54 protein-coding genes and 2 riboswitches (1 of these 56 only partly in view) are annotated in these 57,671 nt (G+C 30.3%); of the genes, 20 read left to right on the top strand and 34 right to left on the bottom strand.

Annotation, left to right across the window (positions count from 1 at the left end):
- Positions 1 to 52: 52 nt before the first annotated feature.
- Positions 53 to 880, bottom strand: a complete 828-nt coding sequence (locus G9F72_RS15240; protein ID WP_164955505.1) for a protease complex subunit PrcB family protein — start codon at positions 878 to 880, stop codon at positions 53 to 55.
- Between the two features lie 278 nt (positions 881 to 1,158).
- Here G9F72_RS15240 and G9F72_RS15245 point away from each other — a divergent pair, with 278 nt between their 5' ends.
- Positions 1,159 to 1,323, top strand: a complete 165-nt coding sequence (locus G9F72_RS15245) for a hypothetical protein (protein ID WP_224676139.1) — start codon at positions 1,159 to 1,161, stop codon at positions 1,321 to 1,323.
- A gap of 221 nt (positions 1,324 to 1,544) precedes the next feature.
- Here G9F72_RS15245 and G9F72_RS15250 read toward each other — a convergent pair whose 3' ends face one another.
- Positions 1,545 to 1,703 carry a hypothetical protein gene (locus G9F72_RS15250; RefSeq protein ID WP_164955506.1) on the bottom strand — a complete coding sequence of 53 codons (159 nt, stop codon included), beginning with the start codon at positions 1,701 to 1,703 and terminating at the stop codon, positions 1,545 to 1,547.
- 218 nt (positions 1,704 to 1,921) lie between these two features.
- Positions 1,922 to 2,545, bottom strand: coding sequence for a hypothetical protein (locus G9F72_RS15255; RefSeq protein ID WP_164955507.1), 624 nt, complete (start codon positions 2,543 to 2,545; stop codon positions 1,922 to 1,924).
- A 204-nt stretch (positions 2,546 to 2,749) separates the two neighbouring features.
- Here G9F72_RS15255 and G9F72_RS15260 point away from each other — a divergent pair, with 204 nt between their 5' ends.
- Positions 2,750 to 2,965 (top strand): YwbE family protein, encoded by a 216-nt coding sequence (locus tag G9F72_RS15260; protein WP_164955508.1) that lies wholly within the window; start codon positions 2,750 to 2,752, stop codon positions 2,963 to 2,965.
- 721 nt (positions 2,966 to 3,686) lie between these two features.
- The gene (locus G9F72_RS15265; protein WP_164955509.1) at positions 3,687 to 3,869 is read left to right on the top strand and encodes a hypothetical protein; all 183 of its coding nucleotides are present in this window, start codon (positions 3,687 to 3,689) and stop codon (positions 3,867 to 3,869) included.
- Positions 3,870 to 4,015: 146 nt separating this feature from the next.
- Here the strand turns inward: G9F72_RS15265 and G9F72_RS15270 are convergent, their stop codons facing one another.
- The 3 genes from G9F72_RS15270 to G9F72_RS15280 all read right to left on the bottom strand — a co-directional run bounded on the left by G9F72_RS15270 (position 4,016) and on the right by G9F72_RS15280 (position 8,332).
- Positions 4,016 to 5,182, bottom strand: coding sequence for a metallophosphoesterase (locus G9F72_RS15270; RefSeq protein ID WP_164955510.1), 1,167 nt, complete (start codon positions 5,180 to 5,182; stop codon positions 4,016 to 4,018).
- Positions 5,183 to 5,350: 168 nt separating this feature from the next.
- Positions 5,351 to 7,240: a type I pullulanase gene (pulA, locus tag G9F72_RS15275; protein WP_164955511.1), complete on the bottom strand. Its 1,890-nt coding sequence runs from the start codon at positions 7,238 to 7,240 to the stop codon at positions 5,351 to 5,353.
- Between the two features lie 93 nt (positions 7,241 to 7,333).
- Complete coding sequence (locus G9F72_RS15280; protein ID WP_164955512.1) at positions 7,334 to 8,332, bottom strand: LacI family DNA-binding transcriptional regulator; 999 nt, start codon at positions 8,330 to 8,332, stop codon at positions 7,334 to 7,336.
- 485 nt (positions 8,333 to 8,817) lie between these two features.
- Here G9F72_RS15280 and pgmB point away from each other — a divergent pair, with 485 nt between their 5' ends.
- The 4 genes from pgmB (at position 8,818) to G9F72_RS15300 (ending at position 13,155) form a co-directional block, all read left to right on the top strand.
- Positions 8,818 to 9,465 carry a beta-phosphoglucomutase gene (gene pgmB / locus G9F72_RS15285; protein ID WP_164955513.1) on the top strand — a complete coding sequence of 216 codons (648 nt, stop codon included), beginning with the start codon at positions 8,818 to 8,820 and terminating at the stop codon, positions 9,463 to 9,465.
- 57 nt (positions 9,466 to 9,522) lie between these two features.
- Positions 9,523 to 11,832 (top strand): glycoside hydrolase family 65 protein, encoded by a 2,310-nt coding sequence (locus G9F72_RS15290; RefSeq protein WP_164955514.1) that lies wholly within the window; start codon positions 9,523 to 9,525, stop codon positions 11,830 to 11,832.
- A 158-nt stretch (positions 11,833 to 11,990) separates the two neighbouring features.
- A complete protein-coding gene (locus G9F72_RS15295; RefSeq protein WP_164955515.1) occupies positions 11,991 to 12,482 on the top strand; it encodes a hypothetical protein in 492 nt (163 codons plus the stop codon).
- A gap of 85 nt (positions 12,483 to 12,567) precedes the next feature.
- Entirely contained in the window at positions 12,568 to 13,155 is a 588-nt protein-coding gene (locus tag G9F72_RS15300; protein WP_164955516.1) for a protein kinase, read from the top strand.
- 69 nt (positions 13,156 to 13,224) lie between these two features.
- Here G9F72_RS15300 and G9F72_RS15305 read toward each other — a convergent pair whose 3' ends face one another.
- A complete protein-coding gene (locus G9F72_RS15305; RefSeq protein ID WP_164955517.1) occupies positions 13,225 to 13,704 on the bottom strand; it encodes a hypothetical protein in 480 nt (159 codons plus the stop codon).
- Positions 13,705 to 13,789: 85 nt separating this feature from the next.
- The gene (cysK, locus tag G9F72_RS15310; protein WP_164955518.1) at positions 13,790 to 14,692 is read right to left on the bottom strand and encodes a cysteine synthase A; all 903 of its coding nucleotides are present in this window, start codon (positions 14,690 to 14,692) and stop codon (positions 13,790 to 13,792) included.
- A gap of 203 nt (positions 14,693 to 14,895) precedes the next feature.
- On the opposite strand from cysK, the gene G9F72_RS15315 reads away from it, so the two are divergent.
- A complete protein-coding gene (locus G9F72_RS15315; RefSeq protein ID WP_164955519.1) occupies positions 14,896 to 15,084 on the top strand; it encodes a hypothetical protein in 189 nt (62 codons plus the stop codon).
- Positions 15,085 to 15,131: 47 nt separating this feature from the next.
- Here the strand turns inward: G9F72_RS15315 and G9F72_RS15320 are convergent, their stop codons facing one another.
- The 5 genes from G9F72_RS15320 to G9F72_RS27640 form a co-directional block, all read right to left on the bottom strand.
- Positions 15,132 to 17,138, bottom strand: a complete 2,007-nt coding sequence (locus G9F72_RS15320; protein WP_164956048.1) for a YgiQ family radical SAM protein — start codon at positions 17,136 to 17,138, stop codon at positions 15,132 to 15,134.
- 126 nt (positions 17,139 to 17,264) lie between these two features.
- Complete coding sequence (locus G9F72_RS27440; RefSeq protein ID WP_164955520.1) at positions 17,265 to 20,183, bottom strand: EAL domain-containing protein; 2,919 nt, start codon at positions 20,181 to 20,183, stop codon at positions 17,265 to 17,267.
- A gap of 573 nt (positions 20,184 to 20,756) precedes the next feature.
- Positions 20,757 to 21,431 carry a response regulator gene (locus G9F72_RS15330; protein ID WP_164955521.1) on the bottom strand — a complete coding sequence of 225 codons (675 nt, stop codon included), beginning with the start codon at positions 21,429 to 21,431 and terminating at the stop codon, positions 20,757 to 20,759.
- Positions 21,412 to 22,593 carry a sensor histidine kinase gene (locus G9F72_RS15335; protein ID WP_164955522.1) on the bottom strand — a complete coding sequence of 394 codons (1,182 nt, stop codon included), beginning with the start codon at positions 22,591 to 22,593 and terminating at the stop codon, positions 21,412 to 21,414. Before G9F72_RS15335 ends, G9F72_RS15330 begins: the two co-directional genes overlap by 20 nt.
- Positions 22,594 to 22,806: 213 nt before the next feature.
- Complete coding sequence (locus tag G9F72_RS27640) at positions 22,807 to 22,998, bottom strand: hypothetical protein (protein ID WP_411955959.1); 192 nt, start codon at positions 22,996 to 22,998, stop codon at positions 22,807 to 22,809.
- On the opposite strand from G9F72_RS27640, the gene G9F72_RS27140 reads away from it, so the two are divergent.
- On the top strand, positions 22,913 to 23,092 hold the full coding sequence (locus G9F72_RS27140; RefSeq protein ID WP_263486936.1) for a hypothetical protein: 180 nt from the start codon (positions 22,913 to 22,915) through the stop codon (positions 23,090 to 23,092). The genes G9F72_RS27640 and G9F72_RS27140 overlap by 86 nt on opposite strands.
- On the opposite strand, the gene G9F72_RS27645 is transcribed toward G9F72_RS27140, so the two are convergent.
- Positions 23,040 to 23,177: a hypothetical protein gene (locus tag G9F72_RS27645; protein WP_164955523.1), complete on the bottom strand. Its 138-nt coding sequence runs from the start codon at positions 23,175 to 23,177 to the stop codon at positions 23,040 to 23,042. The genes G9F72_RS27140 and G9F72_RS27645 overlap by 53 nt on opposite strands.
- A 346-nt stretch (positions 23,178 to 23,523) precedes the next feature.
- Between G9F72_RS27645 and G9F72_RS15345 the strand changes: the two genes are divergently transcribed.
- The 5 genes from G9F72_RS15345 (at position 23,524) to G9F72_RS15365 (ending at position 30,335) form a co-directional block, all read left to right on the top strand.
- The gene (locus G9F72_RS15345; protein ID WP_164955524.1) at positions 23,524 to 25,653 is read left to right on the top strand and encodes an ATP-binding protein; all 2,130 of its coding nucleotides are present in this window, start codon (positions 23,524 to 23,526) and stop codon (positions 25,651 to 25,653) included.
- A 12-nt stretch (positions 25,654 to 25,665) separates the two neighbouring features.
- Positions 25,666 to 27,024 (top strand): sigma-54-dependent transcriptional regulator, encoded by a 1,359-nt coding sequence (locus G9F72_RS15350; protein ID WP_164955525.1) that lies wholly within the window; start codon positions 25,666 to 25,668, stop codon positions 27,022 to 27,024.
- 197 nt (positions 27,025 to 27,221) lie between these two features.
- Positions 27,222 to 28,442, top strand: coding sequence for an ammonium transporter (locus tag G9F72_RS15355; RefSeq protein WP_164955526.1), 1,221 nt, complete (start codon positions 27,222 to 27,224; stop codon positions 28,440 to 28,442).
- A 180-nt stretch (positions 28,443 to 28,622) separates the two neighbouring features.
- The gene (locus G9F72_RS15360; protein WP_164955527.1) at positions 28,623 to 29,003 is read left to right on the top strand and encodes a hypothetical protein; all 381 of its coding nucleotides are present in this window, start codon (positions 28,623 to 28,625) and stop codon (positions 29,001 to 29,003) included.
- 96 nt (positions 29,004 to 29,099) lie between these two features.
- The gene (locus G9F72_RS15365; RefSeq protein WP_164955528.1) at positions 29,100 to 30,335 is read left to right on the top strand and encodes an MFS transporter; all 1,236 of its coding nucleotides are present in this window, start codon (positions 29,100 to 29,102) and stop codon (positions 30,333 to 30,335) included.
- Between the two features lie 69 nt (positions 30,336 to 30,404).
- Here G9F72_RS15365 and G9F72_RS15370 read toward each other — a convergent pair whose 3' ends face one another.
- The 3 genes from G9F72_RS15370 to G9F72_RS15380 form a co-directional block, all read right to left on the bottom strand.
- The gene (locus tag G9F72_RS15370) at positions 30,405 to 30,716 is read right to left on the bottom strand and encodes a hypothetical protein (RefSeq protein WP_164955529.1); all 312 of its coding nucleotides are present in this window, start codon (positions 30,714 to 30,716) and stop codon (positions 30,405 to 30,407) included.
- A 62-nt stretch (positions 30,717 to 30,778) separates the two neighbouring features.
- Positions 30,779 to 31,636: a DegV family protein gene (locus G9F72_RS15375; protein ID WP_164955530.1), complete on the bottom strand. Its 858-nt coding sequence runs from the start codon at positions 31,634 to 31,636 to the stop codon at positions 30,779 to 30,781.
- A gap of 192 nt (positions 31,637 to 31,828) precedes the next feature.
- Entirely contained in the window at positions 31,829 to 32,152 is a 324-nt protein-coding gene (locus G9F72_RS15380; RefSeq protein WP_164955531.1) for a hypothetical protein, read from the bottom strand.
- A 246-nt stretch (positions 32,153 to 32,398) separates the two neighbouring features.
- Between G9F72_RS15380 and gatE the strand changes: the two genes are divergently transcribed.
- The 4 genes from gatE to G9F72_RS15400 all read left to right on the top strand — a co-directional run bounded on the left by gatE (position 32,399) and on the right by G9F72_RS15400 (position 36,382).
- Entirely contained in the window at positions 32,399 to 34,363 is a 1,965-nt protein-coding gene (gene gatE, locus G9F72_RS15385) for a Glu-tRNA(Gln) amidotransferase subunit GatE (protein WP_164955532.1), read from the top strand.
- Entirely contained in the window at positions 34,360 to 35,742 is a 1,383-nt protein-coding gene (gene gatD, locus G9F72_RS15390) for a Glu-tRNA(Gln) amidotransferase subunit GatD (protein ID WP_164955533.1), read from the top strand. The genes gatE and gatD overlap by 4 nt, the downstream gene beginning before the upstream one ends.
- Before the next feature lie 100 nt (positions 35,743 to 35,842).
- Positions 35,843 to 35,998: a lmo0937 family membrane protein gene (locus tag G9F72_RS15395; RefSeq protein WP_164955534.1), complete on the top strand. Its 156-nt coding sequence runs from the start codon at positions 35,843 to 35,845 to the stop codon at positions 35,996 to 35,998.
- Between the two features lie 231 nt (positions 35,999 to 36,229).
- Positions 36,230 to 36,382 (top strand): lmo0937 family membrane protein, encoded by a 153-nt coding sequence (locus G9F72_RS15400; RefSeq protein ID WP_164955535.1) that lies wholly within the window; start codon positions 36,230 to 36,232, stop codon positions 36,380 to 36,382.
- Between the two features lie 123 nt (positions 36,383 to 36,505).
- Here the strand turns inward: G9F72_RS15400 and G9F72_RS15405 are convergent, their stop codons facing one another.
- The 4 genes from G9F72_RS15405 to pulA (G9F72_RS15420) form a co-directional block, all read right to left on the bottom strand.
- A complete protein-coding gene (locus G9F72_RS15405) occupies positions 36,506 to 36,811 on the bottom strand; it encodes a hypothetical protein (protein WP_164955536.1) in 306 nt (101 codons plus the stop codon).
- A gap of 89 nt (positions 36,812 to 36,900) precedes the next feature.
- Positions 36,901 to 37,845, bottom strand: a complete 945-nt coding sequence (locus tag G9F72_RS15410) for a TRM11 family SAM-dependent methyltransferase (RefSeq protein WP_164955537.1) — start codon at positions 37,843 to 37,845, stop codon at positions 36,901 to 36,903.
- Positions 37,846 to 38,016: 171 nt separating this feature from the next.
- The gene (locus G9F72_RS15415) at positions 38,017 to 38,925 is read right to left on the bottom strand and encodes an alpha/beta hydrolase (RefSeq protein WP_164955538.1); all 909 of its coding nucleotides are present in this window, start codon (positions 38,923 to 38,925) and stop codon (positions 38,017 to 38,019) included.
- Positions 38,926 to 39,087: 162 nt separating this feature from the next.
- Positions 39,088 to 41,832, bottom strand: a complete 2,745-nt coding sequence (gene pulA, locus G9F72_RS15420; protein ID WP_202054816.1) for a type I pullulanase — start codon at positions 41,830 to 41,832, stop codon at positions 39,088 to 39,090.
- A gap of 313 nt (positions 41,833 to 42,145) precedes the next feature.
- Here pulA (G9F72_RS15420) and G9F72_RS15425 point away from each other — a divergent pair, with 313 nt between their 5' ends.
- Positions 42,146 to 43,513, top strand: a complete 1,368-nt coding sequence (locus tag G9F72_RS15425) for an MATE family efflux transporter (protein WP_164955539.1) — start codon at positions 42,146 to 42,148, stop codon at positions 43,511 to 43,513.
- A gap of 113 nt (positions 43,514 to 43,626) precedes the next feature.
- On the opposite strand, the gene G9F72_RS27145 is transcribed toward G9F72_RS15425, so the two are convergent.
- The 5 genes from G9F72_RS27145 to rfbD form a co-directional block, all read right to left on the bottom strand.
- Positions 43,627 to 43,758: a hypothetical protein gene (locus tag G9F72_RS27145; RefSeq protein WP_263486937.1), complete on the bottom strand. Its 132-nt coding sequence runs from the start codon at positions 43,756 to 43,758 to the stop codon at positions 43,627 to 43,629.
- Positions 43,759 to 43,862: 104 nt separating this feature from the next.
- Entirely contained in the window at positions 43,863 to 44,099 is a 237-nt protein-coding gene (locus tag G9F72_RS15430) for a TIGR04540 family protein (protein WP_164955540.1), read from the bottom strand.
- 173 nt (positions 44,100 to 44,272) lie between these two features.
- Positions 44,273 to 44,764 (bottom strand): EAL domain-containing protein, encoded by a 492-nt coding sequence (locus tag G9F72_RS27150; protein ID WP_164955541.1) that lies wholly within the window; start codon positions 44,762 to 44,764, stop codon positions 44,273 to 44,275.
- Positions 44,703 to 46,178, bottom strand: coding sequence for a putative bifunctional diguanylate cyclase/phosphodiesterase (locus G9F72_RS15435; protein ID WP_164955542.1), 1,476 nt, complete (start codon positions 46,176 to 46,178; stop codon positions 44,703 to 44,705). The genes G9F72_RS27150 and G9F72_RS15435 overlap by 62 nt, the downstream gene beginning before the upstream one ends.
- 389 nt (positions 46,179 to 46,567) lie before the next feature.
- Positions 46,568 to 47,401: a dTDP-4-dehydrorhamnose reductase gene (gene rfbD / locus G9F72_RS15440; protein WP_164955543.1), complete on the bottom strand. Its 834-nt coding sequence runs from the start codon at positions 47,399 to 47,401 to the stop codon at positions 46,568 to 46,570.
- A gap of 254 nt (positions 47,402 to 47,655) precedes the next feature.
- Positions 47,656 to 47,736, top strand: a riboswitch (cyclic di-GMP riboswitch).
- Positions 47,737 to 47,794: 58 nt separating this feature from the next.
- Positions 47,795 to 47,875, top strand: a riboswitch (cyclic di-GMP riboswitch).
- Positions 47,876 to 47,894: 19 nt separating this feature from the next.
- Here rfbD and G9F72_RS15445 point away from each other — a divergent pair.
- A complete protein-coding gene (locus tag G9F72_RS15445) occupies positions 47,895 to 49,367 on the top strand; it encodes a right-handed parallel beta-helix repeat-containing protein (protein ID WP_164955544.1) in 1,473 nt (490 codons plus the stop codon).
- A gap of 92 nt (positions 49,368 to 49,459) precedes the next feature.
- Here G9F72_RS15445 and G9F72_RS15450 read toward each other — a convergent pair whose 3' ends face one another.
- From G9F72_RS15450 to cps2T, 8 genes are all read right to left on the bottom strand, one after another.
- Positions 49,460 to 50,512 carry a glycosyltransferase gene (locus G9F72_RS15450; protein WP_202054817.1) on the bottom strand — a complete coding sequence of 351 codons (1,053 nt, stop codon included), beginning with the start codon at positions 50,510 to 50,512 and terminating at the stop codon, positions 49,460 to 49,462.
- A 127-nt stretch (positions 50,513 to 50,639) separates the two neighbouring features.
- The gene (locus tag G9F72_RS15455; RefSeq protein WP_164955545.1) at positions 50,640 to 51,170 is read right to left on the bottom strand and encodes a hypothetical protein; all 531 of its coding nucleotides are present in this window, start codon (positions 51,168 to 51,170) and stop codon (positions 50,640 to 50,642) included.
- A gap of 116 nt (positions 51,171 to 51,286) precedes the next feature.
- Positions 51,287 to 51,418 (bottom strand): glycosyltransferase, encoded by a 132-nt coding sequence (locus G9F72_RS15460; protein ID WP_202054818.1) that lies wholly within the window; start codon positions 51,416 to 51,418, stop codon positions 51,287 to 51,289.
- A gap of 168 nt (positions 51,419 to 51,586) precedes the next feature.
- Complete coding sequence (locus G9F72_RS15465; RefSeq protein WP_164955546.1) at positions 51,587 to 53,104, bottom strand: sugar isomerase; 1,518 nt, start codon at positions 53,102 to 53,104, stop codon at positions 51,587 to 51,589.
- A 41-nt stretch (positions 53,105 to 53,145) separates the two neighbouring features.
- On the bottom strand, positions 53,146 to 54,573 hold the full coding sequence (locus G9F72_RS15470) for a hypothetical protein (RefSeq protein WP_164955547.1): 1,428 nt from the start codon (positions 54,571 to 54,573) through the stop codon (positions 53,146 to 53,148).
- A 42-nt stretch (positions 54,574 to 54,615) separates the two neighbouring features.
- Positions 54,616 to 55,707: a glycosyltransferase gene (locus G9F72_RS15475; RefSeq protein WP_164955548.1), complete on the bottom strand. Its 1,092-nt coding sequence runs from the start codon at positions 55,705 to 55,707 to the stop codon at positions 54,616 to 54,618.
- Positions 55,708 to 55,716: 9 nt separating this feature from the next.
- Positions 55,717 to 56,925, bottom strand: coding sequence for a glycosyltransferase family 4 protein (locus G9F72_RS15480; RefSeq protein ID WP_164955549.1), 1,209 nt, complete (start codon positions 56,923 to 56,925; stop codon positions 55,717 to 55,719).
- Between the two features lie 17 nt (positions 56,926 to 56,942).
- Positions 56,943 to 57,671, bottom strand: the 3' portion of a protein-coding gene (cps2T, locus tag G9F72_RS15485) for a beta 1-4 rhamnosyltransferase Cps2T (RefSeq protein WP_164955550.1). It continues 420 nt past the right edge of the window; only the last 729 of its 1,149 coding nucleotides appear in the window; its start codon lies beyond the right edge, outside the window — the gene reads right to left on this strand; its stop codon occupies positions 56,943 to 56,945.

A 57,671-nucleotide genomic window follows, 5' to 3' on the forward strand; every position in this document is an offset into this window, starting at 1 on the left:
TCATTAATAATATATTTTGTTAATTTAGTTCATGGATATATTCCATAGGTAATTATTCTACTATTACTGCATCTCTTATTTTAAACCTCATTCTATAGCCTTCAATAATAGATTTATTTTTCCCTTCCCCTATAATATTCTTTGATATAAATAGATAATAAATTTCTGAAGAATCATAATTTGTAATTGGTATAACTTTAGCATACGTCTTATCAGAACTTACGTTCAAAGCAACTTGCACTTTATTGCCTAAACTATCCAAAATATATACTGTATCACTATTAATGATTAGATTTTTAATACTTATATTAAATTTAATTGTCCACTCTTTGTCTTCTGCTACATTAGTATAATTTTTTATATCTTTCCAATTCTTGTTTTTAATATTTAAAGCCAGCGGGTTTATGGTAAGATTATTAAAATTTTCTTGTTGAAGATTTTTCACCGTTATATTTGGTGTAATGCCTTTTGCTCTTACAATTGTATAAGGATGAGTTATAACTTGTGCAACCATCATTTCTTTTGGTGGAATTAATTCCTTAACAAATACATTAGTTTTTCCTTCATTATCTTCAACACCTATAACTTCAATAGAATATCCCACCGTAGGTTTAGTACCGCTCATTGCTGCAATATAAATATATCCAGTTGAGTCATCTACCGTAAAAACAAAGCCTTTTTTGTCTTTATTTTCATTAACCATTTCCATGAGAATCCGAGGAGTATCTTTCTCACTTACTACTTCAAAGTTGATTTTATTAAGAACAATGCTTTGTTTAGGAGCATTATTTACTACATTTGCATTTAGAGCAGAGACAGGAAGTGATGCCAAACTAAGTGACATAGTCAATATTAGCCCAAGTATAATTCTACGGTTCATAAATTTTACCTCCAACATTATAAATATTCTTTCAACAATTAGACGACAGTATATTGCGTAATGTTTCATAATTTTAAACTATTTTAATAACAATGCCACAGTTTCATAAAAATTATAATAGTTACATCAATATCTATTGTATATAAATATTGGACTATCTATTTAACAAGGTATATCCTATATTTATGGTTGCTAATAATAATAATTTATATGTTGTTTAAAGAATGAATTAGGGGAAGAAAAAAGCAAAGTGATAGATAAATATTGCCTTATATGCAATGAAAAGTTATAGACTTTGTTATGCAAAGGTAAAATATTTCGAAAAAAACTGGGGAGATTATTGTGCCTGCGTGTATCATTGGAAAAAGGGTTTTATAGAAACGGAGATATATAACATGGAATTTATTAAGCATAGAAGTACTGGTATTGTTATTGATTTGTAAAATTTATGTAATATTAATAAAATAGAAGAATTTGTTAAATTATGCAACTATTTAGAAGCTAGAGATGCTTTTGAAAAAGAGAGTACTATTATTGGACTAGATTAAAATAGTAATAAGTGCCAGAGCTTCTAGCACTTATTACTTTAAGAAATTATGCCTCAAAATAAGAGAGTCATCTATTTAAATTACTATTAATTCTTGTAGTAGAATTTGAGATACTTCTATTTATCAAATAGGCCTCCAGTTTTCTTATTGCTCATTGCTGCTTTTTTGGGTTTTCCAATCACTTTATCAGGTCTTGAAACTCCACCTTGCTCTGAACTTTTCTTTTTCTTTTCCTCAATAATTTTTTTCATAATTTCAATATTCTTACTTGACATAAATTTGTCCTCCTTTTGCAGCAAATCAAAGAATGTTAGATACTATAGAATTTATGTTTAAGTTTATAATTTCTATATCTTTTTTTATTACACAAACTCAACTTGTTGTTTTCCCTACTAATCATTTTATCGTAATACGCCCAATATTTCAATCTAATATTTAAATGTAATAATATTTTTTTATAAAAGTGAATAAAATACCTTTTCAAAAACTTTTATCATATCCTCTGCACAATATTGCTTAACTTGATTAATACATTTTTATATCCAAGTTTTATAATTTCATTTTCATATAAATTTTCATAGGTTACTTTATCCATATCAAATTCTAATGCTTTTGAGAAATTGGTCCCAAAAAGTTTCTTAATAAACATCTCACAATCTTCTTTTATTAAAGTATATTGCCTTTCATTATAATGATACGCATTTGTATCATTATTCAATTTTTCTATAATTCCATATAACTGATATATATAACTCATTTCTTTTAAATTAAAAATTTTAGTTAAAGCTACAATAGCTTCAGCATAATTATAGTTCATAGGTACAGGGTAAATACTAATTTTATTACTATCACTAAATTCTTTTAACATTCTTAAACTTTGAAATAGTGAGGTACATATATCTAATTGAATAATTGTGGCATATTCATTGAGTTTACACGCTTTATTTTGATCTTGATACTCTCTTTTGGCTTTTTCAATTTTACTTTGCGTTTCAATTGCCTTACAAGTATAATTTTTATTTATTAACCAACTGAAAATCCCACCTAAAATAGCGCCAATTATAATGGAAACAGATGATATAAGATGATCAGGTATGAATGACAAGGATTGTTGCATTACAATTTCTCCTTTCTAGAAAAGTATTTTCTACAGTATATTTTCCATATAAATATATTTTATTCTTTTACTCTGTGTTATTTTTTTTTGACAAGACAATGATAATTAGAGTATTGTCTATATATAAAGCATATACAAACCAAATTTTTATGGATATTTATGGCTATGCTTTAAAGTAATTTTATTGAAGGAGATTAAAAGCACATGATTACACAAAATGATAATAGAGGACAAATAAGAAATAATATACCTATAGGCATTACTGTAGATGTTGTTTTAAAAAAAGACCAACGAACCAATATACTAACTAGAGGTGTAGTAAAGAGATTGTTAACTAATTCAGCAGTTCACCATAGAGGTATTAAGGTGATGCTAGAAGATGGCCAGGTAGGTAGAGTGCAAGCTATTATATCAAAATAAAAATTGAAAGTTTAAAGTTAAAATCCAATTTACCATTATTGTAAATATTCAATGGTAAATTGGATATTTAATTTTAATTAAAATTAAACTTGCATTTTGTATTTAAATGATATATAATAATAGAGTTACCTAGTAGAAACAAGATATTTTTAAGATTATAAACTACATTCCAATACGTAGCAAAAATCGGATCATTAAAACGCTTAAACAAGAGAAGACATGAATTTTAAAATTTCAATTCTTTAATTCTTACCCTCTTCATTCGAAAATTTCTTAATGAATCCCTAATTAAAAATTTTGTTAAATAACGTACTGATAACGCTTATAACATAACTTAATATGTTGTAGCATAATTTAAGATTAAATTAAAGGAACTAAACAAGTAATAATTGTTTTATGGCCTTTAGACTAATAAGGAGGTATTTATATGAAAAAAGACGAATTATTTGAAATTACAGAAGAAGTAATTGATGAATGTTTAGAATGTTTAGACTAAAATTAAAAAAGCAAATCTATCACTGTCCAATTCTAGTGTAGGTTTCTTTTTTTTGTACAAAAACAATTGTAAAAATTTAGAAAATATATTAATTTAGACATTAAATCACAATTTTTAATGATTAAAAAATAATTTTAAATAAATAGTACTACAAATAGAGGAGAATTCTCTTTAGTATAGAATATCTCTATGTATAGAATACTTACATGAAAGGGAGGGCATAAAATGTTAACGATTTCTTTTATTAGTGGTGACAAAGAATTACTTGATTTAAAACAATCTGAAGCTGATTTGTTCAAAAGTTGGTTTTACAATTTTGAAAACTCCAGGCCTCATGAGATTAATACAATGGGCAAGAAATACATGTTTAACAAAAAGGCGATAGCTTATATTGAAATAGAGCCTTAGGCCTTGCTGTTACATCAAAGCAATGGATAATTATAATATGAATTTGAATAAAGTATAAAAACCTGCAAATCTTGTGATTGCAGGTTTTTTATATCTTCATGTTATGTACACTCTACTCTAAACTGTACGGAGTTAAACATTACGGGTTATTGTTTAAACTCCAGTTCTACTTGGACAATTTCTGAAGATGTTCCTATTCTTATAGGCGGTCCCCAAGTTCCCGCACCACTTGAAACCACAACATTATATGTGCCTTTAGTTAGTAATCCAAAATCATTCTCAAATAGTCTTTTAGTAACAATATTAGCAGGCAGTAATTGACCGTTGTGTGTATGACCTGAAAATTGAAGGTCAACCCCAGCTTTTTCTCCTTCACTAAACTTTACAGGTTGATGATCAATTACAATAATGGGTAAAAGCTTATCTGTGCCACTTAACAATTCATCCATTGTTTTTCGTTTAGATTTAGAGTATCTCTCAGAGGATAAATCCTCTCTACCAACAAGGTAAAAACTGTTATTGATTTTTACTGTCTTATCTCTTAATAGATTAAAGTTTGCGGAATTTTCATATTCATAGGCAATTTTATCTACTCCTCCTCCATAATACTCATGATTACCGAAAACAGCGTAAACTCCATATTTAGAATGTATTTTTTTGAATTCCACACCCATTTCTTGGTCTATAAAAGGTTGTATATAATCATCAATAATATCTCCAGCCAGTATTACTATATCTGGGTTTAATTCATTTATTTTAATTACCATCTTTGAAAGTCTTTGTTTATCAACAATATCACCAAGGTGTAAGTCTGAAAGCATTACAATATTTAGCTTTTTTAAGTTTCCTGCATCCTTGCTGATTTTTATTGAATATTTTGTTGTTTTCAAATTTAAAGCATTATATGTTCCGTATACTAGCAAAATTGCAACAATGATAAGTGCTCCTATGTTAAATATAAAATATATATTTTGTAAGGTTTTAGTACCTATGAATTCAAATCTTTTAATGCCTAGAATTAATTTTACAATATCTATTACTCCTAGCAATATTATAAAATATAAAAATGCTGCAATCCAGTATCCGCCTAAAATGTTAAGAAGTTTTTCTAAAAAGTGTGGTACTTTATCTTTACTAAGTCTTGCTATTATAAAAGATAATGCAATAAAAATAAACATGGCCCAATATAAATAAACACTAATTTTGGGAATGACTGTCTTTATAAATACCCAACCTTTTCTGCCAAGATAAAAATTGGCGGCAATGAAGATTAAAAAAGAAAAAAATATTTGAAAATAAATCATTTTTTTCATATATCCTCCAAACTTAGATACTTTCACTATATCCGCTATTTTAACGACATTTCAGAAGGAAAGTCTCCACTTCTATAAGTGGAGGCACAAACAAAAGAAACTCCACTGTTAGTCTAGTTCTCCTTCTGAAGTAGTTAATATTGTTGCGCGCAGGTGATGATTTAACCATTATCTACATAATATATAGGTAGAAATGGAAGGTATACTTACCTCATTAATACAAGTTTTTATTCCTTTATTTATACCTGTTTTATCCACTTCATGTTCATTAGCTAAAATTTTCCACTCATTAGAATCCGGTAAAATTACTTTTATCATTTGACTATTAGAATTATGAATTATAATTAATTTACTATAATCATCTTTGAAGGCGGAAGTTAATTCGTAAGCCACGCAATTAGAAGGTGCTTCAAGGAATATCAGAGATTTTCTTACTTGACCTGCGCTGTCTAAGGTCATAACCTTTTGGCTTTTTCTTAAAGAGATTAAACCCTTAATATATTCATAAGTTTCCATATATTCAGCTTTTCTACTCCACCCAATTTCATTCACAGCGTCACCAGAATTATAGCTATTATGGTTTCCTTGTTTAGTCCTTAGTATTTCGGTTCCACCTTGAATAAAAGGCACTCCTTGGCTGGTAAGGATAATAGATAATGCCAATCTACTCATTTTTTCTCTTTCTAAAGGAGTGTTAGTAGGATTACTTTTTTCAAATTTATCATATAAACATAAATTGTCATGTGAACTTACATAGTTTATTGCTTCTCCAGGCTCCTGCGCAAAATTACATATTTCATTGTTATATTTAATGCCACCAACAATCCCCTTCTTAATTTCGGGTTCTAGTCCGCCTCTACCATTTACAAAACCTGCCCAACTGCCATCGTTATCTCCCTTTATTGCATTTCTCATTTCATCATTAAATAAGGATACTTGCATTCCATTTTGACAGCCTTTTCTCATTTGTTTTGAAGGTTCTAGCGCTGATTGTCCGCCTGTCCATGGTTCACCATAGATAATAATATTTGGATTAATAATTTTTGCTTGCCTAGTTACTTCTTTCATTGTATCAATATCATGTAGAGCCATTAAATCAAATCTAAATCCATCTATCTTATATTCACGAGCCCAAAACACAATGCTATCTACTATGAATTTTCTTACCATTGTTTTTTCTGAAGCTATTTCATTTCCACAACCCGAACCATTAGTATAGTTGCCGTTCCCATCCATTCTATAATAATATCCTGGTACCAAGATGTCCATTGGTGAATTTTCTATAGTAACAGAGTGATTATAAACAACATCCATAATTACATTGATTCCATTTTCATGAAGTGTTTGGATCAGAGTCTTAAACTCTCTAATTCTTACAGTGCCATCCTTTGAATCTGTTGCATAAGAACCCTCAGGAACATTGTATAAATAAGGATCATATCCCCAATTATATCCACCCACAGTTTCATCCACACTTTCAAAATCATAAACAGGCAATAAATGAACATGAGTTATCCCTAAATCTTTAAGGTGGTCCAGCCCCGTAACAACACCATGAGAGGTTTTAGTGTTTTTTTCAGTAAAACCTAAATATTTCCCTTTATGTTTGATCCCAGAGTCCACCGATACTGAAAAATCTCTAATATGAATTTCATATATTACCGCCTCTGTTCTATTAATTGGTAAAGGTCTTTTATGCGTTTTCCAATTATTGGGATCTATTGAATTGAAATCAACAATCATACCCTTCTCTCCATTAGCACTGGAGCCTTTAGTATATATATCTGGTGTTTCTCTTTCGATCCCATCTTTTGTTACTAAATAATTATAATATTTATTTTTAAAATCACCCCGAAGTTTAAGCTCCCAAATGCCATTTTGGCCTTTTGCCATGACATGTCTTTTTCCTAATTCATCATTGAAAGCTTCATAAACCACTACTGTGATTTTTTCCACAGTAGGTGCCCAAACTTTAAATGTTGTATTATGTGTAGTATAAACTGCGCCTAAATCATTTCCATCATAAGTGAATTCATTATTTCCTAATACTTCATCCATTATCAATCTCTCTCCTTAAAAATAGTAAAAATATAACAATAGCTATTTTTCATAATATGTGTGCATACCAAAAATAACCCTAGAAAACTAGAGTTATTTAGTTGAATCTCTTTCAACTAATTTTGTATCAATAATATAATTAGTTATATATTCTTTCTCGTTTTCCAATTTGTTTATTAATAGCTTAACTGCAAAATAACCTAATTCTTCAGAATTAATATCCACTGAAGATAGTGCAGGATTCCTGTAGGCAGTTAATGGCGTGTTATTAAATCCAACAATTGAAATATGGTTTTGTGACATTTCACTTATAGCTTTTGATGCACCAAAGGCAATTAAGTCATCAGTGGTAACAACTGCTGTAGGGCTAGATTTTTCCAAAATTCGTTTCATAGCATCATAGCCACTGATTTCTGTGAATTCTGCTACTTGGATCATATTTTCATCTATTTTTACGCCAATATTTTCCATAGCTTTTTTATAACCTTCTAATCTATTTATAGTTACATTAAGTGTAGGTGAACCTCCTATAAATGCAATTTTTCTCTCGCCTTTTTGTATAAGGTAATTAACAACACTATACATGGCGTGAAAGTTATCATTATCAACCCATAAAAGCCCTTCTGTATCTTCAGGTTTACCTATTACTACAAAAGGATAATCTGCTTCTTTTAAATAAGCGATACATTTATCGTTTTTTCTAACTACTGGCAAAATAATGCCGTCTACTCTTCTACTATTCATTAAACTTGCTATATACTCTACTTCTTGATCTTCATTATTACTGTAAGTGTACATAATATAGTATCCTTTTTTTTGCGCATAATGACTTATGCCTCTCATAATCTGAATAAAAAATGGATTAACAAACAAATCCTCATCAGTATTAGGTAAAATAAGCCCTATAGTCTTCGTTGTTTTACTAACTAGGCTCCTGGCTATGGCATTAGGGTGATAATTCATTTCTTTCATTGCTTTATAAACTTTCTGTTTTGTTGCATCACTAATTTTAGGATTGTCCGCAATTACCCTTGAAACTGTGGATGGTGATACATTTGCAAGCTTTGCCACTTCTCTTATGGTTACTGACATGAAACTTCACTTCCTACTTTCTAAAAATATTCTATGCTAATTATATTATTAAATGTAATATTGTGCAAGGTTAGCTTGAAATTGTTAGACATTATCTAAAATAACTAACTAATATGCTATTTTCTTTTAAATGAAGCACAACTATACTTGATATCTATGCCATATCGTTGTGCAATCGGTTGCAAAGTATTTAATTTGATTATAATCTTTCAGTTTAACTTCTGTCAATAGATATATTGTTTTACTTTTGTGATCGCTTCTACTTTACCTAATCTTGCTTTGGTGCACCATTGAATTCGTTGATTGTATACTATTTTATTATTTTAACCACAATGTTTTGACGTATAAAAAATAATACAAATTATTTTGTGCAAACGCATTCACAAATGCATGATTTTATATTATTATATAACTATAGGTTTTAAATATTATAAGTAAACATTTTCATTAATATAGTAATTTATATAAACGTAAGGGAGGAAGCTATGCACAATATTAAAGCAGTTATATTTGATTTAGATGGAGTATTGGTTGATACTGCCAAATATCATTACTTAGCATGGAAGAGACTAGCGCAGGAACTTAACATTGAGTTTTCATTGCAAGATAATGAGAGGTTAAAAGGTGTAAGCAGAATGCAGTCATTGAATATTATATTAGAGATAGGTAATATTACATTAGATAATAACATAAAAATTGAACTAGCCCAAAAAAAGAACATTTGGTATGTGGAGTATATTTCTAATTTAACTCCAAAGGATATTTTGCCTGGGGTTATTGGTTTTTTAGAAAGCATTAAAGCTGATAGCATAAAAGTTGCATTAGGTTCTGCAAGTAAGAATTCCATGCTTATTCTTGATAAGTTGAATCTAACGAATTATTTTGATGCGATAATTGATGGTACAAAAGTTTCTAAAGCAAAACCCGACCCTGAAGTTTTCTTAAAAGGTGCTGAGGCACTTAAGGTATTGCCTAGTGAGTGTATTGTCTTTGAAGATGCTGAAGCTGGAGTTGAAGCGGCTATCAATGCTGGAATGTATTGCATTGGAATAGGTTCTGAAAATATTTTAAAAAAGGCTCATTTGGTTGTTTCAGGATTTACTGATATGACTTTCGATAAATTAAAATTATAATGGGCAAAACAATTGATAATTGTTTAGTGCCCCAGAGAAATACTAGGAGGACTTTTGATGAAACACTATTATAAATTAGACGAATGGAATATTATTGAACAAGGCTTTAATGCAGATAATAATGAAATATCTGAAAGCATATTCAGTTTAGGCAATGGATATATGGGACAAAGAGCAAATTTTGAAGAGGAATACAGTGGTACATCCCTTCAAGGAAATTATATAGCTGGGGTTTATTATCCTGATAAAACTAGAGTTGGCTGGTGGAAAAACGGCTATCCAGAATATTTTGCTAAGGTTTTAAATTCAACAAATTGGATTGGTATAAACATAAAAATTAATGATATTTCACTAGATCTTGCTAAGTGCAGCGTAACAGAATTTGAGAGAGTTTTAAATATGCAGCAAGGATATTTACAAAGAAGCTTTGTGGCTGTACTTTCAAACGGTAATGAGATTAGAGTAAAGGCTAAAAGATTCATAAGCATGACACGTGGTGAAATCGGCGTAATAAAGTATTCTATAGTACCATTGAATTTTGAAGGCAAACTAGAAATTACACCTTACCTTGATGGAGATGTTATGAATTCTGATTCCAACTATGATGAGAAGTTCTGGGATGAGATTTCTAGTGAAGTTAAACCTTATGAGGGATATATGATGCTTAAAACCAAGAAATTAGATTTTCATATCTGCACATATATGTCATATGAAATAACTAAAAACGGTGAGACCGTTAAACCAATTGTAGCATTTGAACAAAGCGAAAAATATATTTCTAATACTGCATTTATCAATTGCAATGAAAATGATGAAATTATAATTTATAAATATGTTGCAAATACCTCCTCAAGATATTATGAAATAAAAGAGTTAATTGGAATAACTAAAGAACTTTGTAGCAAATCTAAAGTAGATGGATTTGAAATATTACTAAAAGAACAGGCTGATGCTTGGGAAGAAAAGTGGAAGGAAAGCGATATAGTTATTGAAGGTGATATTTCTGCACAGCAGGGTATTAGATTCAATATATTCCAATTAAACCAGACCTATACTGGAGAAGATTATAGGCTAAATATAGGACCAAAAGGTTTCACTGGTGAAAAATATGGGGGTAGCACTTACTGGGATACCGAAGCTTATTGCATCCCCTTCTTTCTAAGTACTTCTGAAGAAAAAGTATCAAGGAACCTTTTATTATATAGATACAAGCAATTAGACAAAGCAATAGAAAATGCTGAAAAATTAGGGTTTACAAATGGAGCAGCCCTTTATCCAATGGTAACAATGAATGGTGAAGAATGCCATAATGAGTGGGAAATAACCTTTGAGGAAATTCACAGAAATGGAGCTATAGCTTATGCTAATTACAATTATGTAAATTATACTGGCGATAAGTCTTGCCTTGGTGAATTTAGTTTTGAAGTGCTAGCTGCCATATCAAGATTTTGGGCTCAGAGAGCTACCTTCTCAAAAAATAAAAATAAATATGTTATTTTAGGTGTTACTGGACCTAATGAATATGAGAACAATGTTAACAATAACTGGTATACAAATAAAATTGCCTGCTGGACGCTGCAGTATACACTTGAGGTTATAAATTACCTAAGTCAAAATGAACCTGAAAGATTGAGCGCGCTTAAGGAAAAACTTAATTTTAAAGAGGATGAAATGATTACTTGGAAGAATATCATTGAAAATATGTACTATCCTTGTGATGAAGAACTCGGCATTTTCCTACAACAAGATGGCTATATGGACAAAGAACAGATATTAGTTAGTGCATTAAATAAAAAACATCTACCAATAAATCAAAACTGGTCATGGGATAGAATACTTAGGTCTTGCTTTATAAAACAAGCAGATGTACTTCAAGGTATTTACTTATTTGAACACGAATATGATACTGATACAATTAAAAGAAATTTTGATTTCTATGAACCTAGAACTGTACATGAGTCTTCCTTGTCCCCTTGCATTCATACTATATTAGCTGCAAAAATCGGGAATTATGATAAAGCTTATGAAATGTATTTAAGGACTTCTAGACTTGATCTTGATAACTACAACAATGACACAAATGACGGTTGTCACTCTACTAGCATGGCAGGAACATGGATGGCGGTAGTTCATGGCTTTGGAGGGCTCAGGGTTAGTGATAATAAATTGACTTTAAATCCATTTATCCCTAAACATTGGCGCTCGTGTTCTTTTAAAATAACCTTTAGAGGTGCACTTTTAAACATTAAGTTTAATGCCAACATTCTTCAAATACAAAATGAGAATGATAATGAAGTGAACTTATCAGTTTATAACAGTGATTACATTTTAAATGGAAATGATTTATTAGAAGTTCCAATACAATAAACGAAAGTCATTTAAAATTAACCAAAAGCCTCAGCGCATATTTTCAGTGCTGAGGCTTATTTCTGTTTACTCATGCCACTTATTTTGTTAATATTAAATAGGGTTAAATTATATTTGATTTAATTGACAAAAGAAAAATTTAAAAATGGAGGATAAATATGAATTTTAAAAATAAAAAAATTAAAGCAATAGCGGATAGAATTATGAATAGAGCAGTGAAAAGTGGCTTTAAGAATGATGATATAGAAGATTTTTATATAGAATCATTATTAAAACAAACCACCTCACCTAGAACTCGCGATTTTATTGAGCTATCCTATTATAAGGGAATATTTAAAGGATTTCAGTATTCTGAAACATTAATTAATTCAAATATAGTTCAAGCCAATACTAGCACTTATGAAGATGAACTCCAAGAGCAAAATACTAGTCTAATTAAAAGGCTAGAAGCTCTCAATGATATGGTTTTTAAAATCAAAGAACCTCCCCAAAATACCGGCAAAATAATTCAAGATGGGAGAAGCTTTGTTTCTTATAGAAACAAATTTATAAAAAGCATTAATGATGCTATAAAAATGGCATCAGATAATAAAAGTTATTTAGATAATAAAAGTTATTTAGATAATAAAAATCATCTGGATAAAAAATAATTATTTTCTTTTTATTCATATCTAAGAAATACTTATAAACTTCCATCATATAATATAGTAATATAATTATAAAGAAGATGATTAAATGGACGAAAACGGTAATTATTATATTCAATTAAATAGTAAAGTAGAAAAAATGCTTAGAAAATCAGAGTTTTTAGGGTCTGGTCATAACGGAATAGTATATACGCTTCCTAACCAAAGAATAATCAAAATTTTCAAAGATAAAAGAATTTGTGGCAAGGAATATAAGATTTTTGTGAAAACTAGAAGGAGCAAATATTTTCCTAAAGTTTATGAACATGGAGATTACTACATTATACGAGATTATGCAAGTGGAGAGCGGCTAGACAAATATATAAAGAAGCACGGCATTAATAAAGAAATCTCACATAACCTAATAGAACTTATTGAAGAATTCAAGAGACTAAATTTTAAGAGACTAGATATTAGGTGCAAAGACTTATACTTAAAAGAAGATTTTTCAATTACTGTAATTGATCCTAAAAATAATTATTCGAAGAAGGTAATTTACCCACGACATCTAATGAAAGGCCTAAACAATTTAGGTGTACTAGAAGAATTTTTATTAGTAGTTAGGGATGAAAGCTCCAAAACTTATGAATTATGGAATTTAAACTTTAAACAGTATTTAGAGAAAACCATTAAATGAATCATAATCATTTAAAACAGTATAATAGGCTGCAATTCAGTAAAATTGCAGCCTATTATTTATTGTTTATTATAACACCTTTAACTCTCTTAGCTCATCTAGAAATTGTTGAAAGTTTAATACCCTCGAAGAATCTAGAATGATTTTTGCACTTCGAAGCATTTTTTTATCTTCTGTAACAAGGGTATAGCCTTTATTCCTTTCGCAAATATCAATTAGGCTATAGTCATTTATAGAAATTTTATCTCCATTAACAAAATATATACTTTCATTCTTCTCATACTTAATAAAATGACTTTCAATGAAATCTTTAGTTAAACTAGGACCACTATTATTAATAATATGTCCCAATAATTTCAAAAATTTATTTGAAAGTACAAACTCCTCATTGAATTGTACATACTCCTTTACGGATAACTCTCCAGCAATATCCTCAGAGATTTTAAAATCAACTGATTCTATATTTTCAATCGTATCTAGTAAGTTAGGATATTTACTCCACACTTTTATAACTATATTAGTATCTAATAAATATTCTTTACAAATCATTTTCTTATCTCCTTTTAGAAATAAATCTAGATTTTCAATAAAAGGTATCTGTAGAGTAAGTTTAATTTTATAATTTCTACTGCTTTTAGAACATATCCATACTAAAATATCTTTCCACTCTATCTGGTAAAATAGTCACAATATTTTTATCCTTGCCGTATTTCTCTGCCATTTTTTTTGCTGCCCATATATTGGCTCCAGAAGAGATTCCAACTAAAGCGCCTGCTAATCTTGCTATTTTTTTAGCGGTATCGATAGCCTCTTCGTCAGTAACCATTATTATATCATTAATTAATGAAACATCTAATACTTTTGGAATAAATCCATCCCCAATCCCTTGTATCTTATGGAATCCAGGGGTATGCCCTAAAAGAGCGGAAACATTTTTGGGTTCCACTGCAGCAATTATGCATTCCGGATTCTTGTCTTTTAAAAATGAACCGATACCTTGAAGCGTTCCACCACTGCCTATGCCTGAAATGAAAACATCTACTTTACCCTGCAATTCATTCCATATTTCAACAGCAGTAGTATTATAATGAATTAGTGGATTATTAATGTTAGTAAATTGATTGGGCACAAAAATATTGGGATTATCCTTTAATTGTCTTTTAACTTCATTTAAAGCACCTTCAACATTTTCTGACTTAGGGGTTAATATAAGTTCTCCTCCTAGTAACCTAATTAATTTCTTTCTTTCATCACTCATATTTTCAGGCATTACAATAACTACCCTATAACCCTTTTGAATTCCTACCAAAGTGAGCCCTATCCCCGTATTTCCTGAGGTAGCTTCCATTATTGTCATTCCCTGCTTTAATATTCCTTCCTCCTCTGCTTGCTCAATCATAAATTTTGCAATTCTATCCTTTATACTTCCCCCTGGATTAAGAAATTCTGCCTTAGCAAATATATTTGAATCGTATAGCTTTTTTAAGCTTATAAGGGGTGTATTTCCTATCAAACTTAAAATACTATCAGTGTACATTTCAATCACCTACTACTATTATTTTTATTAATATTATATTCACTAATAAATAAATGGTTAACTATTATTAAATTTCTCGCTTGTTTCAGCTTGATAAATAAACATAATGGAATTATAATTTACATAGTAATATATGATTTTTTTCAACAGTGAAATTCATAAATACCAAGGAAGGAGTGGCTGCTTGCAGCTAATAAATAATTATGGAAGTACATGTGTTTTTAAAAGGTAGTAAAAAAGCTGTTATTTATAAAGGCGATAGAATAGACGTTTTAGATTTTGAAATGAACAAAGTTAAATATAAGCAAATTAGATATTTTAGAAAGGGTTTCAGTAAGAGTGAACTAGTAGAAGACGAAAGCATAAATAAAATAGTAAAAGTTGAGATATAACAAATGCCTACATCCATATTATGGATGTAGGCATTTGTTATATCTACCTATTTTCTTTTTTTGTTTCTTGTCTTATTTTTATTTTCTTGTCTGCTTCCAAAATTCGTTTTATTTTCGGTGGTAGTTGCCTTACTCTTATTTTTATAGTTTTTATTTGAAACCTTATCTTTAGTTACAACTCTTACATTTTTCCCTTCTTTGCCCTTTTGTTGTTTTGGTTTGTTGTTTGAGGTATTTAAGTGTTCTTTATTTTTTTGACCTCGTGGTTTTATTAAACACTTAGGTCCGTAACCTATTAGATCTTCTCTATTTGCCTCAATTAGTGCAGAATATACCAAATCATATTTCATAGGATCTTTAAATTGAAGTAATGCCCTTTGCATGGCTTTTTCATGCTTGGTTTTAGGTATATGAACTTCTTCAAGGGTATTTGGATCAAGTCCTGTATAAAACATGGTTGTTGATGGTGTACCTGGAGTTGGATAGAAATCTTGAACTTGTTCAGGTTGGTAATTAGTATCCCTAAGGTATTCTGCCAGTTCTACTGCGGAACTTATGCTACACCCTGGGTGGCTAGACATTAAATAAGGAATAAGATATTGTTTTTTTTCTATTTTCTCAGTAGCCTTATAAAACTTTTCCCTGAATTTATCATAAGTTCTACCTGCTGGTTTGCCCATAAATTTTAAGACTTTATGAGAAACATGCTCTGGTGCAACCTTTAGTTGGCCACTGACATGATGCTTAATAAGTTCATTAAAAAAGGTTTCATTTTTGTCTGCCATAATATAATCATAACGAAGCCCGGAACGTACAAAAACTCTTTTAACCTTTGGTAATTCTCGAAGTTTTCGGAGCACGTTTAAATATTCCATATGATCAACATTTAGATTCTTGCAGGGAGCAGGATGCAAACATTGCTTATCTTTGCAAGCACCTACTTTTAATTGTTTATCACAGGCAGGTTTCCTAAAATTTGCTGTGGGACCTCCTACATCATGTATATATCCTTTAAAATCTTTTAATTTTGTAATTTCGATTGCTTCTTCTAATAGTGATTTTTCACTTCTACTTTGCACAATTCTGCCTTGATGAAAAGTTATGGCACAGAAAGCGCAGCTACCAAAACATCCTCTTGAACTAACTAAACTGAACTGAACTTCTTCGATAGCCGGTATTCCACCCATCTTTTCATAAATAGGATGATAATTTCTTTGATAAGGCAAACCATAAACAACATCTAATTCTTCTCTAGTTAGTGGCATTTCTGGTTTGTTTTGAACAAGATACTTATTAGTATGCTTTTGTACTATAACTCCACCCCTAATAGGGTCTTGTTCATCATATTGTATTTTAAAAGCCTGTGCATATTTTTTCATATCATTGCAGACTTCTTTATAGGTTGCTATTTCAACGTAGTCACCAATACTACCTATATCCTCTGTTACATAACATGTACCAAGCACTTGTGTAATGTCTTTTATATCTATACCTTCATTTAATTTATTTGCAACGTTAACAACTTGTTTCTCACCCATGCCAAATATTAGTAGATCTGCCCCACTATCAATTAACATAGATTTTCTTACCTTGTCACTCCAATAGTCATAATGAGCAAAACGCCTTAAACTTGCTTCTATACCACCAATAATAAGAGGAATCCCTTTATATGCTTCTCTTATTTTATTGCAGTAGACTATTGTTGCTCTGTCAGGACGAAGTCCCATCTTTGCACCAGGAGAATATAAATCCTTTTCTCTTATTTTTTTACTTACTGTATAATGATTAACCATAGAATCCATATTACCAGCATTAACTAGAAATCCTAGTCTTGGTCTACCCAGTTTCTTAAAGTCCTCAGTATCTTTCCAATCAGGTTGCGCTATTATTCCTACCTTATAGCCTTCATTTTCTAGAACCCTTGAAATAATTGCTGTTCCAAAACTATGATGATCTACATATGCATCCCCTGTAACTATAATAAAATCTAATTCACTCCAACCTCTATCTAAAATATCACTTTTACTAATAGGTAAATATTTATTATCTTTAATTACTTCCACCTTCTTTTACTTTAATCGTAAATCCCAATATATAATTCAAAATATAATTATAGCATTCTTTACGCTTAATTTCTTTGAAAATATTAAATTTCAAAAATTCTCGTATTTTATTTACATTTATTCATGAATTTCAATATTATAAAACTTTTTATTTGAAAGTAAATCGGTAAAATCCGTAACGCTTAGTGGTTCGCTATAATAATATCCTTGCGCCTGATCACAACCTCTTTGCATTAAAAATTTTTCTTGTGCCTCCGTCTCTACCCCTTCAGCAATAATCTTAAGACCAAAGTTCTTACCAATTTCAATTATAGTGTTGGCTAGTGATCCATTGTCGATATCTGGTATATCCTTTATAAATGATCTATCTATTTTTAATTTATCTATAGGTAGCTCTTTTATATAACTTAAGCAGGAATATCCAGTTCCAAAATCATCCACTGCTACCTTCACAGATTTTTCTCTTAACTTTTTTAAAGTCTGAATTACTTTTTCCATATTATTAATAAAAATGCCTTCAGTAACTTCAATTTCTAAATTCTTTGCTAGAAGCCCCGTTTCTAATAAAGTGTCCTTAACTATGGCAAATAAATCTGTTGTGGTAAATTGTAATGGTGAAACATTTATGGCAATACACAAATTATCATAACCAATGTCATGCCATTTTTTAGTCTGTTTGCAAGCATTATAAATAACCCATTGACCTATTTCTTGAATTAAACCAAACTCCTCAGCTAGGGGTATGAATTCATCAGGCGTTATCGGGCCTAGAACCTTGCTATTCCATCTAAGTAGCGCTTCCATCCCAATGATTTTCTTAGTGCTAAAATGTATTTGTGGTTGATAATGTAATTCTAATTCATTATTAGATATTGCATGTCTTAGTTCATATACCATATTCATTCTCTTTTGTGATATAGTGTTCAATTTTTCATCATAAAACTTATATTTCCCCTTTTGGTTTTCTTTTGCACGATTTAGTGCAATAGATGCAAATTTTAACAATGAATTTGCATTATCACTATCCCTCCGGCAAGTGCTTATTCCCATACTAACAGTTGTAAATATTTCTTTGTTTTTTACAAAAATAGGATTTTTAAATACATTTAAAATATGTTCAGCCTCTGTAATCATTCTTTCAGGCCCTTCAATGTTATGATAGAGAACTACAAATTCATCACCTGTTATTTTATAGATTTGACCTACACTTTTTATACCCTTTAAGCGAGCTGAAATAATCTTTAAAACTTCATTTCCCCCATGTCTTTCGATAGCTTCATTTATTTTTCTGAAATCATCAATACCTATTATAATTACTGAGATACTTTCATATAACTTAAGATATTCCTCTAGATCCCTTTCTAAAGCATTCTGATTTGGTAAATTTGTGGTAGTGTCATAACTTTCTAAACGTTTAATAATGCGCTCTTTATCCTCTCTATATTCTATTTCATTTTTAAGCACTCCATTTTGATCTTTTAAACGCTGAAAAGTTGTTTTAATTTCATAAAGCATTTTTTCAATGGTTTCAGCAAGTCTTCCAAATTCATCATTAGACTTTACATCTAAATTTACCTCATAATTTCCATTCTTTATCTCTAAAGCAGCATATTCTAACTTCTTTAAATTATTTGTTATTTTGCTAAATAACAAATAAATGATAATTCCAAGAAATAAAATAATACCTACAGATATATAAGTTTGATTAACAAGGATCTGCCGTTTAGTTCCGCTTATTTGCTCGCGTACATTATTATATGTTCCATACAACTCTTGTTTAGGAACTAAAAATCCCAAGGTCCATGTGTCTTTTGAAAAAGATTTTTCCTTGCTCCAGGTATTAAAAGAACTTAAATTTTGTTGAAAATGAATATAATTTTCCCCGTTTATAGTGATTTCGGTTTGCTCAATTTCCATAGTAGTAGGTAGTTTTATTTTTTTTACTGACTCATATTTGCTATCCTTAAAAAATCTTTGCATTGCATCATACTCTGCGCTAGAGGTTGGCTTTAAGGTAGAATCTATCATAGTTTTTAGTCCTAATATTTTTTCTCCACTTTCATTTACTGCAAATATATTTCCATTAGAGTGGCTTAAGTATGCGAACCCACTACTCGCAAGTTTTAAATTTCTTGTATAATTTATTATTTCATCTAATTCAATATCTAGGGCAATAGTCCCTTTAAATGTGTCTCTTTGCTTATTCCAAAGTGGTAAACTTAAGGTCATTATCACTTTCCCTGTAGATCCATCTATATAGGGTGGCTTAATTATAGCTAGTGTTTCAGGGTTTTTTTTATATTTCTCATTATTTTTCATTAGTTTTTCAAAATCTTCAACTAACCCTGGGTTAAAAGCTTGTAAAATAGGAGTGTCCACAATAGCTGGATATATTTTATCAAATCCATTACCTATATCATTCCATGGAGCACTTCTTATAAACTCTTGTCCCTTTGGTCCTTGATAATATACAGCTACTTTTTTTTCACCATATTTATAGATAGAGGGCAAAATCAAATCAAGAATTGTGGATCGATTAACTTCCTTTTGAACTTCAGGTTTTATTTTCATGTTTTTATCCAAAAGATATCTTTCAATGTACAAAACAGTAGGCTTATTAGGTGTATTTTGATACCATCTTCCATTGAAACTTATATTATCTTTGAAAAAAGGCAATGCATTTGCAGTGCTAAGTAATGGTTTGAATTGTTCTTCATTATCTAAAATTTTCTGATAAATGTCTGCAGTTATAGCTTGTTCATCAAAAAAACGATTCATTTTAGTCGAGATAAGTTGTGAGGTAATGCTTATATAGTTATTCAAATATTCTTCATTTAATGTTACCAGTCCGTTACTTATTTCTTGTGATGAGTTATTGTATAATTCATTAATGCCTGCGTATGACACATAGACTGTTAATAGTAAGGCTATACATACACTTGAAATGGAAATAAAGTAAATTTTCAAATGAAATTTACACAATAGTCCCTCTTTTGTTTTATTAATTACTTTTTTGCATAGTGAACTTAACTTCACAAGACTGCACATCCTTTATATAAAAATTTTAAGAAATTTTGTCTAAAAAGAAAAAAACATACATATATATACTACTATATACATATGTATGTCTTTTATCAATAGAATATTAATAAAAAAAATTCATAATGAATTAAAAATATAATTCACTTTTCACATTAAATCTTTTAAAACCATATATTTTTTTAAATAGACTAATACAATGCAGTCAAATGTTTAAAAGGAGCCTTTTAGCATACGCATCAGCTATGAATACATCAATTATACTATCGTCATTATATTTTAAAACTTTAACCACATTATCACCTCTAGAACATTTTTAACATTTTAATTGGTGCTTTCATAGCTGACTCTCTTGCTACTTATTGCAATGGCCCTGGCCATGGCACCATCAAAAGACAATCCAGTGTATAAGGTAATTCCCTTACAATCATTTTTTTCCTTGTACTTATTTTTTTTGAAAGGTAGAAATTAAAAATTGTACTAATAAGTAGCATTATAACTATCGAAATAGTAAGTGCCTTCAAAAAATCAGCTCCGATACTATAGCTTAGAAAGCTACCATAACCACAATTATTCCTGAAATTTAGATTCATAATAAAGCTGAATGTGCTGATCTAGAGCAAAAATAGCGGCATGAACACGATCATGTGCTCCTATTTTTCTAAACAAGTTTGTGGCGTAGTTCTTCACTGTTTTTTCTGATATAAACAGACGTTCTCCAATATCTTTATTGCTTAATCCTTTTGAAATATATAATAAAACTTCAATTTCTCTTTTTGATAAGGAATCTAGGATACACTGCTTATTTTTTTCCTTTATTTTAAACCCCGAAAACAGAGCAGAAACTAATAATTTATCAATATATTTGTCTCCCCCATATACAGTTCTGATAGCCTCCACAATTTCTGTGCCTGCAGAATCTTTAAGTACATATCCATCTGCTCCATTATTAATAGCGTCTAGAATAAAAGTCATGTCATTTTCCACCGTCAGCATGATTATTTTTATACTCTTTAATTTTTCCTTTACCCTTTGGAGAACTTCAAGCCCATCCATTAAAGGCATTTTCATATCTAATAATATGACATCTGGTTCACAACTCTTTAACATATCAAGCACCTTCTCACCATTTTCAGCCTCTCCAACGATAATTATATCATCCTCAAAACTGATTATTCTCATTAACCCTTGTCTAATGAGATCGTGGTCATCTGCTATTAATACTTTAATTTCCTCTTTTTTCATCTTTAATCACCTCCCGATTAACTGGAATCACTACATTATAAGTGCAGCCCGCTCCCGTTGACGATTCTATATGAATTCGGCCTTGTAATTGGTTCACTCTATCCAATATTCCAATAAGTCCATAAGAAGTTCCTTTGGTTTTTACTCTTTTTAAAGTTTCTTCCACATTGAAGCCAATGCCGTCATCTGATATGAGTAGCCTTAAATATTTTGTACCAAAATCTAATTTGACCTCCACATGCTTTGCTTTGGAATGTTTTTTTATATTATTAAAAATTTCCTGAACAATCCGAAAAACTGCTACTTGAATAATGGATTCTACCTCTGTGTCCATAGGTTTCAATTTTAACTTAACATCCATACTAAAATCTTCAGAAATGGATTTTACAGCTTGTTCAATTGTTTTATTTAACCCTAAATCATCTAATGTCATAGGTCTTAAATCAAAAATTATACTTCTAACCTCTTTTAAGGCCACTTTTACACTTTCTTTTAAATCAGATAATTCTTTTAGTCCTTCATGTAAATCCTTTTGAATAATTATAGTACATATATCTGCTTTCATAATAAGATTGGCAATGTGTTGTGCTGGCCCATCATGAATGTCCCTTGATATTCTCTTTCTCTCATTTTCTTGGGCTTCTAATATTTTAATTCCAATAAACATTTCAGAGCTTTTGTCAGCTCCCTCTAAAACTGAAAGTATGTCGCCCTCTAAATATCCCATAGCAATACTTATTTGATTAATTACTTTTTCTGAATTATCTAGATTTTTTATAGACTTTTTCAATACTATTTCCAGCGCATCTCTTCTTTCTCTAAGCCGCTTTTCATCATTTTGCTTCATAATAAACTTTACTCTAATATCCGAAGCACTTTCATATACAAATTTAATTTCCTCCTCGTTTAATGAGTTAAATTTCTTTGAAACCTCCACTAGTTTTTTACGCATAAGTTTATCCTGTGCTTCAAGTGAGTCAACTTCATTAATAACCATATCTATATTTGCTTTGATTAACAAAAGCTCTGATTTTTGAATTTCATACTCTATCCTTACATTATCAACTATTTCAAGAATTTGTTCGCGGCTATTACTTATCTGTTTAATAATTTTTTTTATAATGTCATTAATATTACCAATATCTATACTTAAATTATTCATTATTATATCACCTGCTTTTATTGATTTTTTTAATAATAAATAAAATTTTTATATTATATCCTTGTAGAATTTTAAAACCATAGATTACAAGAAATATTTTATCTACAATAGATATATCGTCTAATATCTTCATTTCATAATAGCAATTAACACTTTCAATATGATTTTATTTTTTTACTATTATTAAATTAAAAATCACATTAAAATTAACTATCAAATAATACTAAAAAAATGGAAGGCTATAAAACTCCCTAGTGCTAAAAAAGGGCCAAAAGGTATATGATCTTTTCTTTTTTTTATTTTAAAGAGCAATAATAATATGCTTATTATAGAGGCTATAACAAAGGCTAAAAACAGTGCAATTAAAACTCCTTTTGCCCCCAAAAATATTCCAAGCACAAACATCAATTTAATATCTCCACCACCTAAAGCACCAGGGACTAGTGCTAATATAAGAAGTAATCCTCCACAAGTAGCATTCCCACTACAGCATTTATAAAAGAGATATTATTAATAAATGAACAAAGAACACCCATTGCTAATGTAAAACCAATTATTTTGTTTGGAATAATTTGATGCTCCATATCAATAAAAGAAACAACAATAAGTATAGAATCTAAAACTAAGGCTTCAGTTTTTTCATTGCCACTAACTATGAAAGAAATTTTTTTATAATTATATTTAAAAAATACCCAGTGACTAATCCACAGAGTAAAACCACTTTAGACACACTAACACCCTTTTGTTTATTATAAAATCTATGATAATTAGTAAATGTAATGTCTTAATATATATATCTTTATGGTGAATTATATATATAATATATAGTATGTATATAAACTCATTTCCAATGTAAAAGTAAGCTTTTTTATGCTTTTATTGTAACAAATATACTATGGATAATGCTTATCTCTATAAAGGATGATGAAAATGAAATTAAGAAAAAATTCTATGCAAATTAAATTGATGATGTTTTTTACAATACTTGCTACTGTATTATTTATTAGCGTAGGTTTCTTGTTTTTTAGAAGTACTAAAGATGCTATTGATTTTTCAAAAGAAAAAGAATTCATTACTTTAGCTGAAGAAACCTCAAATAAAATAGAGCGATACATGCTAGAAAGATATGAAGATATTCAAGTTATGGTAACATCTCCCCTTCTAAAAAAAGGACAGATGAAAAAAGATGTAAAGCTACAATATTTAAATAGTGTAAGAAACGCTTATAAGGCTTATGATTATATTTTCATTACTGATGCTGTGGGTAATATTGAATTATTTTCTGGAAAACCAGAAAATGATTATGGTTACAAAAAATTCTTACCTAGAGTGCTACAAGGTGAAAATTTCGTATCTGATTTTATATATTTTCCTGATACAAAATCCTACGGAGTATATTATGCCTCACCAATCATAGATGTAAGCAATAAAGTTAGTGGTGCGGTTGTTGAGAGAATGAATTTCAATGCAATTTCAGACATTGTAAAAAATGTACACTTAGGTGTTAAGGGATATGCTTATATTGCAGATAAACAGGGAAGTAGTATTTTTAATCCCTCAAATGACATGGAAAATGCGCGAACATTTACCACTGAAAATAATGAAACATCTTTCACTATACATAACCACATAAAATATTTTTCTGCCTACTATCCTATAAGCAAATATAAAACTCAAAAGAATACATGGAATATAGTAGTAGAAGAACCTGTAAATGAAGCTTTTAAAATCACCTATAGTCTTAGAAATTATACAATTGTAATAGTGATTTTTTCAGTGCTAATTGTATTTATCCTAGTCTCACTTTTATCAATAAAAATAACTAAACCAATTAAGACCTTGGTTAAACAAACACAAAATATAGCTGAAGGATACATTGGAAAAAATATAAAGATAGAAAGTGGTGACGAAATAGGGAGTCTAGCAGAATCTTTTAACATTGTTTTGGATAATCTTAAGGCTATGATGCAACAAATAATACAAATTTCAGGCGAAGCAGCTTCACTAGCGGAAATAAGGCAGTACACCGGAGAATTTTTTAAAAATATTCCAAGTGCCCTAATCACTATAGACAACATGGCTAAAATTACTACGTTTAACCATGAGGCTAGCAATATAACAGGTATAAACGAAAAAGATGTTTTGAATAAAAGTGTTACAGATCCTTTTGATATAATGCTACTTCCAATAATTAGATTATTACTTCAGGGACTTGAAAAGGATATAATATATATAAAGCATATAATAAAAATTAAAGGTAACATGGGAATTGAAACTCCTATAATGATCAATACCTCGCTACAGAAAGATGTAAACGGAAAAATTCTTGGGGTAATTGGAGTTTTTCGAAGCGTTGAAGAGATAAAACAATTAGAAGAAAGCGCTATAAGAGCTAAGAATTTAGAGTCCCTAGGTGCTATGTCTGCAGGAATGGCTCACGAATTAAGAAATCCCCTCACCTCCATAAAAGGGTATGCACAGTATATAAAGTCGGAGCTTGGTGAATCTAGTGTCCTTAATGAAGACATATCAATAGTAATTGATGAAGTAGATAGGCTAAATACAATTATTGATAGGTTTTTGGACTTTGCAAGGCCAAAGGAATTAAATCTTGAATTGTGCAATATCAATGAAGTTTTAAAGCTTGTAGTAAAGCTTATAAGTAAAGAAATGCTCCCTGAAAATATAGGTATAATAATGAATATAACTAATGTTCCCCTCATCCCATTTGATTTTGAACAAATAGAACAAGTCATATTAAATATTTCAATGAATGCTATTCAAGCTATGCCTGATGGCGGAATATTAACAATTCATTCGGTTTTTCTTGAAGCATCTAATATAATAGAAATTACGCTTCAAGATACTGGGTTTGGAATTTCTGATGGTAACCATGATAAAATATTTGAACCTTTCTTTACAACAAAAACTAAAGGAACTGGACTCGGTCTTGCAATTTGCTCTAGAATAGTTGAAAATCATAAAGGAGTTATAGAAGTTTTAAGTACTCCCGAAGTAGGTACTAAATTTACAATTAAGCTACCTGGACCTCAAATATAGGATGGTGATTTTATGACAAAATACTCTATATTAATAGTAGATGATGAAGAAAATGTTAGAAAGCTTTTACAGAAAATTTTTCTAAAAGAAAATTATATAACTCATATTGCTTCTAATGCTGAAGAGGCTTTACATATTATAGATACATTTCAAGTTGATGTAGTTATAACTGATATTAAAATGCCGGGTATGAGTGGAATAGAACTACTCAATAAAATAAGAGAAATAGATATTTCTATTCAAGTAATTATGATTACAGCCTTTGCTACATTAGAAACAGCTATTGATGCTTTAAAAATGGGTGCTAAGGATTATATTACAAAACCATTTAACTTAGAAGATATTTTACTCTCAGTAAAAAAATTAATCAATAGTATTGATAGTACTGATATATTAGATTCACATTCAAAGAATAGTGTAAATAATATTAATAATTCCTTATCAAGTGATAGTATCTCTATGAGAAAAGTTATAGATATAATTGCCCACGTGGCAGATACAAAATCTACAGTTATGATCTATGGTGAAACTGGTACTGGCAAAGAATTAGCTGCCCATTCCCTTCATTTCCTCAGCTCAAGAAAGGATAAACCCTTTATTAAAGTTAATTGTGCAGCCATACCGGATTCTCTTTTAGATAGTGAACTCTTTGGTTACGATAAAGGCGCATTTACTGGCGCAGTAGTTAAAAAGCCTGGAAGATTCGAGCTTGCAAATGGTGGCTCAATATTTCTAGATGAAATAGGAGATATATCTGCCAATGTACAAGTTAAGCTACTTAGAGTGCTTCAAGAGCGAGAAATTGAGCATTTGGGTGGCACAAAGACTATTAAAATTGATGTGAGAATTATAGCAGCCACCAATAGAAATCTTGAGGACCTAGTAAAAAAGCAAATATTTAGAGAAGATTTATATTATAGATTAAATGTTGTTCCAATAAATCTACCACCCTTAAGAGAACGGAAGGAAGATATACTAAAGCTTGCAAATAGTTTCTTAAGTAAAGCTTCAATAATATCTGGTAGAGAGAAAAAACAAATAACTGAAGCTGCATTAAAGTATCTAATTAATTATAACTGGCCAGGCAATATAAGAGAATTGGAAAACATTATAGAGAGATGCGTTGTGGTTACCTCAAAAGAAATAATAACACAGGAGGATCTGCCCTCCTACATTACTAATTATAATCCTACAAAGCCCATAGAAAAACAGTGCGAATCACTTGATTCTGTAATTGATAATGCAGAGAAAGAAGTATTAATTAAAGCGCTAAAACAATGCAACGGTAATAGAACAAAAGCTTCAGAGTTATTAGGTATAAGCCGAAGATCTCTCCATAGAAAAATAATAAAATATAGTATAGAAGATTAATATGATAAATGAGACATTTTTGTCGCAACTGCGCATTATTGTCTCATTTTTTTTGTCGCAATTTATCCTATTAACGTAGTGACTACTCCTCATACCTTGTAATGTGGTAAATTAAATAATGCTAGGCTTACGATAGTTTGGCACAGATTTTGCTCTATATAAAAATCGAAGTAACATTATGACAGGAGGAATTTTATATGTCACAAATTAATACAGGCGATACCGCTTTTGTCCTTATAAGCGCAGCACTTGTTTGTCTAATGACACCAGGGCTTGCATTTTTTTATGGTGGATTGGTAAGAAAAAAGAACGTTCTCACAATTATGATGCAGAGTTTTATTTCCATGGGTGTAGTTACCACCATTTGGGTTTTTGGTGGATTTAGTTTAGCCTTTGGTCCAGATATTCATGGTATTATAGGTTCTCTTAAATATTTTGCCTTGCAAGGAGTTGGAATTACGCCAAATCCAGCCTACGGTCCCACAATACCATTTTTAACATTTTTCACATATCAGCAGATGTTTGCTGTAATAACTCCTGCTCTAATTACAGGAGCTTTTGCAGATAGAATAAACTTTAAAAGCTATTTAAAATTTCTTGTGCTTTGGAGTATACTTATATATATCCCGCTATGCCACTGGATGTGGGGAGGCGGTTTCTTGCAGAAACTAGGTGCAGTTGACTTTGCTGGTGGTATTGTTGTTCATGTTAGTGCAGGCATGGCAGCCCTAGCCTCAGTCTTTTTTGTAGGAAAGAGAAAGATTTCACCTGGTGAAAATACTGCACCACATAATATTGCATTTGTTGCTTTAGGTACAGGCCTGCTATGGTTTGGGTGGTTTGGGTTTAATGGTGGAAGTGCTCTTGCAGCAAACGGCATTGCAGCTACAGCCTTCATAAACACTGATATCGCTGGTTCCATAGCAATGGTTACTTGGCTTATAATATCGTGGAAATTCGAAAAGAAACCAACTTTAATAGGTACGCTTACTGGAGCAGTTGCAGGCCTTGCAACTATAACTCCAGCCGCAGGTTATGTAAGACCTTGGGCAGCAGTTATTATTGGAATATTGGCTTCTGTAGTGTGCTATTTATCAGTACAGCTTAGAATTAAATTAGAGTGGGATGATGCTCTTGATGTCTGGGGAGTCCATGGTGTAGGCGGTATCCTTGGTTCCATTTTAGTTGGTGTCTTTGCTGAGGCTCAGGTTAATGGAATTAATGGATTAATGTTTGGAGACACTCACCAATTTCTAATTCAACTATTTGCTGTAGTATTTACTGGGGTATATGCTTTTGTTGTTACTTTTGGTATATTAAAAATATTAAATATATTCCACCCAGTAAGAGTTAGTGAGGAGGAAGAAATTAAAGGCCTTGATAGCTCACTACATGGTGAAAATGCATATGAATTTTAATTAAATGTAAAATAAAAATAAGCAATATAAATCTGAGTTTCAGATTTATATTGCTTATTTTTTTATTAACACTTTTTATATATTTACATATAATAAAATTAAAATGAATTTTTCTTGTAAATCTCACATATTTAAATTGAATTTTACATTTCTCTAAAATAATAAAGGAGGAGAAAATCCATGAAAAAATTAATGAATAATGTAAAAAACAACTCAATGAGTGAGGAAGCTATGACTTCTAGCGTTGGGAATATTCAGCAAGATTTTGAAATAAATATTCATGATGGAAAAGGCCTTTATGAAACGGGGGTCAACAATACGTTTTGGTCAACACTAATTATTACAGCTAAAATTTTACAGCCTCAAGATGGAATTTGGACAATTATAATTAAAGATAAAGCTAATAAAAATTTAGTGGTTTATCAGAATTATCATATGTTACATGATAGTGAGATATCTTTTAATTATAAAACAGGCTTAAAAGTAAATTTTTTAATTGAAGCTACTTGGACACAACCTAAAGACACAATTCTAAGCGGAGAGTTATCCATTAGGTACTAGTTTAACTATATCTCAGCACAATGGATGATTTAATTGAATTCTATTATTTTTTATAATATAATTAATTGAGTTAGAATTAAGGGGGATATAAGGTTTATGGACAGTGAAAAAAAACTTGGCGATGAGGGCGTAATAAAAAAACAACGGATAAAAATAAAATTATTAAATCTCTATGGTAGGTTCAATAACGATAGAGATTTTAAGTTATTTTTAATAGTGGGACTATTTACAGGAATAGCAAGTGGAATAAACTCAACTGTGTTTAATAACTTTTTAAGTGATACATATAAATTAACAGCTTCTGCTAGAGGTATTGTAGAATTTCCTCGTGAACTACCAGGTGTTCTAATAGTTATAGTTCTCGGAATACTGGCATTCCTTGGGGACATAAAAATAGCAATTGTTGGGATGATATTTGCTGCACTGGGAATGCTAGGACTTGGTTTGTTTTCTCCCTCCTTTGCAACTATGCTTTTATGGATGATGTTACTTAGCCTTGGTACACATATTTTTATGCCTTTGTCTGCAGGCATTGGTATGAATCTTTCTGAAAGTGGAAATTATGGAGCAAGACTAGGAAGGTATAGTGCATATAACCTGATTGCAACTATTGTGGGATATGCAATTGTATGGTTTGGGTTTAAATACTTTAAACTTACCTATCAAATAGCTTTTGTGTTTGCCTCAGTTTTTTATATTTTTGCAGCATTTTTTCTTGGTCTGATGAAATCTAAAAAGCCTAAGAAAAAAAAGGTTACCCTTGTTTTCAAAAAAAAATATACTCTATATTACTGCCTTAGTGTAGTTAATGGTGCAAGAAAGCAGATTTTTTTAACCTTTGCGCCCTGGGTACTTATTCAAGTGTACCATGTCGATCCTCCTACTTTTGCATTACTCGGATTAATAATTGCTGTATTAAGCATTTTTACAAGAACCATCGTTGGCAATGCTATAGACAAAAAAGGAGAAAGATTTGTGCTTTCACTAGAAGCTATAGTTCTTATAGTCATTTGTATGGGGTATTCTTTTGCAGCTGATTTAGTTTCACCAAGTGCTGCTGTAGTTATTATTGCGGCGTGCTACGTAATAGATAATTCACTAAGCGTAGTAGAAATGGCAAGATCTACTTATATAAAAAAGATTGCTATATGTCCTGAAGACGTTATCCCTACTCTTTCAGCTGGTACGAGCTTTGATCATGTAATTGCTATGTCAATACCTTTTGTAGGTGGCATATTATGGACAACTATGGGTTATCAATATGTTTTCATTGTTGCTGCATTCATTGCTTCTATCAATTTGTTTTTATCTTTAAAAATTAAAATTAATTAAATAAAAAACCATTAAATCTTGTGATTTAATGGTTTTTTGCTTTATAGCAACTTTAAAAAATAATTATAATTAAACTTCTTCATTAACTTTCCCTAATAATACAAAAAAATCTTCTTCATTTTTTCGTTCTAAATATGTGTCTATAAGTGCCTGAGTAGACATTTTACTTAGACCTTTATATCCATTATCTAATATATCCGTTAAAACATTCATAAAGTAATCTTTGCTTTTGTCTATATCCTTAAGCATCTTGTAGGATATATCCTGTATTAATTCTTCTTTTATATTTTCTCGTAGTTTTTCAGTATATTCCTTCATAAATATTTGTGTTTCTTCAGGGTATGCAGAAAAATCTCCTGACATTATATCTTGAATTTTCATTTTGGACACTCCTTAGTAAATTCTGTTTTTGAAACATGTTTTTATTATAGAGCCTATATTTATTAATTTTTAGTAGGAGGTTCTTTTGCTACAATAATTCCAAGTAATCCAGGACCTGTATGAACTCCTGCTACTGGACTTATTTCTCCAAAGGATAATCTTGTAATGTTTGGAAGCGCCGCAATTGTTTCAGAAAATAGCTTTACTTCTTCATAAGCTCCACCATGCATAACCCAAATTTTACAAGGGGTAAGCTCTAGAGCTTCTCTTGCTATATCTACAAGCTTGCTTATGGCTTTCTTTTTTCCCTTTGCCTTTGCATAAGTATAGTACACGCCATCTTCATTAATTGAAATTATAGGTTTTATGTTTAATATTTCACCTATAGTACCAGAAACTTTTCCGATTCTACCACCTTTGATTAGGTATTTAAGCGTATCCACTGCGTAATAAACAGAGATTCTACTTTGTATTTCAGGAAGAGCATCTACAATTTCATCAAAACTTTTTCCACATTTTATCATTTCCCCACATTCTTCAACAATTGCTGCTTCACCAATAGTTAGTGATTTAGAATCAAAAACACAAGTTTCTATAGATGGGTGATTTTCACTTACCAATCTCAATGTATTATATGTGCCTGATAAATTTGCAGATATTATTACTGCGATGGCATGAGTATATCCTTCTACTTCAAGCTTTAAATACATATCTTCCATATCCTGCATTGAAGGCAATGAAGTTGAGGGGATTTCATATACAAAATTATCATAAACCTCTTTTGGGGTAATAGTTACTCTGTCAATGTACTCTCTGTCTTTATATATTATTCTTAGAGGAAGTACTTTTAAATCGTACTTCTCAATCATTTTTTTATCAACATCGGAAGTGCTGTCCGTAATCAGTGCAATCTTACTCATTTTAACTTCACCTTTCTACAATGAAAATTTTGTTATAATCTTCCAATAATTTCATCTTTCAATATTTTCAAGTTATTAATATTATATCCTTATATGCCTATAATTAAAACATTTTTATATTAGCTTAGGTTTTTAAATTGGTTTGAACACATATACTTCTCCTTTAATGGCCACAGCTATCATTCTTTTTATTTATTTTCTATGGTACTTATAATAAGCCATAACCTCTACATTTTCTCCAGTTTCATTATCAACATAGCTCAAAATTGCTCCTTCTTGACTCATTAATTCAGAGCACTGTAAACCTTCTACTGGATGTGTAAATATAAGCTTATCATCACACATTATATTAAACTCACCACTTCTAATATTTATTACGCAGCTCTTTCCTATTATAGATTCACCATATTTTTTTGGATCTCTAGTGGTTACATACCTTACTTCAAAATCATTAATTCTCATAAGTCGTGCTTCATTTTCCTTTATTTCTTTCCGCTTTTTACTGTTAAAAAACATCTCATCACCCTATCCTTTATATTAATTATATTATACAACAGAATAACCAGTATATTGAGTAGTTTTTTGAGAATGTTTAGCCACATAATTTTAAAAACCTAAACATATACTTCTTATAGATATAAATGGACCAAGGACTTGCTTCCTAATGTACTATCATCTAATATTCTTGGAATATAGAAGCTATGTAAAGATATCTAATGACTTTAAGTTTCTAATATATTAATTGTGGAGGATTAAATAAAAATGGAAAATAACTTCATGAAAACCCAAATTAGAATTGGCTATTCCCCTCTTATGCAAACTCTCCCAAAGGTCTACGAGGATTTGGGATTTATGTGTGGTCTAGAGGTCCACCAACAACTAAAGACAGAAAAGAAACTTTTTTGTCACTGCAAGGCTGGTGTATATCAAAAGCATGGGCAATATGATGCCGAGATAGTAAGGCATATGAGACCTACTTTAAGCGAGATGGGTGGATACGATGGCACAGCACTCATGGAGTTTAAGACTAAAAAGAACATTGTGTACCGTATTGCCAATTTGACAACATGCACCTATGATATTGATGATACACCACCTTTTAAGATAAATCAGCAGGCTCTAGGAATTGCCTTAGAGGTTGCATTGCTTCTTAAAACAAATATTGTGGGGGAGTTACATATCACTCGTAAACAATACCTAGATGGAAGTATACCCGCTGGCTTCCAGCGTACAGGCATAATCAGTATTGAAGGACAGATTCCTCTAAAAAATAAGACAATTAGAATCATTCAGCTAAGTATTGAAGAAGATTCTTGTCGTGAGATTTCAGACATTGGTCATGTTAGGGTTTACACTACTGATCGTTTGGGTATGCCACTTATAGAGACAGTTACTTATCCTGATATGAAAACTCCTGATGAAGCGGCTGAAGCTGCCAACTATATACGCTTTCTAAACCGTAGTACTGGTAAGGTAAGGACAGGCATTGGTGCTGCTCGCGCGGATGTTAATGTTAGTATCAATGGTGGGACCAGAGTAGAGATTAAAGGTGTATCTCATATAAGCTACATTCCTGAATTAGTTCACAATGAAGCTTATCGCCAAAAGAGTCTTTTGGAAATCCGTAATGATCTTATAAAAAGGATTCCAAACTTTGATCATTGGAAAATTAATCATGTAATTCTTAAGGGCGACAGCATTACAACAGTATCTAGAAGCTTTAGAGATAATTTAAGTATACAACATAAACTAGTTGGGGTTAACCTACCGGGTTTCAAAGACATACTGTCATTCTTTACTGGGCCCGGTCGAATGTTCTCTGATGAAATTTCTGATAGATTGAAGGTTATTGCTTGTATAGATAAACCAAATATGACCCATTCAGAAGACTTTGATAATGTAAATCAGGATATTAATTTTGAATACCTTAGTAAATTACTTAATTCAAAGGTCAGTGATGCCCAAATTCTCTTCTGGGGCCCTGAGGATGATATTAACACTGCACTCGAGACTATTGAAGAACGTTGCAGGTTAGCCTTTAATGGAGTGCCTAATGAAACTCGTAAATCCTTTGCGAGTGGTACTACTATGTTCGAACGTGTACTGCCAGGTGCCGATCGTATGTATCCTGACACAGATTCAGCACCTATTTCCATTAGTCAAGAACTTATTGATATTGCTGGAAGAAATTTGCCTATTGATGTTGACACTCAAATTACAAAGTTAAATAATTGGAATATACCAAGGGATACTTTTTTCTATATTCTCAGATACAATCTGGTACCCCTTATAGTGAAGATTTGTGATGATTTTAATACCGAGCCTAAATTTGTAGCCACTCTATTGGGCCACAAAATTAAATATCTACAAGGAAAATTCAAAACAGAATTGCCCTTTAATTTTGAAATAATTTATAAGCTTTTTGCCTTTGTAAAAGAGCAAGAAATAGAATCTGAGCTTATATACAAGATGCTACCCGTTATCTATAAACAACCTAAAATGGAAATGAGGTATGTGTTAAAAAGTATTTGTTTTTCTAAGTGTAGTGCGGATAGTATCATTTCACTTATCCCAATTATGCAGGAAAGATTTAAAAGGCTGAAAAATACAAAAAATGTGGAAGCAGAGTTAAATTGGATTATGAAAAATCTACAAGAAAAAGCCATTGGAAATATGCCTCTCCATGAACTTGCAATGGTAATTCGTAAAGGAGGCATAGGCAAATGAGTGATATCTTAAAAGGCTACAAGGGCAAAGCACTAGAAGTTCTAAAAAACTTCAACATGCGCATCTGGAGCGAAGCTGCAATAATAACTACAAGAGGTGATTTTAAAGGGGTTTTACTTCCTCGCTCTGAAAATGATGATGATGTTCACATAGTAATAAAGCTTGCCACTGGCTATAACATAGGAATAGCAGTGGATACGATACAAGATATGAAAGAATATAATTTCAAGGAAATACAATATAAAATTCCAGAAAGGGAGTTCCCAACCGCAAAGAACAAGCATAATATCAAGCTGCTAGGCACTGGAGGCACTATTGCCTCACGTCTTGATTACCGAACCGGAGCAGTTATTCCAGCATTTTCTCCTGGTGAATTGTATGGAGCGGTTCCTGAACTTGCAGATATTTGTAACCTAAGCACTGAGAAACTTTTCGCAGTTTTCTCTGAAAATATGGGACCATTTGAGTATAAGGTATTAGCTGAAGCTATTGGTGAGGAAATCAAAAAGGGTACTCATGGAATTATGATTGGTCATGGAACTGATACTATGAGTCATACAGCAGCGGCTCTATCATTTATGGTACAAAACTCACCAATTCCAATTGTCATGGTAGGTTCTCAACGTTCTTCGGATAGACCTTCTTCAGATGCCACCCTAAACCTAATTCATGCTGCTAAAACTGCTACAGATTCGGATATTGCTGAGGTGATGGTATGTATGTTTGGACCAACATCTGATGAATATGGATTGTTACACCGTGGTACAAGGGTTCGTAAAATGCACTCTTCCTACCGTTCCACTTTCCGTACCATTGGAGACATTCCACTGGCAATGGTAGATAGACAAAAAATAACTCCCCTGAGGCAAGATTACAATCACCGTCGAAATGACAGAAACGTAATTATAAATCCCGTATTTGAGGAGCGAGTATCCCTTTTGTACTATTATCCCAACATGAACCCTGATATAATCGATGCCATGGTTAATCTTGGTTATAAAGGAATTGTTATTGCTGGCACTGGTCTTGGGCATGTAAATAAACTGTTATATCCGGCTATAAAGCGCGCTGTACTAAAGGGAGTTGCCATTTATATGACAGTGCAGACATTGTGGGGATATGTAAACATGTTCGTGTATGATACCGGGCGGGATTTAATGACCATGGGAATGATACCTTCAGAAAATATGCTACCAGAAGTGGCCTACATAAAACTAGGGTGGGCACTTGGACAAACTTCTGACTTGGGTAAAGTTAAGGACATTATGCTAACACCTATTTGTAGTGAGATTACGGAGCGAGAGCCTTATAACGGATATCTAATCTACCAAGGAGGCATTCCTGAGGTAGAGGAATTTATTAAAAAATTTCATAAATAGTTGGAGTCAAAACCACCTTGCATATTTTAGCTATATTTAGGTCATTATAATATTTGAATAGATTTAACAAAAAAAATATATGTGAAAGGTAGTGGTTTATATGGGATTTTTACGTTGGATAGGCGGAATAGTAGTATTCTTTTGGGCTCTAGGCCTTATATTTAGAATTGGTGGCAGTATGATTCATCTGCTACTTATAGTAGCTGCAATAGTTTTTATCGTGGATCTGTTTCTCGGAAAAAGAAGAACTTCATAAACTATTATGATAATCGCTTATGACTCAATTTAAGCACTTTTTTAAAAATAAAAAATAATGCTAACACTATAGTAGTAAAAATCAAATAAGTATATTTGTGCTTAAGCAAGTATGCTTATTTTTCTATTACTTCGTAGAAAAGTATTAATATATTGTAAATATATAAGTTTATTGGTATAATAGCCTCACATATATATTAAGTAAATACATATGTGAAGGGTAGTGTTGTAGATGGGGTTTTTACGCTGGATAGGTGGAATAGTAGTATTATTTTGGGTTTTAGGGCTTATATTTAGGATTGGTGGCGGATTGATTCACACTTTACTTGTAGTCGCTGCAATAGTGTTTATTGTAGATATGATTTCAGGAAAAAGAATAAGATAGTGAACTATTCTATTAATCATATTTTTAATTAAAATTCACAACTTTTTAAAAAAAACAAAAGTTGCCTGTATAATAGAAAGATGGAGTAAGTATATTTGTTTTTAAGCAAATACACTTACTCCATTATAATTTCACCTTTTTAGCAATTCCAGTATATAAATGTTCAAGGTATTCTATATTAACGTCTTGATTTTTCAACATATCTATTCTACTTTTAGCCTTATTTAGACTTTCATTTGCTTCTTCAAAGTCCTTTTGCTTTATACAGGAACTTGCATATTCTAATAAATAATCAACTTTTATCACCACTTGTGCTAAATCTTCTTTATCCTCGTTTACTAGTTTAATCAATAAAGAGTATATCTGGGCGGAACCCTTTGCCTTAAAATTATATAAAAGATCATTATTTCTACTATTTTTTTTTGCCATATTTAATACCTCACTATATTGTGTCAATATCATAATCTATATTATATAATAGTTTCACGTTAAATAACAGGGCTATTTATTTTATCCTATTAACTGCATACGTATATATGTCTTGTAAAGGTTCCTTTTGACACAGTGCATCTTTCATCTATTTTAAACCCCACAGAGGTTATTTGCTGCTCCATATCATCAAAAGTAATGATTACCATTCTATCTGCTATTCGACGGGTACTTTCCATAATAGCTAACTGCTCCTCTGCGGTAATTTGAGTAAATATGCCATAGGGAAGATCAACGATGGCCACATTAAATTTATTTTGGATGTCATTCATGTCACCGATAGTTATTACATCTTCATATCCAAAATACCGAAGGTTTGCCTTGGCATTTTTACCTATGTATGGGTTTATTTCATAACCTTTAATATTAATTCCAATTGAGATAGCTTCAATTAGTACTGTTCCAATGCCACAACAAGGATCGACAACACTACAATCTAGATTATTACCTACAGCTATATTAACAAGGGCCCTACAAACATTCACCTTTAGAGCATTAGAATAAGAAAAAGGCTTTTTATTATGAAATAACCAATCAGAGGCATTGCTTTCACATTCACCAAATATCCATTTATTATCTACTTTTGTGATACCAAAAGTTATTTCAGGATTTTTCATTTCAGCTTCTCCCAGTATATTAAAGCCTATTTCAAATTCAATGCTACGTCCTTCATGAAAGCCCATGATTTCATCAGTGGCATTGATATAAGTAACCTTATAATTTACACTAGCCAGTTTGTCCATAACAATTTGATCAATAATTTGCTTCATTGTTTGTCCAATATACATTATGGAAATGCACTTTTTTATAAAAGGACTTCTAGAGAGATCCACGTAGATATCAGAAAATAAGTGTTTTTCATGGAGTGGTTTATTAAAAAGACATTTTATTTCCATTTTACATAGACTTTCTTCATCTTTGGAATAATTTGTTGTATATAAGTAATTGTTATCCTTTTGTACTAGCTGAAACATTAAAGCGCACCTTCCTTTCTACAATATAAAAACCACCTTATAAAGGTGGTACGTTATTTATATTTTTACTTATAGTATCAGTATATCACAATACTTAGGGATTATTTGAACTTTTGTGAAAATTGTTTAACTATCCCTTCCGAAATTTTCTTGTGAATATTATCTGCTGTGCTAGATTATGTTTATAGCTTTTAAAAACCCATCAACTTTTTTTTCATATTCATCTTTGTTCTTCCAATATGCTTCCGCGTGACCGGTACTGGGTGCAATATATATTTCTTTATAGCCCTTCTTTACTGCGTACATTTGATTACACATAAAAGTAGGCACATAATCATCTTCTTCACCATGAATAAACAATATTGGAATTTCTACTTCAGGTAGAGTAGTTATAGGTGAAACATCTTTGAATTCCCATCCAACTCTAATTTTACTTATTTTACTTGCTAATTTTACTAAAGGAAGCTTTTTTATATTATAATCTTTTTCTAATCTATGTTTAAACAAATCTTGTGCATCAGAGTATCCACAGTCATCTATACAAAAGCTAATTCGCGGGTCTATTGCAATATTTTGAAGAGCTATACCAGCGCCCATAGACTCGCCAAGCAAACCAACTATAATATCCTTTCCTAATTTATCAAATATCCAATCTGTGCATTTTTTCAAATCAAACTTTTCGTAATAACCATAGGAAGTATTTTTCCCACCACTTAAGCCATGATTTCTATGATCATAAATAAAAACAGAAAAGCCTCTTTTTAAAAACATATCCATGTATTTTACAGAACCATATAAACTCCAAGTTATTCCATGACATAAAATTATAGTTTTTTTTGAATCTTTATTTGGAAAGAAGAAACCATGAATTTTATAACCATAATTTGAATCTAGATATACTTCTTGTTTTTCCAAGTTATTAAATCCCTCTACTTCTATTTTACCTTTTTCTATTTCATAATCGTAGGTATAATTATATTTTGCAACTTTAGGAGATATAATAATACTAGAAAAGTGCCAACCTACTATAATAATAGCAATAATAATTAAAATTAATATAAAAATCAGTGTTTTTACCATCTTAAAATCTCCCTTTTTAATCCGATTTACATTCTTATTATAGACATGTCTCCAAATAAAGTAAATAAGAACAAAATAAATTCTGTAGAATCTTATGGATAACCTAAAAGTCCTTATATTTTACTATAAGGACTTTTAAAAAATATACAATATGTTGTAATTCTAAGCTTTCTTTCTACCCTTTAAAAACAATATTATGTAAGTAACTCCACATAATGCAAGTATAGTATAAATCCAAAAGGGTAAGGATGTAAATATATTCTCAGATGCATTATAAATTATAATTGAACTGAGTGCAGGTACTACTAATAAATCACCCTTAAATTGTTTTATAGTTTTAACACCTGATTTTTCTCCATTTACTACAATATTCCACGTGCTTTTCTTAGATAATTTAATGGTTATATCTTCTCTATTTGCATTAAAAGCTACTACGATGTCAGACCAAGTATCCATATTAGCATTGTGAGCTATTTCATATGCTACCACGTTTTCTGGAGCTGCTAAAAATTTTAAATTTTGTTTAATCATTTCCGCTGAAGTCATTCTGAAAGCAGGATGTTCCTTTCTTAACTTTATCAAACCTTTGAAATAATTAACTGTGTCAACGTTTTTAGATTTTAGTGTCCAATCTAGCTTATTTACAGTATCATTAGACTTATATGAGTTATTATTTCCACCTTTTGTTCTTAAAAACTCCTGTCCCGCTTGAAAGAAGGGAATACCTTGTGACGTAAGCACAATAGAATCTGCCATTTTGTGCATCTTTAATCTTATTTCATTACTATCCTTTGGGTTTGTTAAAAGTAGTTTATCCCATAATGTATTATTATCGTGAGCCTCGGCATAAGTTACAGATTGAAGCGGGGCAATCTTTCCCCAGGTTTTTATAAAACTCGAATAATCAATTCCTCCAACTATTCCTCTTTTAATATCTGCCTCTCCATAAGCATTACCATTCACAAAACCCTTGGCCTTTGCATCGAATACACTACCTTTTATGCCATCTCTTATAGTATCGTTGAAAAGTGATATTTCAGGCATTTTACTGGCATTTTTTTGTGTTGCTTTTGCATCGTTTAAAAGAGTGGTACCCATATCCCATCCTTCTCCAATAATGAGAATTGATGGATCTAAACTGCTTAGTTTTTTCCTGATTTCATTCATTGTCTTTATATCAAGTAGGCCCATAAGGTCAAATCTAAATCCATCTAAATTATATTCTTTTGCCCAATACATCACAGAATCCACAATGAATTTCCTTGCCATTACATTTTCTGAAGCAATGGTATTTCCACAACCACTCTCATTTGAAACCGCACCATCTTTATCGTATCTAAAGTAATACCCAGGTACTAATTTATTAAAATTAGAATCATTGCTACTATACATATGATTATAAACTACGTCCATATTTACCCTTAATCCATTGTCGTGAAGAGATTGTACTGCTTGTTTTAATTCTCTAACCCTCGCAACCGGATTGTATGGGTCAGTTGAATAACTTCCTTCAGGCGCATTGTAGTTTTTAGGATCATAGCCCCAGTTATATTGTGCCTTAGTTGACGTTTCATCCACACTAGCGTAATCAAATATTGGCATAAGTTCCACATGTGTCACTCCTAAATCCTTTATATAATCAACACCTGTCCGCTTACCATCAGTTCCTTTTGTTCCTTTTTCAGTAAAAGCCAAATATTTTCCTTTGTTTTCCATGCCACTGTTTTTGTCTATAGAAAAGTCTCTAACGTGTAATTCGTATATAATAGCATCATTTAAATTTGTAAAATTAGGCTTTTCACCTGGATTCCATGTTTCAGGATTTGTTCCCTTTAAGTCTATAACCGCACCTTTGTCTCCGTTTGCAGCCACAGAACGAGCATAAGGATCCACAGCTTCTGTCCAAACGCCCCCAATATTAACTTTATATGTATAAAAAACATTCTTTTGATCTCCATTTAAGTCAAGAGTCCAAGTTCCCTTTTCACCTTTTTTCATACTAGAGTCAATTCCGCTTTTATCATTCCACTTTTCATAGGTTACAAGCTTTACCTCAGTTGCTGTTGGCGCCCATACCCTAAAGCTTGTTTTACTTTTGGAATAAGTATTGCCTAAATCATTTCCTTCATAATAAAACAATTTTTCGAAACCTGCACTTTTCATTACATCTCCAAACACCACTTCCTTATCCGGGAAGCCTAACTTTGAGACTGTAAATTTTTTACTTAGGTTCACATTTTCACTAAGCTCTATTTTGGCAACTGTTGTAGTACCCATTGTTACTTGATCACTTGTTACTTTTTTTATAGTTAAATTTTCTCCATCTGACTTAACTGTAATTCCCTCATTCCCTTGTGATGTAAATGGAAATGCTACGTTTGTTTCTATGCTTATGCTATTCATGTCATCTATTTTTGCAACTGTAAATTCACCTGGTTTCTCTATTGCAGTTACAGGAATTACTGGCAATTTGGTATCTACTGAATTAGCTTCGGCTAGAGAATAATATACTTTAGGGTCCCCTCCTTTAAGCCAAACTTCTCCAACCCTATTATTAAATTGCTGTATAAATCTATCATCAACAGTGTCTTTTTCCCCTTCATCCGTGCGCACAATAAATCCTACTTTATTAAGATCTCCATCAAAGTTAGTTTCACAGATCTGACCAAATTCGTCCTTGCCATTAAATTCAAACTTACTTCCATCTTTTTTATCGGGCCACATCCACATGTTCCATTTTAAATCACTGGCTGTGGTTTTAGCATAATGGACAATTATCTTTGTTTTGCCATTTTGGGCAAAAGTTTGAACACTGGGCATTAATAAAAGCAATTCTGTAATAACTAAAACTGCCGCAAGAAAAATGCTAAGTGTCTTACTTTTGTTCGTCCCTATCTTGAAGTTCATAAATTTCCTCCTCGAAAAAAAATAAGATTATGGTGTTCTAATCTATATTTCTCTAGTTTCTGTAATTTTGTAGTTTTCTAGTAAAGTATTCTACGTAAAATTAATAAACCCTTCATTCATCACAAATTATTATATAAATATAAAATAATATTAGATATTTATTATATAATGACTTGATTTATCTTTTTTGTATAATATTTTTAAATTAGTAATAATAAATTAAGTAGTTAACTTATCAGTTTAAATTAAAAATGATATAATGGATAATGTGCTTACTATTATAACACTTTTAATGAAATTGGGGGATTAATTTATGGACATGAAGGAAAGAAAGAATCTTATACTACAAGGTTCAATGTACAAGGTAATAATAACCTTGGCAGCACCAATAATGATTAGTAATTTAATACAGACTTTATATAGTTTAATTGATGGAATTTGGGTAAGTAAATTAGGTTCAATACAATTTGCAGCTGTATCCTTTGTGTGGCCAGTTATGTTCCTATTTATATCTATAGGAATTGGATTATTTATTGCAGGAACATCAATTTTATCTCAATTTATCGGTGCAGCAAAATACGACAAAGCCTCGCAATATTCCTCTCAGCTTATTGCCATTGCAGTTGTGTGTGCTATTTGTTTTTCATTTGTAGGATATTTAATGAGCCCTGTTATAATAAATGTTATGGGAGCAAAGGGTGATTTGGCTCATTATAGTGAGATTTTTTTAAGGATAACTTTTTTAGATATGCCCTTTACCTTTTTATTTTTCTGCTTTAATGCCATTATGAGTTCACAAGGGAACACTTTAACACCTACTATATTAAGCTCTATAAGTGTTATTATAAATGCTATTTTAGACCCCATATTTATATTTAAATTTAATATGGGCATTGCAGGGGCCCCTATAGCTACTATTACATCAAAGGCTCTTCTTGCCGGCGCTGGATTATATATATTGCATAAATCCACTTCAAAAATAAAACCAAGCTTTAAAAACTTTAATTTTGATAAAAAAATATTAAATAAACTATTTAAGGTTGCCATACCATCTGCTATTGGACAAACAGGTTCAGCACTTGGTTTTATAATCCTTAATGGGTTTATTGTATCCTATGGAACTTCAACACTTGCTGCCTTTGGTATGGTGAATAGAATTACTTCGCTTATTATGCAACCTGCTATGGGAATTGGCGCTTCACTAACAGCTATTGTTGGACAAAATCTTGGCTCCGGTCAATTAGAACGGGTTAAAGAAGCTTTTGTTAAGGCTTTAAAACTTACCATAAGCATTTCAATTTTAGGATGTATAGTGCTTATATGGCAAGATAAACCAGTAGTAAATTTTTTTATACGCTCTAAGGATGACAATCGGGTAATATCTGAAGCTATTGTTTATTTAATTTATATTTCTTTTTCAATGCCCCTAATGGGTATATTCAGCGTATTTCAAGGTATATTTCAAGGATCCGGCCACACGAAATACTCCATGAATATGGAAATAAGTAGACTTTGGTTTGTAAGACTTCCTATGATATTGCTTTTTAAATATTTTACAACCGTTGGCTCCACGGGAATATGGATTTCTATGAGCTCAAGTAACTTAATTATCTGTTTGTATGGGTACTACCTCTATAGCAAGGGTGGATGGCAGGAAGCAATAATTAGAACTAATGATTAAATCACCATCCGCGGTGATGAACTGCCACTAAGATGTTAAGGATAGCAAGTAACTAACTTTAAATTAGTTATTTGCTACCCTTTTTTAATTTAATCATAAATCATTACTTATATTTATTGTCCTCTTGAGTTACCTCTTACAGTTTTCTTTGGTGTTGGTAAAGGAGTTTTAATGTCACCTTTAGATTCTTGACCATTAGAAGACTTGTTATTACTTGAGGGAAAGGCCGGTTTATTTTTAGCCATTATAACACTCCTTACTATTTAATGATTTTACTTTTAATATATTATATAATTATATGGATATATATACAAGTAATTTATGCGTAATCATTGTTTTTAACTACGAATTAACTTTGTCTTTCTGAGAATACCTTATTAATAATCTCTACTCTAGAAATACCTAAAACATTAGATATTTTTAAAGATATGTTTCCATCCTTATAAAGCCTATCCTCGTTTGCATTAATTAAAATGTTAATTTTTTCTTCTAGCTTCTCATATGTCATAACATCGTCTAAATAAAAATCTACTAAATCCTTTAAACACGCTGCTAAGGCTTTTGGGTCCTTATAAACTTTTCTCATAATGTACTCCTTATAATTCATTTTAATGTATATTTCTTCTTGTGTATGTAATTATATTATATCCTAATACATTTAATATTTAAAGATATCTTTAATAAATAATTTTTCATTTTTCAAAGTATTGAGAATACAAACTGTACTAATTTTGATTTTAGCATATATTTGGTTATATATTAGCTAGCCAAACTCTCTTTTAGTAGCTTAGTTAGTTCTATCTCAGGAACGGGCTTACATGCAATATACCCTTGAAACATATCGCAATTATTATTTTTTAAATAATTTAATTGATCAACTGTTTCCACACCTTCGCCGATAACACTTAACCCTAACTGCTTAGCTAAAAGAATTATAGCTCCTGCCATGCTTTTTACATCATCTTCAGACTCTATATCATCAATAAATGATTTATCTATTTTTATAGTATTTATCGGTAACATCTTAAGATATGTAAGCGAAGAATATCCACATCCAAAATCATCCAAAGCTATTCTGATATTATTATTTCTTAATATCTTCAATTTTTTAATTACCAAATCCATTGATTCCATCAATACGGTTTCTGTAATCTCAATTAGTAATAATTTCGGAGAAAGCCCAATATCCTTAAGAGTACTTAAGACAAAATCTGTAAAATCTTTTTTGCAAAAGTTGAAGCGCTGAAACATTTACAGAAACATAAAAATTTGTGAAGCCACTGTCATAAACAGATTTTGCATACTTACAAGCATTAATAATCACCCATTTCCCTATTTGTATTATGCTCCCATTTTCTTCGGCCGCCCTGATAAACTTATCAGGAAAAATAAGCCCGTTTTCAGGTTGTCTCCAGCGAATCAGGGCTTCAAATCCATGAATACCCCCTTGTTCAACACCAATTATTGGTTGGTAATATAGCACAAACTCATCATTTTCTATAGCTCTATGTAGATTTTCTTGCATTTTTGCTTTTTCCATTGCAGTATCACCCATTGTTTTTTTGTAAAAAGTATGTGTGTTTTTTCCTAACTCTTTAGATTTATACATAGCTGTATCAGCATTTTTTAGAAGTTCTTCAAAAGTGGTCCCGTTGCTCGGATAAAAAACAATTCCGCTACTATGGGTAATACGAAACATATTCCCATTAATAAAAGTAGGAGTGGCTAAGGTCTCAATCAAAGTTTTAGAATAGAGTTCTACTTCACTCTTATCCAGAGTATCTTTGATTAAAATGATGAATTCATCCCCTCCAAGCCTAAATGCCATTGTATTTTCATTTCGGATTTCACTCAATCTTTCACCAACATAAACTAAAAGCTTGTCTCCAGTTGAATGACCATAAGAATCATTCACAAATTTAAAATTGTCTAAATCCATAAAGAATAATGCAAATTTTTTATTGGTCTCCTCGCATTTTTCAATTTCCTCAGTTACTATTTCACACAGCTTAACTCTATTGGGAAGGCCTGTTATAGAATCATAATAAGCTAGATAATTGATTTTTTCTTGTTGGTCTTTTATTTTAGTAATATCAGTAAAAGCTCCAAATACTACAGTAGCAGATCCATTTTCATCAAACTCACACTTAGTATTGGAGCGTAACCATTTATAACATTCATTTTTAGACTTTACTCTGTATTCAAAAGATTCTATAGCAATTTTTTCTTGGATTTGTTTTTTAATATTTTTCTTTACCCTTTCAATATCTTCTGGATGAACAATATCAAACCAAGCATTAAAAGGTTCCATCTCCCAACTTTTATAACCAAGAATATCATACAGTTTTTCAGAGAAAAAACGTTTTTTAGCAACCAAGTCGCCCTCCCAAATAATGTCCATGGTTGACTCTGCTACAATTCTATATCTTTGCTCACTTCTCCTAAGTTGTTCTTGATTTTCTATTAATACTTGTAAATTTTCCTTTAACTCTTCATCAGATGAAGCCATTTCCTCGTAGATAGCTGTAACCTCTTCATTTTTTATCATAAGTTCTTTCTCCGCCTTTGTTCGCAGATAAATATTTCTTGAAAGAACAGAAACTAATATTAAGAGAAAAACTATTAAAGCTATTACAAAATATATTAATGCACTATAAATCTCCATTTGTAGCTCCTTATAATTAAGTATTTTAGTTATATATTCTACATAATTACTTGTTTTTCCTTCTTTTACTAAATATCCTTAAATTCTTTTTTTCTATTTCATAACATTCAATTTATATATTTTATAAACCTTTACCATGTAAAAATATGCAGCTAAAACAAAAACTGTCTTGCCTAATGATATTAATGGTAAGCGACAAACCTTACCCACTTTCAAATGCATATACTCAATTGTATTTGCTATTCCATCTTAAAAAAATAAAGACATAGAATTAGTTGACCTTCTATCTCTTTATTTATACTGGCATTTATGATTTTTACTTTTTAGTGACCTATCCATAAAATACACCTTTTGTTATGTACATTTCTTATGCTACCTTAGTTATCTTATTAAAGCAAATATTCATTAATTGCATCCTGCCAACTTCTAGTTATATCACCAGTAGTTAATTCTAGGGTATAATTTCTAAGTACTGAATATTCAGGTCTTTTTGCCGCTCTTGGAAATTCATCCGTGCTACAAGGCAAAACTTCTGTAGTAATACCTTTAAGTCTAAATATTTCTTTAGTGAATTCATACCATGTGCACTGGCCTTTACATGTACAATGAAAAACACCGTAATTCTTATCCTCTACAAGTTTTATTATCACTCTAGCTAAATCAACGGTGCTGGTAGGTGTTCCCTTTTGGTCATTAACAACTTTTAATGTTTTATTTGTTTTGCTTAAAGCAAGCATGGTCTTTACAAAATTATTTCCATCTCCATAAAGCCATGCGGTTCTTATTATATAGTGCTTAGGATTATGACTTTTAACCAATAATTCTCCTGCAAGTTTTGTTTTTCCATAGACCGTCTGCGGATTAACTTCATCAAACTCTGTTAGTTGTTTATCTATATTACCACCAAAAACATAGTCTGTTGATACTTGGACAATTTCTGCACCAATTTCATTTGCAGCTGAGGCTAAATTTTTAGCACCTATTGTATTTATCTTATATGCCATATCTATTTCTGTCTCGCACTTATCCACAGCCGTAAGTGCAGCGCAATTGATAATTACATCTGGTTTTCTTTCATTAATAAAGCTATATACTACCTTAAGGTTTGTTATATCCAAATCCGATGAACCAGTAAGTATTAAATCAATACCTTTTTTATCTTTATATTGTTTAGCTAGCTCTCTACCTAGCTGACCATTCGCTCCCGTAATTAATATTTTCATAATTTATACCCCTCTTTTAAATGGAAAGTTTTATTAAATAGATACCATATTATACAATTGTTTTTAACTAATTTATACTAATATATTTCTAATATTAATATTTTTTATGTTTTTTTCAGAATAATTATCCATAATATATAAATATATATATATCATGAAAATGTAGCTTGACCACCCAATTTTATTATGCTATATTAATATCACTAAATATCTAAAATATTTAGTATAAATTTAATATAATTTGGTAAAACTGTTACCGACAATAGCAAACTTATTGAAAAATAAGGACGCAAAGCTATAGGGCCTTTCGTAAGAATGGTAGCCTGGCCACCAAATTAAGAGTTTTTGTTTTTTGCAAAAATAATCTTCATAGGTACTATTTAAAACTTTTTTTACCGACAATAGCAAACTTATTGAAAAGTAAGGACGCAAAGCTAAAGGGCCTTTCTCACGAATGGTAGCCTAGCCACCAAAATAAAAGGAGTGTATTAATGTGTTTAAAAAAAGTATTGTAAAATCAAGTGCGGTACTCTTATTTACAATGTTATTTATAAGTTCAAATGTTAGTGCTAGTACAAGATGGACAAGCCGTGTTTCTAAAAATACTCCAAAAACTACTACCACTACTACAACTACTCCTGTTGTTGTAACTACTCCCGTTGTTGTAACCACTCCTGTTATTGTAACTACACCTGTTACTACCGCTACCAGTACTTTAACTAATTCTATTAATATTAAAGACTTTGGTGCACATTCAATTGATGAAAGTGGTTATTCTACCTTTGACAGCAGCGCTGCTATAAATAGTGCTATACAAGCTGCCAAAACTAAGGGAATCACATCCGTAGATTTCGGAAGTGGCCGTTATTATGCAAAGGATATATACCTAGAAAGTGATATAACTTATTTTTCTACTCAAGGTGCTGAATTAATAGCCTCACCAGATATTAGAGTTTGGGGTAGTGTGCTAACTGCTGAAAAAGAAAAAAATATTACACTTACAGGTTTAAAAATAAATGGTAATAAAGATCTTGTTCCTGGCACCGATATGTGGGGATCATACTTAGTTTCCTTTTATGAGAGTACTAATGTAACTGTTACTAACTGTTATTTACACAATAGCTGGTCACTGGCAATCGTACTTGAAAATAATTGCAATAATATTACCATAAAAAACAACGAAATATATGATACAGACTGTGGCATAATATCAACAAAAGCTGCAAGTAGTAATATCACGATAGATAACAATATAATTCATGGCAATATAAATCAGATGTCTGAGCCTATAGCTATTTATAACACAAATGTAAATGGTCTATCTCATGATATAACAATAACCAATAATGTAGTATACGGTAAAAAATCTGCTAGTGGAATATTAGTTGTTAATGCTACTAAAGTTCTCATTAAAGGTAATACTGCTTATAATTGTAATAGTGGTATAACTGTTGGTCTTGATAAGAATATGCTAGAGTCAGATATGACAATATCAAATAACATAACAGTAACTGAGAATACAGTTTATAACTGTTATACAGGCATTGTGGCTGAAGTTTCTGATTCTTCAATATTTAGTAATATTGTGCATGATATAACTGGTCAAGGTATAGTTCTAACTTCAGTTCATACAAATACTTATAGCACAAATAGTAAAATATATAATAATAAAATCACAAATGTTAATTCCATATTAGGTGAGCAAGAGCCTGCGATCAGATTAGTAAACACTTCTAATTGCACCGTAAGTAGCAACACAGTTTCAGATACAAGAACTGTAGTTAATCATTACTTTGTTATACAAGTAAGGGGAGAAAATGCTACTAACAATACAGTTGAAAATAATATTGATCTCGGTAAGACCTTAAGCTCTGGTTATTCAATATACATACAAAACGCTAAGAATACTATTGTTAGATACAATAAAGGCTCTATACTAGATCAAGGTACGGCTAGTACATTGTAGCTAATAAATAATAGGATTATAATAAATTTAATTCTTACATAAAAAATAGACTACTTAATTGAAAAGTAGTCTATTTTTTAATTTTAGCTAGCCTATTTTTTAAGACTTATCCTGTGTTTTATATTAGCAATCAAAGACATAGTGGATAATAATATTACTGATTTATTTTTTAATAAATTAATTATAATATCCTCGATTATACTATTTTTATATATTATATTTTCATACTTATAATCATCAAAACTCTTTTCAACTGTTGGATTATTAACAATGCTCCTGATTTTTTCAACTTTACTTTTGAAATTATCCAAATTACTAGAATCAAAAACATACATTGCAACATCCTTGACTTCCCTCAGAAAATCACTGGACATTTTATACCTAACTTCTCTTGAATTTAGCTTCCAATTCTCTAAGTACATAATTTTATATTCATATAATTTTAAAACCACTTCAAATTCATGTTTATGATATTGTTTTGAAGCACTATTAGGAACATTTTGATAATGATAATAGGGTGTAGAAATATAGAACACTCGTTTTGAGTAATTGAATAAATCCATATTAAAAAAATAATCTTCTCTTATATTAATACCAGGGAGAAATCTTATTTTATTTTCTTCTAAATATGATCTAAGATAGATTTTATTGTTTACAGAAGTAAAAATGCCAGCAATCAACATTTGCATGCAAATTTCATCTTTTATAATATCCTGTTCCATTAAAACACCACTTTTAAAAGGATGTTTGATAACCTCTGAAATATGTCCATTAATGTCTTCCATTTGAAAATCGCAGATAACTATATCACAGTTATTTTTTATTGCCTTTGAATATAGCACCTCATACATCTCTTCCTGGGCCCAGTCATCAGGATCAATAAATCCGATATATTGTCCATTTGCAATAGACATTCCTGCATTTCGAGCAACACTAACCCCTTGATTTTTTTGATGAATAACCACAATTCTTGAATCTTCTTCTTCATACTTGTCTATAATTTGGCCTGATTTATCAGACGAACCATCATCTACAAGAATAACTTCTATGTTTTTTATTGTTTGATTTAATACAGAATTAATTGATTTATTCAAATATTTTTCCGCGTTATAGATTGGTATAATTACGCTTATATAAGGCTTCATTCGCATATTCCCCCTAAAAATCACACTGAATCCCCAATGGTGCAACATCAAGTGCTGTTATCTAAAAAATAATATCATAGTGCACACATTAACTTAATGTGTACGCTATTTAACGCTTACTAATTTCTTATTTGTTACTTAAATTTTGTTTTATTATAACTAAAAACCCATACAATCGATAATCTATAGCTACAAGTATTGCAATTATTTTAGCTTTCATTGATACATTTAAACTTCTGCAGAAACACATCAATTTTCGTCGAACATTATTTTGAATCTTAGATTTATTAATTATATCTAAATAGCAAGATTTATACATTGATCTCAGCATAGTAATATTTGCTGATACATACGCTATGTTTATTGATTTTATAGATTTAGGATATTTTTGTACTGCGACATTAAAAATTCCGTCGAAGGAATCTATGTAATCTAATTTCTCAATTGTAAATTCACTTTGAACTATACTATCAATCCGTTGAAGGTAATTGTATCCAATATAATCTGTAAATACTACACAATATGCTTTTTCAAATAATCTATATGTTGTGAACATATCTTCATATAACTTTCCAACAGGGTATCTAATATCTTCAAATAAATCTTTCTTATATAATTTGTCACATGCATGGCTAGCAAAATATTTATTATTAAACAACGAATTAAAAGCGTCTTCATTATTAAAAACAGTATAATTATTGGTTAATTCATAATTTTCTACGCAACCTTCTGTTACTTCATTATATCTGCATATTGAAATTCCTGCTGAACAGTCTATTGCATTCTTATATAAGATACTAGGATTAATTCGAAATCATTAAATGTTTGAGCTAAAATGCTATCTATGCATTTATTAATGTATTTTTCTACTTTATAAACAGTTACAATTATACTAATTATTGGCATTTTGCATCTCCCTACAAAACTGACTATCCCTTCATTATTTCAATCCCCTACCTACGTGTACTTATCACTAAAATATCCTACACAATGATTGCTACGGGATGCTTAGGTTTGTTCCCGACAAATGAATGATATCACGATTTTTTTTTGTTATATAGATAGTGATGGCTCTTACTTAAATTTGTTAGTAAAAATATTTAAATACTTTTTTACAAAGCCTAAAGCATATTTAAATGATTTAATTTCAAAAACAGATACAACTATAAAAAATATAGGAAATATAATAATTAATAAAATAAATCCTGTTTTTGCAAATTTAATATATGAATTAGGCGCTATATTTAATTTATTTGATGTAACAACTATACTTAGAAATAAAACAATATTTACAAGCCACCTTTTATACGTAATTAATGAACTCCTTTTAAGAATCCGTCTACTTGTATAAATTATTATATCATTTGTTCTGTATAGTAGAGCAATAATAGTTCCTATTAAAACCCCATATATTCCAAATTTATTTACGCATATAAGTGATACAACAATATTAATTGCCGCCTCAAGAATCGTTCTATTTTGTGTTTTTTTAAAATGCCCTGCTACACTTATTGCATTAACTCCAGGAATTCTTGCAAAAGACATCAAATTTAATGTCACAAAGAGGATAGGTAGCCATGAATCAATGTAATTTATATCTGTAATTCCTGCTGTATAAAGTTTCATAAATGGCAATACTAATATATACGTTATAGAATATAAAGCGAATACTGTTGCCATATAATACAATTCATATGCATCGTATAAACTTAAAAATTTGTTTCTATTTTCATAATAAGTAGAGCCAAGTGTAAATACAGCAGCTGAGTTTATATTGTTAATAAAATTATTTATCATCTGAAATACTAGATTATACATTACATAAATACTAACCACTTTCAATCCACAAAATATAGTTAATATAAATACATCCGTATTATTAAAAATCATAGTTGATATCTCATGTATTAACACCGAATTTTTCTGTGATATAGCAGAATAGTTTGGCTTTACATTTAAATTTATCCACTTATATTTTTTCTTTATATAAAGTGAAATCAAAATCATCTGTAATACATTAATTATAAAATATGCTAATTGAATTAATATAATATTATACCCAAGCATTAATAAAGTTATTTTTGTAATATTAGTAAGTATGTTTATAATTATGCCTATATTTGTTACAATGTATCCTTTTCCTTCCGCTGTTAAAAGCAATTTAAATTTAGCTTGAAAAAAGAAATTTATCACACCAACCATACCAGTCAACAATATTACTAAAAATACAGATACATTATTAATTTCAGATTTAATACAAACGGAATACACTATTGACATAGTAAGAACAGCTAATAAATAAAATCTTCCTGTTTTTTTATAATATTTTGATGTTGCTGACAATATACTATTTATACTATATTTATCATCTAAGGACAAAGGTTTATAAAGTGCCTGGATAGTAGCTGTACCCACACCTGCTTCCAAAATACTCATATAAACAAATATTTGACCTATAGATGCCATAAATCCATTTGCTTCCGAGCCAAGTTTTAATATAAAAAGCCTTGGTATAAGTATACCAAAAGCAATTGTCACTATCTGACTTATAAAACCGAATGTCATATTATAAAAACTCCGTCTAGCTTTCATTATTTCTCCCTCATTTTAACTTAGTAACGTCCCCTTCTAAATCACACTGATTTAACGTATTTATATTTATTTTCAAATTTTATTAGTAGACCAGATATAGCCCAAAAAAAATATCCAATTTGAACTGTATAAAGAGCCGAATTATATATTAGCGTCAATAATACGGTAATTACACAACCAATATACGCAAAAACTAATAGTTTTTCTTCTTCTTTTTTAACTTGATTATAAATTTTAAAACTTTTAAATAGCATAATAATAAAGATTAATAGAAATATACCTAGTCCCAAGAATCCATTTTCAAGCACATAGTAGGGAATGAAAAACCAATTATAATTTAATTGAGAGTACTTTTTAAAATAATCACCTTGTAAACTTTCATATTTGTTTGGTGATGCATTACCAAGTCCAACTCCAATTATTTTTTTTGCATAGTCTTTAAGTACTAAATCATTAATTGTCCCTATCCCACTGAGCCTATTAATTGTATTTCCATCAGAATTATAAGAACCAGAGACTAATATTGACTTTAAATAATCTTTACTATATAAATTTTCAGCACTTGAAAAATCAGAAAAGACTTTAAGGTATAAGGTGGTAGAAACCATTACCAAACCAACAATTATAATACTAAATAGAATAACCTTTTTTAATAACACTTTATAATTTCCATTAGTAATTACTGATAAAATAATCATAATATATAATAGGATTGGTATATAAAAAAATGAAGCTTTAACTGATCCTAAAATAAATTGAGCAAAAATTATGACTAAAAAAATAAGTATTCCACTTATTTTTATTTTTTTATGAACATAGTTAGATATCCAAAAAGAGCAAATAAACATTAAAAATATTAGCGTTATTCCAGTGCCTTTAATACCAAAAAAACCAGAAATGTTATCAAAGTCTACCTCTTTAAAATGTTGAAAAATTATAACTCCTAATTGCATCATAATAAAATACTTGAAAAATGTTATTACGTTTCTATAGTCAAGCTCAATATCTAAATACTGAAAACCTACAAATATAATAAAGAATCTATACAAATTTCTAATCCCCCAAATAAAGGGTAAGGTAGAGTAATTATTTATTAAAAGTGCAATTAGCTGCAACACAAAAATTAATACTATATATTTTAACATGGAATTATTTATCTTTCTTTTATGTTGAAAGATAGAATATATAATTTTTATAAATATAAAGACCGTCAATATATCAACGGAGTATTGTATTGAAGAAGGAAAATGTAACTCTTGTATTAAAAACCCATTAAATATTGCGAGTATAACTGTTGTAATTAATAATACTTTATTACTTTTCATTAAAAAAATCATAAAAAACATGGCCACAACTATAATATTAAATTTCAATAATATATCATTTCCCAAAAATATATTAGCTATAAAAATCAATATATATAATGAAATAATGAAGCCTTGTAATCTTTTCTCTACTTTAAGATTCATAGTATCTCCTACCTTTTTATGAAATTCGTATGTACATTCAATCTATTTAATTATACTTTTTAGATAGGGATTCAAATTGTTTAATATAATGTTTTCCCAAGTAAACGTGCTCACTGAATTAACTATTTTCCCTTTGTTATAACCTTCAAATTTAGTTATTATATCATTTAAGCCCTCACAAAAGCCTTCCGGTGTGTCAGCAATAAGTATTCCATTAGTAGTATTAATTATTTGTGCGTTTTCAAAGGTATTTGTAGCAATACAAGGCAGACCTGAAAGTAAATATTCAAAGGTCTTTGTTGGTGGTTGAAAGTTGAAATATTCCGTAATTGGAATATATGATATCCCAATATCCGCTTTAGAAACAAACCCCATGGCCTTCGTATATTCTAATTTGCCATGATTCACTACAACATCCTCTAAATTTAAATCCACAATATATTTTTCAATTATTTTTTCATCCTCTGAATTTTTGCTATAACCAATAATGTCATATGTTATATTAGCAGCACTGTCCCTATATTTGCTCATAAAAATGCTTATTCCCAGTATAGTTTGTTCGATTTTTCTTTCATAAAGCGTACCTACATATATTAGCTTTAACTTTTCATCCTCATATTGCATATCCGCACTTTTTTCAAATATATTTTTATCAGCACCCAGTGGTAGTTTATGAACTTTTAAACTATTAATTTTCAAATGCTTTTGTAGATGCTTTGATATAATTGAAACATTAGAGAATAAGTAGGCTTCTAATTTAAGAATTAAATTCTTTGTTTTTCTTACTATTTTATTTTTACTTATGGCACCAGTTCTTATATCTAAATTATAAGTATATTTGTTTCCTAAATACAATTTAATAGTGCTACAACCTACAAAGTAATCAACAAATATAAGATTCGGATTAAAATGCGCCGCAATGCCTTTTGTAATTTTAGCAAATTTAATTCTTTTAGTATATTTATTATCATTCTGGATGTAATGAACTACTATGTTTTGATTTTCTATTTTAGGTAGTCCATTGTCTACGCAAACTATTTGAATTTCATATAGTTCACCTAAGTATTCACAATACTTTAGTGTATCAATAAGATATCCAAACTGATTATTAGATACAAATAATATTTTTTTCATAATAGCTCCTTAAATTAAATCATTATATACCTTTTGTATTGCATTTAAATGAGTGCTCCTATCATAGTTTTCTTCAACTGCACTTCTGCCGTTCTTACCCATTAAAACACATTTTGCGTCATCCTCTAATAATTCCATTATTTTCTTAGTTAGATCTATTTCATTCCCGCTTTCAAATTTTACTCCATTGTCATATATAAGCATCTCTGGTATTCCCGCAATATCTGCTCCCACTATAGCTTTTCCGTAAGCCATACATTCAAGCATTGACATAGGTCCATTTTCATACCATTCTGATGGTATCACCATAAATCTACTATTACGTATTAACTCTTTAAGCTCAAGCCCGCTTTTAAAGCCTGCAAATTCAACATTTTTCATTTCATTTTTTTCTACATAATCTTTAAGTGCCTTATCTAGTGGTCCTGTTCCAACAATAATTAATTTTGATTTATTCACCTTTTTCATGGCTTTTATTAATGTTAATATACCTTTTTCTTCTGACAATCTACCTATATAAACAAAATAATCCTCATATTCGTATTTAGGTTCAAATTCCAGTGCATTTATAAAATTAGGAATGTGAACTACTTTTTCCTTAGGCATCCCAAACTCAATTAACTTTTCTTTATAAAAATTACTAGGAGTAATAAACATATCAATTATTTCATAACTCTTTAATAATTCATGCAAATATCCTTCTATCACATTTACTAAACTAAACACTTTAGAGTCCTTGACACAATTATTTACAGCGCATTTATAATATTTTTTACCTTTGCACTCCTCACATATCCCCTTACTATTGAACATTTTATAATTCAAACAAACTGATTTCAAATCGTGTACAGTATATACTACTGGAATATTATTCTTCTTTAGTGGATATAAAATAGATGGACTTAATTGATGCTGAAATATATGTAAATGTGCAATGTCAGGCAATGCATCTTTTATAAGTCTGCTAATATTTTTTTTGGCGTTAAAATTATAGATGATTTTACCTGCATTTATTATTTTTCTTATAATACTGTTATTCATATATTCAATGTTATTTATAAAATATTTCTGGTACTCAGTTTTAAAATTTTTTTCATCCTTCATAGAAAATGGTATTACAGTATGCCCATTTTTCTCCAAGGCAGCTTTTAACCCAAAGTAATAAGTTTCACTTCCACCTTTTATATAATAAAATTTATTTACAGCTAAAACTCTCATAAATCACCCCTACCTAATTAAAATAATTCTTCATATTTTTTAACTATCTTGTCCCAAGAATAGTGTTTTATAATTCTTGCTTTCGCCTTTAATGAAAATCCAACTATATCATCGTTGTTATAGTTATCAACTTCATCAATTAATTTGCTCAAATCTCCTGAATTTTTGTTAAAATAAAGGGCTCCATTTTTCCCCACCTCTTTATTAAAGTTTACGTCTAGTAAAAGATTAAGGGAGGTTGAAGATAATGCCTCTAGCAGTGATGGATTTGTTCCTCCCACTTCATGTCCGTGTAAATAACAGTAGGCTTCTTCTCTGATTTTTTTTAACAATTGCTCATGGTAAACAGTTCCAACAAATTTTATTCGCGTGTCCCCATTAAATTTTGTGTTTATTAATAATTCCTCAAAAAATTTGTTTTTCTCCACATTAGTGATTATAACTAGTGGTTTTTCAGTTGAAGATTTCATATATTCTCTTATCATAACTTCATAATTATTTTCTGGTACAAATCTTCCTACTATTAGTGAATACTGTTTTTTCTCGATATTATTTTCCATTAACCATTTAACAAGCATTTCATCATTACCATCTAATTTAGATTTTTCCACATCTGCTCCATAAGCTATAAAAGTAGTCTTAGGTTTAAATTGTTTGTAATCAGATTTAATATACTCCTCAATACCAATAGAATCACATATTATTAGATCCGAGTACTTTATCATTAGTCTTTCAGAATATTTCCA

The sequence above is a fragment of the Clostridium estertheticum genome, from assembly GCF_011065935.2.
GTDB classification, from domain to species: Bacteria; Bacillota; Clostridia; order Clostridiales; family Clostridiaceae; genus Clostridium_AD; species Clostridium_AD estertheticum_A.

Bases quoted from the DNA above. Each gene is read 5' to 3' on its own strand.
- G9F72_RS15240 (WP_164955505.1), bottom strand. From the start codon at position 880: ATGAACCGTAGAATTATACTTGGGCTAATATTGACTATGTCACTTAGT.
- G9F72_RS15245 (WP_224676139.1), top strand. From the start codon at position 1,159: ATGAAAAGTTATAGACTTTGTTATGCAAAGGTAAAATATTTCGAAAAA.
- G9F72_RS15250 (WP_164955506.1), bottom strand. From the start codon at position 1,703: ATGTCAAGTAAGAATATTGAAATTATGAAAAAAATTATTGAGGAAAAG.
- G9F72_RS15255 (WP_164955507.1), bottom strand. From the start codon at position 2,545: ATGCAACAATCCTTGTCATTCATACCTGATCATCTTATATCATCTGTT.
- G9F72_RS15260 (WP_164955508.1), top strand. From the start codon at position 2,750: ATGATTACACAAAATGATAATAGAGGACAAATAAGAAATAATATACCT.
- G9F72_RS15265 (WP_164955509.1), top strand. From the start codon at position 3,687: ATGTTAACGATTTCTTTTATTAGTGGTGACAAAGAATTACTTGATTTA.
- G9F72_RS15270 (WP_164955510.1), bottom strand. From the start codon at position 5,182: ATGAAAAAAATGATTTATTTTCAAATATTTTTTTCTTTTTTAATCTTC.
- pulA (WP_164955511.1), bottom strand. From the start codon at position 7,240: ATGGATGAAGTATTAGGAAATAATGAATTCACTTATGATGGAAATGAT.
- G9F72_RS15280 (WP_164955512.1), bottom strand. From the start codon at position 8,332: ATGTCAGTAACCATAAGAGAAGTGGCAAAGCTTGCAAATGTATCACCA.
- pgmB (WP_164955513.1), top strand. From the start codon at position 8,818: ATGCACAATATTAAAGCAGTTATATTTGATTTAGATGGAGTATTGGTT.
- G9F72_RS15290 (WP_164955514.1), top strand. From the start codon at position 9,523: ATGAAACACTATTATAAATTAGACGAATGGAATATTATTGAACAAGGC.
- G9F72_RS15295 (WP_164955515.1), top strand. From the start codon at position 11,991: ATGAATTTTAAAAATAAAAAAATTAAAGCAATAGCGGATAGAATTATG.
- G9F72_RS15300 (WP_164955516.1), top strand. From the start codon at position 12,568: ATGGACGAAAACGGTAATTATTATATTCAATTAAATAGTAAAGTAGAA.
- G9F72_RS15305 (WP_164955517.1), bottom strand. From the start codon at position 13,704: ATGATTTGTAAAGAATATTTATTAGATACTAATATAGTTATAAAAGTG.
- cysK (WP_164955518.1), bottom strand. From the start codon at position 14,692: ATGTACACTGATAGTATTTTAAGTTTGATAGGAAATACACCCCTTATA.
- G9F72_RS15315 (WP_164955519.1), top strand. From the start codon at position 14,896: ATGGAAGTACATGTGTTTTTAAAAGGTAGTAAAAAAGCTGTTATTTAT.
- G9F72_RS15330 (WP_164955521.1), bottom strand. From the start codon at position 21,431: ATGAAAAAAGAGGAAATTAAAGTATTAATAGCAGATGACCACGATCTC.
- G9F72_RS15335 (WP_164955522.1), bottom strand. From the start codon at position 22,593: ATGAATAATTTAAGTATAGATATTGGTAATATTAATGACATTATAAAA.
- G9F72_RS27140 (WP_263486936.1), top strand. From the start codon at position 22,913: ATGCTTATTATAGAGGCTATAACAAAGGCTAAAAACAGTGCAATTAAA.
- G9F72_RS27640 (WP_411955959.1), bottom strand. From the start codon at position 22,998: ATGTTTGTGCTTGGAATATTTTTGGGGGCAAAAGGAGTTTTAATTGCA.
- G9F72_RS27645 (WP_164955523.1), bottom strand. From the start codon at position 23,177: ATGGAGCATCAAATTATTCCAAACAAAATAATTGGTTTTACATTAGCA.
- G9F72_RS15345 (WP_164955524.1), top strand. From the start codon at position 23,524: ATGAAATTAAGAAAAAATTCTATGCAAATTAAATTGATGATGTTTTTT.
- G9F72_RS15350 (WP_164955525.1), top strand. From the start codon at position 25,666: ATGACAAAATACTCTATATTAATAGTAGATGATGAAGAAAATGTTAGA.
- G9F72_RS15355 (WP_164955526.1), top strand. From the start codon at position 27,222: ATGTCACAAATTAATACAGGCGATACCGCTTTTGTCCTTATAAGCGCA.
- G9F72_RS15360 (WP_164955527.1), top strand. From the start codon at position 28,623: ATGAAAAAATTAATGAATAATGTAAAAAACAACTCAATGAGTGAGGAA.
- G9F72_RS15365 (WP_164955528.1), top strand. From the start codon at position 29,100: ATGGACAGTGAAAAAAAACTTGGCGATGAGGGCGTAATAAAAAAACAA.
- G9F72_RS15370 (WP_164955529.1), bottom strand. From the start codon at position 30,716: ATGAAAATTCAAGATATAATGTCAGGAGATTTTTCTGCATACCCTGAA.
- G9F72_RS15375 (WP_164955530.1), bottom strand. From the start codon at position 31,636: ATGAGTAAGATTGCACTGATTACGGACAGCACTTCCGATGTTGATAAA.
- G9F72_RS15380 (WP_164955531.1), bottom strand. From the start codon at position 32,152: ATGTTTTTTAACAGTAAAAAGCGGAAAGAAATAAAGGAAAATGAAGCA.
- gatE (WP_164955532.1), top strand. From the start codon at position 32,399: ATGGAAAATAACTTCATGAAAACCCAAATTAGAATTGGCTATTCCCCT.
- gatD (WP_164955533.1), top strand. From the start codon at position 34,360: ATGAGTGATATCTTAAAAGGCTACAAGGGCAAAGCACTAGAAGTTCTA.
- G9F72_RS15395 (WP_164955534.1), top strand. From the start codon at position 35,843: ATGGGATTTTTACGTTGGATAGGCGGAATAGTAGTATTCTTTTGGGCT.
- G9F72_RS15400 (WP_164955535.1), top strand. From the start codon at position 36,230: ATGGGGTTTTTACGCTGGATAGGTGGAATAGTAGTATTATTTTGGGTT.
- G9F72_RS15405 (WP_164955536.1), bottom strand. From the start codon at position 36,811: ATGGCAAAAAAAAATAGTAGAAATAATGATCTTTTATATAATTTTAAG.
- G9F72_RS15410 (WP_164955537.1), bottom strand. From the start codon at position 37,845: ATGTTTCAGCTAGTACAAAAGGATAACAATTACTTATATACAACAAAT.
- G9F72_RS15415 (WP_164955538.1), bottom strand. From the start codon at position 38,925: ATGGTAAAAACACTGATTTTTATATTAATTTTAATTATTATTGCTATT.
- pulA (WP_202054816.1), bottom strand. From the start codon at position 41,832: ATGAACTTCAAGATAGGGACGAACAAAAGTAAGACACTTAGCATTTTT.
- G9F72_RS15425 (WP_164955539.1), top strand. From the start codon at position 42,146: ATGGACATGAAGGAAAGAAAGAATCTTATACTACAAGGTTCAATGTAC.
- G9F72_RS27145 (WP_263486937.1), bottom strand. From the start codon at position 43,758: ATGGCTAAAAATAAACCGGCCTTTCCCTCAAGTAATAACAAGTCTTCT.
- G9F72_RS15430 (WP_164955540.1), bottom strand. From the start codon at position 44,099: ATGAGAAAAGTTTATAAGGACCCAAAAGCCTTAGCAGCGTGTTTAAAG.
- G9F72_RS27150 (WP_164955541.1), bottom strand. From the start codon at position 44,764: ATGTTTCAGCGCTTCAACTTTTGCAAAAAAGATTTTACAGATTTTGTC.
- G9F72_RS15435 (WP_164955542.1), bottom strand. From the start codon at position 46,178: ATGGAGATTTATAGTGCATTAATATATTTTGTAATAGCTTTAATAGTT.
- rfbD (WP_164955543.1), bottom strand. From the start codon at position 47,401: ATGAAAATATTAATTACGGGAGCGAATGGTCAGCTAGGTAGAGAGCTA.
- G9F72_RS15450 (WP_202054817.1), bottom strand. From the start codon at position 50,512: ATGAAGCCTTATATAAGCGTAATTATACCAATCTATAACGCGGAAAAA.
- G9F72_RS15460 (WP_202054818.1), bottom strand. From the start codon at position 51,418: ATGCCAATAATTAGTATAATTGTAACTGTTTATAAAGTAGAAAAATAC.
- G9F72_RS15465 (WP_164955546.1), bottom strand. From the start codon at position 53,104: ATGAAAGCTAGACGGAGTTTTTATAATATGACATTCGGTTTTATAAGT.
- G9F72_RS15470 (WP_164955547.1), bottom strand. From the start codon at position 54,573: ATGAATCTTAAAGTAGAGAAAAGATTACAAGGCTTCATTATTTCATTA.
- G9F72_RS15475 (WP_164955548.1), bottom strand. From the start codon at position 55,707: ATGAAAAAAATATTATTTGTATCTAATAATCAGTTTGGATATCTTATT.
- G9F72_RS15480 (WP_164955549.1), bottom strand. From the start codon at position 56,925: ATGAGAGTTTTAGCTGTAAATAAATTTTATTATATAAAAGGTGGAAGT.